The organism is Mesorhizobium sp. M0833 (assembly GCF_040319905.1).
GTDB lineage: Bacteria > Pseudomonadota > Alphaproteobacteria > Rhizobiales > Rhizobiaceae > Mesorhizobium.
Window position 1 is genome coordinate 56,161 of record NZ_JAMYOQ010000012.1, and the last position, 55,078, is coordinate 111,238.

The 55,078-nt window shown below is 62.0% G+C and carries 55 protein-coding genes, 3 tRNA genes and 4 pseudogenes (2 of these 62 running past the window's edge); 27 read left to right on the forward strand and 35 right to left on the reverse strand.

Annotated elements, in window-relative coordinates:
• From NKH98_RS15745 to NKH98_RS15755, 3 genes are all read left to right on the forward strand, one after another.
• A protein-coding gene (locus NKH98_RS15745; protein WP_023717292.1) for an integration host factor subunit alpha crosses the window boundary here: on the forward strand, window positions 1-71 show its final stretch. Its footprint begins 253 nt before the window's first position; only the last 71 of its 324 coding nucleotides appear in the window; its start codon lies off the left edge, out of view; the stop codon is at window positions 69-71.
• 242 nt (window positions 72-313) lie between these two features.
• Window positions 314-856 (forward strand): MerR family transcriptional regulator, encoded by a 543-nt coding sequence (locus NKH98_RS15750; RefSeq protein ID WP_254817568.1) that lies wholly within the window; start codon window positions 314-316, stop codon window positions 854-856.
• 74 nt (window positions 857-930) lie between these two features.
• On the forward strand, window positions 931-1,272 hold the full coding sequence (locus NKH98_RS15755) for a hypothetical protein (protein WP_352896575.1): 342 nt from the start codon (window positions 931-933) through the stop codon (window positions 1,270-1,272).
• Between the two features lie 126 nt (window positions 1,273-1,398).
• Here NKH98_RS15755 and NKH98_RS15760 read toward each other — a convergent pair whose 3' ends face one another.
• Window positions 1,399-1,593 carry a hypothetical protein gene (locus NKH98_RS15760; protein WP_352477178.1) on the reverse strand — a complete coding sequence of 65 codons (195 nt, stop codon included), beginning with the start codon at window positions 1,591-1,593 and terminating at the stop codon, window positions 1,399-1,401.
• A gap of 317 nt (window positions 1,594-1,910) precedes the next feature.
• On the opposite strand from NKH98_RS15760, the gene NKH98_RS15765 reads away from it, so the two are divergent.
• Entirely contained in the window at window positions 1,911-2,189 is a 279-nt protein-coding gene (locus NKH98_RS15765) for a helix-turn-helix domain-containing protein (protein ID WP_023674515.1), read from the forward strand.
• A gap of 119 nt (window positions 2,190-2,308) precedes the next feature.
• Window positions 2,309-2,766: pseudogene (locus NKH98_RS15770) on the forward strand (YbaK/EbsC family protein).
• A gap of 38 nt (window positions 2,767-2,804) precedes the next feature.
• On the opposite strand, the gene NKH98_RS15775 reads toward NKH98_RS15770, so the two are convergent.
• The 7 genes from NKH98_RS15775 to NKH98_RS15805 form a co-directional block, all read right to left on the reverse strand.
• Window positions 2,805-2,996 carry a hypothetical protein gene (locus NKH98_RS15775; protein ID WP_352506491.1) on the reverse strand — a complete coding sequence of 64 codons (192 nt, stop codon included), beginning with the start codon at window positions 2,994-2,996 and terminating at the stop codon, window positions 2,805-2,807.
• Window positions 2,997-3,117: 121 nt separating this feature from the next.
• Entirely contained in the window at window positions 3,118-3,312 is a 195-nt protein-coding gene (locus NKH98_RS15780; RefSeq protein WP_254817574.1) for a hypothetical protein, read from the reverse strand.
• Between the two features lie 831 nt (window positions 3,313-4,143).
• Window positions 4,144-4,220 (reverse strand) — tRNA-Pro (locus tag NKH98_RS15785).
• Window positions 4,211-5,536: an O-antigen ligase family protein gene (locus NKH98_RS15790; protein ID WP_352896583.1), complete on the reverse strand. Its 1,326-nt coding sequence runs from the start codon at window positions 5,534-5,536 to the stop codon at window positions 4,211-4,213. Before NKH98_RS15790 ends, NKH98_RS15785 begins: the two co-directional genes overlap by 10 nt.
• Window positions 5,533-7,068: an undecaprenyl-phosphate glucose phosphotransferase gene (locus NKH98_RS15795; protein WP_352477292.1), complete on the reverse strand. Its 1,536-nt coding sequence runs from the start codon at window positions 7,066-7,068 to the stop codon at window positions 5,533-5,535. The genes NKH98_RS15790 and NKH98_RS15795 overlap by 4 nt, the downstream gene beginning before the upstream one ends.
• Before the next feature lie 115 nt (window positions 7,069-7,183).
• Complete coding sequence (locus NKH98_RS15800) at window positions 7,184-8,308, reverse strand: glycosyltransferase family 4 protein (RefSeq protein ID WP_352650001.1); 1,125 nt, start codon at window positions 8,306-8,308, stop codon at window positions 7,184-7,186.
• A gap of 12 nt (window positions 8,309-8,320) precedes the next feature.
• Entirely contained in the window at window positions 8,321-8,884 is a 564-nt protein-coding gene (locus NKH98_RS15805; protein ID WP_352896586.1) for a polysaccharide biosynthesis/export family protein, read from the reverse strand.
• A 255-nt stretch (window positions 8,885-9,139) separates the two neighbouring features.
• Between NKH98_RS15805 and NKH98_RS15810 the strand changes: the two genes are divergently transcribed.
• Window positions 9,140-11,389, forward strand: coding sequence for a GumC family protein (locus NKH98_RS15810; RefSeq protein WP_352896589.1), 2,250 nt, complete (start codon window positions 9,140-9,142; stop codon window positions 11,387-11,389).
• Window positions 11,390-11,410: 21 nt separating this feature from the next.
• Here NKH98_RS15810 and NKH98_RS15815 read toward each other — a convergent pair whose 3' ends face one another.
• Window positions 11,411-12,640 (reverse strand): GNAT family N-acetyltransferase, encoded by a 1,230-nt coding sequence (locus NKH98_RS15815; protein WP_352650006.1) that lies wholly within the window; start codon window positions 12,638-12,640, stop codon window positions 11,411-11,413.
• 89 nt (window positions 12,641-12,729) lie between these two features.
• Here NKH98_RS15815 and NKH98_RS15820 point away from each other — a divergent pair, with 89 nt between their 5' ends.
• Entirely contained in the window at window positions 12,730-13,788 is a 1,059-nt protein-coding gene (locus NKH98_RS15820; RefSeq protein ID WP_352650008.1) for a polysaccharide deacetylase family protein, read from the forward strand.
• Here the strand turns inward: NKH98_RS15820 and NKH98_RS15825 are convergent.
• Window positions 13,785-14,012, reverse strand: a complete 228-nt coding sequence (locus NKH98_RS15825; protein WP_352650010.1) for a DUF2842 domain-containing protein — start codon at window positions 14,010-14,012, stop codon at window positions 13,785-13,787. The two genes, NKH98_RS15820 and NKH98_RS15825, sit on opposite strands and share 4 nt — an antisense overlap.
• Before the next feature lie 151 nt (window positions 14,013-14,163).
• Here NKH98_RS15825 and NKH98_RS15830 point away from each other — a divergent pair, with 151 nt between their 5' ends.
• Window positions 14,164-15,258, forward strand: coding sequence for a COX15/CtaA family protein (locus NKH98_RS15830; RefSeq protein WP_352650011.1), 1,095 nt, complete (start codon window positions 14,164-14,166; stop codon window positions 15,256-15,258).
• Here NKH98_RS15830 and NKH98_RS15835 read toward each other — a convergent pair.
• The 3 genes and pseudogenes from NKH98_RS15835 to speB all read right to left on the reverse strand — a co-directional run bounded on the left by NKH98_RS15835 (window position 15,248) and on the right by speB (window position 18,050).
• Window positions 15,248-16,086, reverse strand: a pseudogene (locus NKH98_RS15835) (aminoglycoside phosphotransferase family protein). The gene NKH98_RS15830 and the pseudogene NKH98_RS15835 overlap by 11 nt on opposite strands.
• Window positions 16,087-17,013, reverse strand: a complete 927-nt coding sequence (gene argC, locus NKH98_RS15840) for an N-acetyl-gamma-glutamyl-phosphate reductase (RefSeq protein WP_352806473.1) — start codon at window positions 17,011-17,013, stop codon at window positions 16,087-16,089. It abuts the pseudogene before it with no gap.
• Window positions 17,014-17,042: 29 nt separating this feature from the next.
• Entirely contained in the window at window positions 17,043-18,050 is a 1,008-nt protein-coding gene (speB, locus tag NKH98_RS15845; RefSeq protein WP_352703104.1) for an agmatinase, read from the reverse strand.
• Window positions 18,051-18,355: 305 nt separating this feature from the next.
• On the opposite strand from speB, the gene NKH98_RS15850 reads away from it, so the two are divergent.
• The gene (locus NKH98_RS15850) at window positions 18,356-19,414 is read left to right on the forward strand and encodes a glycerophosphodiester phosphodiesterase family protein (protein ID WP_352899690.1); all 1,059 of its coding nucleotides are present in this window, start codon (window positions 18,356-18,358) and stop codon (window positions 19,412-19,414) included.
• Window positions 19,415-19,444: 30 nt separating this feature from the next.
• Here NKH98_RS15850 and NKH98_RS15855 read toward each other — a convergent pair whose 3' ends face one another.
• Window positions 19,445-20,329, reverse strand: coding sequence for an aldo/keto reductase family oxidoreductase (locus NKH98_RS15855; protein ID WP_352899692.1), 885 nt, complete (start codon window positions 20,327-20,329; stop codon window positions 19,445-19,447).
• Between the two features lie 94 nt (window positions 20,330-20,423).
• Between NKH98_RS15855 and NKH98_RS15860 the strand changes: the two genes are divergently transcribed.
• Window positions 20,424-21,317 carry a LysR family transcriptional regulator gene (locus tag NKH98_RS15860; protein WP_254817589.1) on the forward strand — a complete coding sequence of 298 codons (894 nt, stop codon included), beginning with the start codon at window positions 20,424-20,426 and terminating at the stop codon, window positions 21,315-21,317.
• A 110-nt stretch (window positions 21,318-21,427) separates the two neighbouring features.
• Here NKH98_RS15860 and rpsI read toward each other — a convergent pair whose 3' ends face one another.
• The 5 genes and pseudogenes from rpsI to NKH98_RS15885 all read right to left on the reverse strand — a co-directional run bounded on the left by rpsI (window position 21,428) and on the right by NKH98_RS15885 (window position 23,751).
• On the reverse strand, window positions 21,428-21,910 hold the full coding sequence (gene rpsI / locus NKH98_RS15865; protein ID WP_023717316.1) for a 30S ribosomal protein S9: 483 nt from the start codon (window positions 21,908-21,910) through the stop codon (window positions 21,428-21,430).
• A 1-nt stretch (window position 21,911) separates the two neighbouring features.
• Window positions 21,912-22,376, reverse strand: a complete 465-nt coding sequence (gene rplM, locus NKH98_RS15870) for a 50S ribosomal protein L13 (protein ID WP_023674645.1) — start codon at window positions 22,374-22,376, stop codon at window positions 21,912-21,914.
• 255 nt (window positions 22,377-22,631) lie between these two features.
• Entirely contained in the window at window positions 22,632-23,030 is a 399-nt protein-coding gene (locus tag NKH98_RS15875) for a type II toxin-antitoxin system HicB family antitoxin (RefSeq protein WP_352506478.1), read from the reverse strand.
• A gap of 27 nt (window positions 23,031-23,057) precedes the next feature.
• Window positions 23,058-23,269 (reverse strand): annotated as a pseudogene (locus NKH98_RS15880) (type II toxin-antitoxin system HicA family toxin).
• Window positions 23,270-23,295: 26 nt separating this feature from the next.
• Entirely contained in the window at window positions 23,296-23,751 is a 456-nt protein-coding gene (locus NKH98_RS15885; RefSeq protein WP_352899696.1) for a PaaI family thioesterase, read from the reverse strand.
• Between the two features lie 156 nt (window positions 23,752-23,907).
• On the opposite strand from NKH98_RS15885, the gene NKH98_RS15890 reads away from it, so the two are divergent.
• From NKH98_RS15890 to NKH98_RS15910, 5 genes are all read left to right on the forward strand, one after another.
• Window positions 23,908-24,729 carry an enoyl-CoA hydratase gene (locus tag NKH98_RS15890; RefSeq protein ID WP_352650020.1) on the forward strand — a complete coding sequence of 274 codons (822 nt, stop codon included), beginning with the start codon at window positions 23,908-23,910 and terminating at the stop codon, window positions 24,727-24,729.
• A gap of 9 nt (window positions 24,730-24,738) precedes the next feature.
• Complete coding sequence (locus NKH98_RS15895) at window positions 24,739-25,161, forward strand: VOC family protein (RefSeq protein ID WP_352896614.1); 423 nt, start codon at window positions 24,739-24,741, stop codon at window positions 25,159-25,161.
• 77 nt (window positions 25,162-25,238) lie between these two features.
• A complete protein-coding gene (locus NKH98_RS15900) occupies window positions 25,239-25,760 on the forward strand; it encodes a CoA-binding protein (RefSeq protein WP_254817595.1) in 522 nt (173 codons plus the stop codon).
• Window positions 25,761-25,897: 137 nt separating this feature from the next.
• On the forward strand, window positions 25,898-27,178 hold the full coding sequence (locus NKH98_RS15905) for an O-acetylhomoserine aminocarboxypropyltransferase (RefSeq protein WP_352650028.1): 1,281 nt from the start codon (window positions 25,898-25,900) through the stop codon (window positions 27,176-27,178).
• 5 nt (window positions 27,179-27,183) lie between these two features.
• Complete coding sequence (locus NKH98_RS15910) at window positions 27,184-27,534, forward strand: cupin domain-containing protein (RefSeq protein ID WP_352806013.1); 351 nt, start codon at window positions 27,184-27,186, stop codon at window positions 27,532-27,534.
• Between the two features lie 34 nt (window positions 27,535-27,568).
• On the opposite strand, the gene NKH98_RS15915 is transcribed toward NKH98_RS15910, so the two are convergent.
• Window positions 27,569-28,816 carry a cytochrome P450 gene (locus NKH98_RS15915; protein WP_352899700.1) on the reverse strand — a complete coding sequence of 416 codons (1,248 nt, stop codon included), beginning with the start codon at window positions 28,814-28,816 and terminating at the stop codon, window positions 27,569-27,571.
• Window positions 28,817-28,912: 96 nt separating this feature from the next.
• Between NKH98_RS15915 and NKH98_RS15920 the strand changes: the two genes are divergently transcribed.
• Window positions 28,913-30,016, forward strand: coding sequence for an NAD(P)/FAD-dependent oxidoreductase (locus tag NKH98_RS15920; protein ID WP_352506469.1), 1,104 nt, complete (start codon window positions 28,913-28,915; stop codon window positions 30,014-30,016).
• Window positions 30,017-30,020: 4 nt separating this feature from the next.
• Here NKH98_RS15920 and NKH98_RS15925 read toward each other — a convergent pair whose 3' ends face one another.
• Window positions 30,021-30,611, reverse strand: a complete 591-nt coding sequence (locus NKH98_RS15925; RefSeq protein ID WP_352899702.1) for a hypothetical protein — start codon at window positions 30,609-30,611, stop codon at window positions 30,021-30,023.
• Between the two features lie 340 nt (window positions 30,612-30,951).
• Between NKH98_RS15925 and NKH98_RS15930 the strand changes: the two genes are divergently transcribed.
• The 4 genes from NKH98_RS15930 (at window position 30,952) to NKH98_RS15945 (ending at window position 36,322) form a co-directional block, all read left to right on the forward strand.
• Window positions 30,952-31,581, forward strand: coding sequence for an ATP-dependent Clp protease proteolytic subunit (locus NKH98_RS15930; protein ID WP_254817601.1), 630 nt, complete (start codon window positions 30,952-30,954; stop codon window positions 31,579-31,581).
• A gap of 305 nt (window positions 31,582-31,886) precedes the next feature.
• Entirely contained in the window at window positions 31,887-33,161 is a 1,275-nt protein-coding gene (gene clpX / locus NKH98_RS15935; RefSeq protein WP_006332719.1) for an ATP-dependent Clp protease ATP-binding subunit ClpX, read from the forward strand.
• 280 nt (window positions 33,162-33,441) lie between these two features.
• On the forward strand, window positions 33,442-35,853 hold the full coding sequence (gene lon / locus NKH98_RS15940) for an endopeptidase La (protein ID WP_254817728.1): 2,412 nt from the start codon (window positions 33,442-33,444) through the stop codon (window positions 35,851-35,853).
• Window positions 35,854-36,049: 196 nt separating this feature from the next.
• Window positions 36,050-36,322: an HU family DNA-binding protein gene (locus NKH98_RS15945; protein ID WP_006201846.1), complete on the forward strand. Its 273-nt coding sequence runs from the start codon at window positions 36,050-36,052 to the stop codon at window positions 36,320-36,322.
• Between the two features lie 74 nt (window positions 36,323-36,396).
• Here the strand turns inward: NKH98_RS15945 and NKH98_RS15950 are convergent, their stop codons facing one another.
• Window positions 36,397-37,419, reverse strand: a complete 1,023-nt coding sequence (locus NKH98_RS15950) for an aldo/keto reductase (protein ID WP_352899705.1) — start codon at window positions 37,417-37,419, stop codon at window positions 36,397-36,399.
• 184 nt (window positions 37,420-37,603) lie between these two features.
• Between NKH98_RS15950 and NKH98_RS15955 the strand changes: the two genes are divergently transcribed.
• A complete protein-coding gene (locus tag NKH98_RS15955; protein ID WP_352899709.1) occupies window positions 37,604-38,164 on the forward strand; it encodes an SIS domain-containing protein in 561 nt (186 codons plus the stop codon).
• Between the two features lie 5 nt (window positions 38,165-38,169).
• Window positions 38,170-38,913, forward strand: a complete 744-nt coding sequence (locus tag NKH98_RS15960; RefSeq protein WP_254817603.1) for a creatininase family protein — start codon at window positions 38,170-38,172, stop codon at window positions 38,911-38,913.
• Window positions 38,914-38,973: 60 nt separating this feature from the next.
• On the opposite strand, the gene NKH98_RS15965 is transcribed toward NKH98_RS15960, so the two are convergent.
• The 3 genes from NKH98_RS15965 to NKH98_RS15975 all read right to left on the reverse strand — a co-directional run bounded on the left by NKH98_RS15965 (window position 38,974) and on the right by NKH98_RS15975 (window position 42,819).
• The gene (locus NKH98_RS15965) at window positions 38,974-39,891 is read right to left on the reverse strand and encodes a carbohydrate ABC transporter permease (protein WP_352649089.1); all 918 of its coding nucleotides are present in this window, start codon (window positions 39,889-39,891) and stop codon (window positions 38,974-38,976) included.
• Between the two features lie 13 nt (window positions 39,892-39,904).
• The gene (locus NKH98_RS15970; protein WP_352899807.1) at window positions 39,905-41,026 is read right to left on the reverse strand and encodes a carbohydrate ABC transporter permease; all 1,122 of its coding nucleotides are present in this window, start codon (window positions 41,024-41,026) and stop codon (window positions 39,905-39,907) included.
• A 128-nt stretch (window positions 41,027-41,154) separates the two neighbouring features.
• The gene (locus NKH98_RS15975; protein ID WP_352899712.1) at window positions 41,155-42,819 is read right to left on the reverse strand and encodes an ABC transporter substrate-binding protein; all 1,665 of its coding nucleotides are present in this window, start codon (window positions 42,817-42,819) and stop codon (window positions 41,155-41,157) included.
• A 293-nt stretch (window positions 42,820-43,112) separates the two neighbouring features.
• On the opposite strand from NKH98_RS15975, the gene NKH98_RS15980 reads away from it, so the two are divergent.
• From NKH98_RS15980 to rbsK, 3 genes are read left to right on the forward strand one after another with little or no spacing between them, the layout of a single operon-like run.
• Window positions 43,113-44,171 carry an ABC transporter ATP-binding protein gene (locus NKH98_RS15980; RefSeq protein WP_352899810.1) on the forward strand — a complete coding sequence of 353 codons (1,059 nt, stop codon included), beginning with the start codon at window positions 43,113-43,115 and terminating at the stop codon, window positions 44,169-44,171.
• Window positions 44,172-44,202: 31 nt separating this feature from the next.
• The gene (locus NKH98_RS15985; RefSeq protein ID WP_023674665.1) at window positions 44,203-44,655 is read left to right on the forward strand and encodes an RbsD/FucU family protein; all 453 of its coding nucleotides are present in this window, start codon (window positions 44,203-44,205) and stop codon (window positions 44,653-44,655) included.
• A 4-nt stretch (window positions 44,656-44,659) separates the two neighbouring features.
• Entirely contained in the window at window positions 44,660-45,601 is a 942-nt protein-coding gene (gene rbsK, locus NKH98_RS15990) for a ribokinase (protein WP_352899715.1), read from the forward strand.
• A 235-nt stretch (window positions 45,602-45,836) separates the two neighbouring features.
• Here rbsK and NKH98_RS15995 read toward each other — a convergent pair.
• Window positions 45,837-45,913 (reverse strand) — tRNA-Asp (locus NKH98_RS15995).
• Between the two features lie 217 nt (window positions 45,914-46,130).
• On the opposite strand from NKH98_RS15995, the gene NKH98_RS16000 reads away from it, so the two are divergent.
• Together NKH98_RS16000 and NKH98_RS16005 are read left to right on the forward strand one after the other, a co-directional pair.
• Window positions 46,131-46,206, forward strand: a tRNA-Val gene (locus NKH98_RS16000).
• Window positions 46,207-46,879: 673 nt separating this feature from the next.
• Window positions 46,880-47,206: a hypothetical protein gene (locus NKH98_RS16005; protein ID WP_254817609.1), complete on the forward strand. Its 327-nt coding sequence runs from the start codon at window positions 46,880-46,882 to the stop codon at window positions 47,204-47,206.
• Between the two features lie 201 nt (window positions 47,207-47,407).
• Here NKH98_RS16005 and NKH98_RS16010 read toward each other — a convergent pair whose 3' ends face one another.
• From NKH98_RS16010 to NKH98_RS16050, 9 genes and pseudogenes are all read right to left on the reverse strand, one after another.
• Window positions 47,408-48,064 carry a GNAT family N-acetyltransferase gene (locus NKH98_RS16010; protein WP_352899718.1) on the reverse strand — a complete coding sequence of 219 codons (657 nt, stop codon included), beginning with the start codon at window positions 48,062-48,064 and terminating at the stop codon, window positions 47,408-47,410.
• Window positions 48,061-48,831, reverse strand: a complete 771-nt coding sequence (locus tag NKH98_RS16015) for an SDR family oxidoreductase (protein ID WP_352899721.1) — start codon at window positions 48,829-48,831, stop codon at window positions 48,061-48,063. Before NKH98_RS16015 ends, NKH98_RS16010 begins: the two co-directional genes overlap by 4 nt.
• Window positions 48,828-49,823 (reverse strand): ABC transporter permease, encoded by a 996-nt coding sequence (locus NKH98_RS16020; RefSeq protein ID WP_254817612.1) that lies wholly within the window; start codon window positions 49,821-49,823, stop codon window positions 48,828-48,830. The genes NKH98_RS16015 and NKH98_RS16020 overlap by 4 nt, the downstream gene beginning before the upstream one ends.
• Window positions 49,824-49,985: 162 nt before the next feature.
• Window positions 49,986-51,026 carry a sugar ABC transporter substrate-binding protein gene (locus NKH98_RS16025; protein ID WP_352899723.1) on the reverse strand — a complete coding sequence of 347 codons (1,041 nt, stop codon included), beginning with the start codon at window positions 51,024-51,026 and terminating at the stop codon, window positions 49,986-49,988.
• 39 nt (window positions 51,027-51,065) lie between these two features.
• Complete coding sequence (locus tag NKH98_RS16030; RefSeq protein ID WP_352477330.1) at window positions 51,066-51,830, reverse strand: ATP-binding cassette domain-containing protein; 765 nt, start codon at window positions 51,828-51,830, stop codon at window positions 51,066-51,068.
• Window positions 51,827-52,993, reverse strand: coding sequence for an ROK family transcriptional regulator (locus tag NKH98_RS16035; protein ID WP_352506457.1), 1,167 nt, complete (start codon window positions 52,991-52,993; stop codon window positions 51,827-51,829). The genes NKH98_RS16030 and NKH98_RS16035 overlap by 4 nt, the downstream gene beginning before the upstream one ends.
• A gap of 121 nt (window positions 52,994-53,114) precedes the next feature.
• Window positions 53,115-53,516, reverse strand: a pseudogene (locus NKH98_RS16040) (ABC transporter permease); the annotation flags it as partial.
• 17 nt (window positions 53,517-53,533) lie between these two features.
• On the reverse strand, window positions 53,534-54,826 hold the full coding sequence (locus NKH98_RS16045; protein WP_352899726.1) for a M23 family metallopeptidase: 1,293 nt from the start codon (window positions 54,824-54,826) through the stop codon (window positions 53,534-53,536).
• Between the two features lie 138 nt (window positions 54,827-54,964).
• Window positions 54,965-55,078 carry the final stretch of a peroxiredoxin gene (locus NKH98_RS16050; protein ID WP_352820831.1) on the reverse strand. The gene runs 354 nt beyond the window's last position, so the window shows 114 of its 468 coding nt (coding positions 355-468); its start codon lies beyond the right edge, outside the window; it ends in the stop codon at window positions 54,965-54,967.

The window sequence follows — 55,078 nt, forward strand, 5'->3', positions numbered from 1 at the left end:
AGTCGTCGAACGTGCTGAAGAACCGTATCCTGCGCTCCCATCAAAACAGCAAAGCCAAGGGCAGCAAGTAGACGCCCGATCCACTTTGCCGAGAATCATGCCCCAGGCTTCGGTTGAAAAAGAACCCTGCTTTTGCGCCGGGCTTGAATATTGTTTCATAAACCGCTGAAATAAGATGCGATTCGGTAGGCCGGATCGGTATTTGGGTGTGATCCGTTCCGGCGGGACGGAAGCTGCTTTCTTTGTTAAGCGTGATGTCCCCCGAACCCGGTTCCCGCCTTTCGCGATCATGCTCTAGCGTGAGGATTCGTCCATGGACAAGAGCCCTGATGCTTTCCGCACCATCAGCGAGGTCGCGGAGGATCTGGATTTGCCGCAGCACGTGCTGCGCTTCTGGGAGACGCGTTTCAACCAGATCAAGCCGATGAAGCGCGGCGGCGGCCGCCGCTACTACCGTCCGCAGGACGTCGAACTGATCAAGGGTATTCGCCATATGCTCTACGATCAGGGCTATACGATCAAGGGCGTGCAGAAGCTGTTGCGCGAGAACGGCAACCAGTTTCTGATCGCCGTCGGCAATGGCGACATGGCGGCGGTCGAGGCGATCTCGCAGCGCCGACAGGCCGACACGGTACCGCTGACGCAAGCGGCGCAGCCGCGCGGCCCGGACGACGAAATGCTGGTCGGCCAGCCGAGGGTGAAACCCAGCCGTCGTTTTTTCGGCATCGGCAAGACCGACGAGGAAGGTCCGGTTCCGCCGGACACGTCAAAGCTTTCCCGTGACAATCGCGCATTGCTGCAGGAGGCGCTGTTCGACCTCCTGGAATGCAAGCGCCTGCTCGATCAGGTTCGCTAGAGCCCGCCGGGCTGACCGGAACGGTCTTCAGGGTCATGCGTTAGGCTTCCTTCTACATATGAAGGAAGCACGTCATGCCATCGCTTTCGAGCATCTCCGACACCGATCTGAACAAGCAGGTCGCGGCCCTGACCAGGGAACTGGCCACCTTGAAGAAAGCCGTGTTAAAGCGGGGCGGCGCCTTTTACGAAGACGGGCGCGATACCGCATCGGATTATTATTCGGATATCACTGAGCGCCTCGGCGACGCCTTGCCGGCAATCAGAAGGCAAGGCCGGGCGATCGAGAAGACCGCCCGAGATCACCCGGCGACGGCGGCCGCTGTCGGGCTGGTTGTGGTCGGGCTCGTCGCCAGTCTGTTCCTCGGCGGCCGGCAGCAACAAGCACCGCGGGCGCGTTCAAGATCGACACGTTGAGATAAGCAAATGGCGGCGGTCAGCGGACCGCCGCCATTTTTCGCCGACACGGCAAACCCGGCAAGCGTGCCGCCCTTGATCAAGGGCCAGAACGCCTGATTGCCGGTTGTTCGACCGAGGGTGTTTTCAGTACTTCTTCGCCACAACCTTCTTGTGATGGTGGCGGTAGTGGTGGTGGACGCGGTGATGGTAGTGATGGCGGTGATGCTTCTTGACGGTGGCGTGCATCGTCGTTGCATTCGCGCTGCTTGCGCCGATGATCGGCATCGAGAGGGCAAGTGCGATTGCAAGTCCAAGGGCGGAGAGAAGAGGCTTGTTCATGACATCGTTTCCTTTTTGCGCAGGCGGAATTTAAGCGTCACCGATTCAGGTCGGTGACCCGATCGGTGCGGTTGGGACTATCGCCTTGAAGTTTTTCGGCAGTTTTTCCGGCCTGTAGAATTTTGTTTCCGAACCGTGTCTGCCGATGATCCAGCCGGATGTCGGCGCACCGGCATCCGCCATTGATTCCGGCGTCGGTTCACGATGCCGTGACGCTATCTTTGATGCTTGGCAAATCACCGACGAGCGGGCATTCTCCCGATCGTCTCAGGCAACAACATGATTTGATCTAACTCTTTCATCCCACGGAGTTGCCAATGCCCCAAATAGCAAAACGCGAACCTTACTCCGAACTGGCGGCGAGCGCGGTTACGCCTGAACGCAGTGCCGTCCGAACCGCCCGGGAAGCCCGTGGATACAGCATCGAAGAGCTGTCCCTGGCGTGCGGGCTGGCAGCCTATGAGATTGCCGACATTGAAAGCGGCAAGGATGCCGATCCCTCGAAACGTCGGCGTATTGCCTCCGCGCTTCAACTTCCGGAAAGCGCTCTGTTTGACGAAGCCGTGTTGCCTGCCAAAAGGCGATCCGTGTCGTAGCGACGTGTCATGCTTTTATTCCACGAGCTCGCCATGGGTCGCCCTGGCGGGCTTCGTTTTTTCGGCCACTTAGTGGACTTGCCGGCCGCTACGGCGACGCCAGACGGAAATTGTCGGAGATGAGCCTCGAATCCGTTCGCGCCTTTTCGCCGCACACGCGCCCGACATCGACGTTATCGTCACGGAAGCCAGCTCGGCGACAGTGCCTCTGGCCGCCGAAGCGCATGGCGTAGCGCCAGCGCAGATTGCCAAGACGATCTGCTTGCGCGCCGGCGACCAGACGATGCTGATCGTGGCCAGCGGGATCTCCAGGCTGGACAATCGCAAATTCAAGGACCGGTTCGGTGGCAAGGCGCGAATGCTGGATGCCGAACAGGTGCTTGCCGCGACCGGTCATCCCGTCGGCGGGGTGTGCCCATTCGGCCTACCGGCGCCGCTCCCGGTCTACTGCGACATCTCGCTGCGCGCCTTTGACGAGGTCGTCCCGGCGGCAGGCGCGACGAATGCCGCCGTACGGCTCAGCCCGCAACGCCTGGCCGAACTCGTCGACGCCGAGTGGGTGGATGTGTGCCAGTAGCCATTTATCCGGGTCGTGGGATCCGCTGAGTGTTACCGCTACTCGGTCTTCTGTGGCTCTTCTTTCTTGATCGTCTGAGCGTCTGTGGCAGTCGACATATCGGCCTTCTCGACGCTCGCTGTCGTCTGCGTGTCGACCGATGCCTGGACCTTTGAATGCGCGGGGCAATCCGCAGAGGCAACTGATATGGACATGGTCAGTGCCGCAGCTATTGCGAGGAATGTCTTCATGATCATTCTCCTCGTTCGTTCGATGGGCAAAGTTAGCCCGTCTGGCACCGACCGCAAAATCACATTTGTTCACACGCTGGCCCAGTAATTCAAATGGCTGCGCGGATAGCCGCTTGCCGTATCAAAGCCCACTGGCTCCGGCCGGAGGATTTTTGGCGTTAAAGATCTCGCCGCTCAGAGCCAGTCTCAGGTCTTCGGCGCTGAGCTGACCACTTTCGAACAAATCCATCACCCTGCGGCCGAGCACTTCTCTGCCTGGATCGCCGTCAGCGAGGCCTAGTTCACGGCATCGGGCATCAAGTGCCTTGGTCAACATGGTCAGCTCGGCAGGACAGGCAACCCCTTGAAGCGACATTGCATCTCTCCCCTAAGGGCGAAAGCGCGTGGCATCTTCGTAGCGTCCGCTCGCCCTTACAACTGCGGACGACGGCAATTCAAATAAAGCCAACCTTTTTCGAACTCAACATTCAAACGTACCAAAACGCCGCGCGCTCCAATGCGACGATCCTGCTACAATACGGTATGGCCGTCCGAATAGCGGTTATCCTCGCGCTTCTCTTCGCCTTCGCCTACGGTTTCGCAAAACTCGCGGAACATTATGGCAGAGTTGGCCACAGACCCTCTCCGTGTGAAGAATTGCCCTATCCTGATTGTCCTGATCAAAAAGCTCTTCCCCGGGAAGAAACTGAGCCTTGAGCACGCCTGTTCAGGCCAGGCCAGGCCAGCCATCGGGATTGAATTAGTTCTTTCCAACCGACGGTTGGTGGACGCATTGCAGCTGATGGGCCTAGGGTTCACTACGATCCGCGCGCACCGGGCATGCCCAAACCCCCGAGTCACCCCTGCCTGATGCAAGGCGCCTGATCGAGTCCCGCCGTTCTGGCATGTGCGGCGGGACCTTTTCTTATTGAAGCTGGAATACGGGCTCACGATAAAGGTTGGCGTACGCACCAAACGTCGCCTAGCCACTGTCGCGCGGTTTCTCGGTGGGCTTCTGGCTAGCCGCCAGCCTCCGTGCCTCGCGCACGAGTGATCGTGATCGATTCTTCGATGAGATCACGCGCCTGCGTACGTTGCGCTGGCTGCAGTGCGGCTATTGTCTGTACAGCCAGTTTGGGGGAAAACTGGCTAAGCCTTTGGATTTTAATGGTCGGAGTGGCCGGATTCGAACCGACGACCCCTTGACCCCCAGTCAAGTGCGCTACCGGGCTGCGCTACACTCCGGACCGGTCGCGATGTATCGTGATAGACCGGCTCCGGTCAACCGAATTCGGTTGCTGTCCTGCCTGAAGCAACGGCAACGGGCATTGCGCCGCCCGCAGCTGCCACTGGTGGCGGTATTCGAGCGCGATGGCACCCCAGATCAAGCCAAGCAGCAGGTAGACATGGCGCCAGTGGTCGATGTCGATGAAGGTGCCGAGCCCGATATTGCCGATGAAGGCGACGTAGGCGCATAGAAGATAAGGCTGCCACGGCCGGTCGCGCAGCAGAATGCGGAAGCCGGCGGCGATCGTCCAGCACGTCAGCGTCAGGAACGACACGAAGCCGAGCCAGCCGTAATCCATCAGCATCTTCAGCCAGATGTCGTGCGTGTCCTCGCCGAACATCTTGCCGAAGACGAGCGGGCCGATGCCGAACGGATGCTCCAGTGCCATCTGAAAGCCGATCGTGTAGCGGGCGAAGCGGCCGAGGCGGGCGGTGTCGTAGCTTTGTTCAAGCTGTGCGCGGTTCGAGAACATCTCGGCGACGCCCGGCAGTTGCAGGATGACGATCATTGCGATGACCAGCAGTCCGACGGCGGCGATGGTCATGACGACCACGCGCAGCCGGAACTTGCCGCTGGCGCTCTGCAGGAACAAGGCACCGGTTAGCAGGATCGCCGAAACGGCGAACATGCCCCAGGCGCCGCGCGAAAAGGAAAAGAAGATGCCGGCGGTGATGATCAGCAGCGGCACAGCCAATAGAGGCATGCGCGCGACCGAGCCGGTAAGCAGCAGATAGAGCAGGTAGATGCCCGGCAGCACCAGGAACGGCCCGAACACGTTCGGGTCCTGGAAGGCGCCGGCGGCGCGGTCGTATTTGGTGAAGATCTCGGCTCCCGGAAAGGCATGAAAATAGCCGGCTATGCCGACCAGCGAAGTCAGCACCGCCGACACCACATAGGCGACGAAGATCACCCGATAGAGACTGGGCCGGACCGCCGTTACCGAAGCGAAGAAAACCGCGGTTAAGGCCAGGAACAGCGAGACGGCGAGATAGAGCGGCGTGCCGGCGAGGTCCGACATCTGCGTCATCGAGATCATGCCGCCGATGTTCATGATCAACAGCAGCACCAGAAGCGGCACCGCCGCGCGCTGTATGCGCATTCCGAACAAGGGCCACACCACGATCAGCCCGATCATATAGACGTCGTACGGCGCCGGCTCGGCAATGACGAAGCCGGACAGGAAGACGCCGAGGAAAACCGCCCCTGACGCAATCAGTGCGATCAGCTTGGCGTTGACCGCCGCCGCCGGCAATTCATAGGCCGTCGCGCTCAATATGCATTTTCCGTGTTGAGCAGGCGGATCGGCGTCAGGAACAGGATTTTGAGGTCGAACAGGAGCGACCAGTTCTCGATGTAATAGAGGTCGTATTCCGTCCGCATGCGAATCTTCTCGTTGGTGTCCATCTCGCCGCGCCAGCCATTGATCTGCGCCCAGCCGGTTACACCGGGCTTGACCTTGTGACGGGCGAAATAGCCGTCGACCACCTCATTGTAGAGGAGGTTGTGCGACTGCGCGGCAATGGCGTGCGGGCGCGGCCCGACCAGCGACAGCGAACCGAACAGCGAATTGAAGAACTGCGGCAATTCGTCGATCGAGGTCTTGCGGATGAAGCGGCCGACGCGGGTGACGCGTGGATCGTTCTTTGTCACGGTCTGCTTCGCCGTCGGGTCCGCCTTGTCGGTGTACATCGACCGGAACTTATAGACCTCGATGATCTCGTTGTTGAAGCCGTGCCGCTTCTGGTGGAACAGCACCGGCCCCTTGCTGTCGAGTTTGATCGCGATCGCGGTCGCCAGCATCACCGGCGAGAACACGATGATGCCGATGATTGAAAAGACGATGTCGAAGGCGCGCTTGGCGACCGAATCCCAGTCGTTGATCGGCTTGTCGAAGATATCGAGCATCGGCACCGAGCCGATATAGGAATAGGCGCGCGGCCTGAACTGCAGCGCGTTCGAATGCGCCGACAGCCGGATGTCGACCGGCAGCACCCACAGCTTCTTCAATAACTGCAGCACGCGCGATTCGGCGGTCAGCGGCAGTGATACGATCAGCATGTCGATGCGCGCGATGCGGGCAAATTCGATGAGTTCGGAAATTGTGCCGAGCTTGGGATAACCGGCTACAACCGGCGGCGACCGCTTATCGCCGCGGTCGTCGAAGATGCCGCAGATGCGGATGTCGTTGTAGGGCTGCCTTTCGACCGAGCGGATCAGTACTTCCGCCGCCTTGCCGCCACCGACGATAACGGCGCGGCGCTCCATCCGCCCATCGCGCGCCCAGCGCCGGATCAGCTTCGACATCACCAGGCGGAGACCCAGGATCAGCACGAAGCCGACAACAAACCACGTGCCGAAGAGCAGGCGCGAATAGTCTTCCGACATTTTCATGGTGAAGGCGGTGAGCGCCATCAAGGCGAACGTTCCGGCCCAGACCAGCAGGAGCCGGCCAAAATTGGCGATCGGCCGCATTAGCGCGACGATCTGGTAGCAGTCGGTGACGTCGAGCAGAACGACCGCGAGGAACGAGGTGGCGGCGATCGTCAGGGAGTATTGCCAGGCAAGATAGTTGAAAAAGCCGACGTAGTAGAAATAGACGGCAAGACCTGACACCAACAGCAGCGCGAATTCCACCATGCGCAGCACGCCGCTCACCATGATCGGCGACATCGTATCGCGCCGGTATTGCGAGGCGACCTGGCGGGCGACGTCGTTCATGCCGCCGGCCGTGTTGTTCTCGGCAGGGGCGTTGAATTTGCGCACCGCGTCTAGCGAAAAACGGCGCGCGGGGTCGATTTCGTTCATGGGGTGTCCGCAGGTTTCCCTCAGGTGAATAGCAAAAGAGAGCTAAGAAACCCTTGAAACAACAGATGGCTTTGGAGACGCTTTCACCAGGTGCAGCCCGGTGGAACCCGTTGCCCTATTTTTTTTGCGCGGCGAAATAAGCCTTTTCGATTTCAGCGGCCATTACATCGGCGCCGAATCGTGCCTTGAGGTCGGCGATGCCGGGCATCAGGCCCTTGTAGGCGTCGAGATCGGCCAATGCGGCGCTTATCTTGTCGCCAAGTTCGCGCGGGTCGGGCCGGATCAGGGCAGGCGAGCTGGTGTCGAAGATTTCCGGTATGCCGCCGACCGACGTCGCGATAATCGGCTTGCCGGCGGCGAGCGCTTCCAGAACGATATAGGGCATGGCTTCCGCGCGCGATGGAACGACGACCAGCTTGGCCAGCGTGAAGGCCAGCCTGGCCGGCATCGGCGCCAGGAAGCCGACGTCCAGGCCGCGCTGACTCACCTGGGCGCGATAGCGCGGCAGGTCGTCGCCGTCGCCGACCATCAGCGCCTTCAATGGGTGGCCGAGCCGTGTTGCGGCAAGCCCCAGCGCATCGATGAAGATGTCGGGGCCTTTGAGGTCTCGCATCATGCCGATGTAGAGGAGGTCAACCGCATTGTGCTCGGTCCGCACCGGCTCGAACTCTGCGGCGCGCAGGCCGTTGTGGACGAGAGCGTTCGGAATAGGCGGCTCGCCGACCTTCCTGCGATAAGTCCGTCGCTCATAATCGGAAACAAACAGCAGGCAATCGGTGAAGCGAGCCATGAAGCGCTCGAGCGCGAAGAACAGCTTCCCCATGGCGGTGGTCTCGTCATAGTGAAGCGAGCCGCCATGCGGCGAATAAAGGCGGGCTACGCGAGACCTGGATACCCGCAACAATGAGCCGAACAGACGGGCATAGGCGCCACCTTTGGCGCCATGCCCGTGCAGCACGTCCGGCCGCAATTCTTTTATGATCCTATAGGTGCGCCGGGCCGAGGCGAGATCGCCTGGCCCGACATGCCGCTGCATCGGCGTGCGGTGAATGCCGAGCGCCAGACTGCCCTTCATCTGTTCGAACAGCCGTTCCTCGAAATCGCCGCCCGTCGTCGAATCGCAGACGATGCCGACGGCATGGCCGGCGGCGACCTGAGCCTCAGTCAGGTCGCGCACGTGCCGGAAGATGCCTCCGACCGGTGAGCGAAAGCAGTGGACGATCCTGAGTGTGTCCGCCACTTGGTCAGCACATCAAAACAGGCGTTCGCGAACATAGACTGTATCGCCGGGCAGTAGCGGGTCGGAGGTCACCACGCGTCCGGTTATCACCTTGCCGTTGATGTCGCGGGTAATGTCGACGCTCTCCTGGTTGGCGCGTGGCGTGAACCCGCCGGCGATGGCGACGGCCTTCTGCACGGTCAGGCCCGGAACATAGGAATACTGGCCCGCCGCACCCACTTCACCCATGACGAAGATCGGTCGGTAGCGATCGATTTCGACAGAAACGTCAGGATCCCGCAAATAGCCCTGGCGCAGTTTCTCGGCGATCTCGCCCTCGAGCTGCTGGGCGGTGTGGCCGCGCGCCGGCACGTTGCCGACGAGCGGCAGCGAGAGATAGCCGGATTGGTCGACACTGTAGGTGTTGGTTAATCCCTCCTGCTCGAACACTGTGACGCGGACGCGGTCGCCGGCGCCGAGGCGATAGGGCTGGTCGAGAACTTCATGGAATGCGGCCGGCGTCGGCCGGTAGCTGGAGCAGCCCGAAAGCATCGATACGGCAAGCAGCGCGCGGAAAAGGGGAGTAGTGCTTTTCATGAGCGGACACGTACCTTTGAATAGCCGGCGACTCTGCGGCAAACCTTAACGATCGAGCTCGGTTATCATCCTGTTAGGGTTAATGGCCGGTAAAGGCGCACCGCCGATACGGGCCGGATCGACAAATGCAGATCGTTTTCAGCCTCTTGTTTGCGGCTTGTTAGTAGAGCCTAACAGGTTCTTACCGCGATATTAACGGCTGAGTTACCATAGTTGTTTACGGTGCATGCTGACTCAGTACCGGAGCAGGGATGCATGTCCGTTCAATCCGCAGCCGCAGATGTCGACATCGATCTCAGGCAGCTTTTCGCCAGCCTGGCGCGAAACTGGTTGCGCATCCTTGTCGTCGCGCTGGCTGTAACCGGCCTGGCCTTTGCGCTCGCCTGGCTTGCAACGCCCGAATACAAGGCGGCAGCCAAGCTGGAGATCGGGCCTCGAGAATCGGAGTTCACGCGGCCAGCCGGGGCCAACGGCAACGAGCGGTCGATTCCCGACGAAGAGGCTGTGGCCACCGAGGTCCAGATCATCTCGTCCCCCGACATCCTCAAGCAGGTGGCGGCGAAGCTCAACCTGGCGAAGTTGCCCGAATTCGACGAGGCGCTGAAGATGTCGGCGCTGAGCCGCACCCTTGTCCTCGTTGGCTTGAAAAGCGATCCCTTCGAGATCCCGCTGGAAGAGCGCGTGCTGGACGCAATGCATGAGAAGCTCAACGTCTATGGCGTCGAAAAAACCCGCGCGATAGCAATCGAGTTCTCGTCGGAGGATCCACAGCTTGCCGCCGCGATCCCGAACGCCATTGCAAACGCCTATATCGCATCCAAGGGCAACGCCAAGCTCGAATCGAATTCCGCTGCCACCGACTTTCTGGCGCCGGAAATCGCGGATCTGCAGAATCGGGTGAAGGAGGCGGAAGCCAAGGTTGCCGCATTCCGTGCCCAGTCGGATCTTTTGATGGGCGGCAACAATTCGGTGCTTGCCACCCAGCAGCTGTCCGAATTGTCGAGCGAATTGTCACGGGTGCGCGCCAACCGCGCTTCAGCGGAAGCGACCGCCGACAGCGTGCGCAGGGCATTGCGCAGTGGCGGCTCACTGGATGCCGTTCCGGAGGTGTTGTCGTCCGAACTGATCCAGCGCCTGCGCGAGCGGCAAGTCGAACTCAAGAACAACATCGCCGACCTTTCCACCACCTTGCTCGACAACCATCCGCGCATCCGGGCGCTGAGGTCGCAACTCGCCGATCTCGACCGCCAGATCCGCAACGAAGCGGAAAAGATCATGAAGGGTCTGATGGCGCAGGCCGAGACGGCAAAGGCGCGCGAGGCTCAACTCGTGGCCGACGTCAACACGCTGAAGGCGGCGTCCGCCCGCGCCGGCGAAGAGCAGGTGGAACTCGATGCGCTGCAGCGCGATGCCGCGACCAAGCGCCAGCAACTCGATCTCTACTCGTCCAGCTATCTCCAGGCGGCCGCACGCAAGGATCGCAACTACCTACCTGTTGACGCTCGCCTATTTTCGGAGGCCCGGGCGCCGACCGAACCCTATTTCCCCAAGATTGGTCCGATTGTCGGCGCGGCCTTTGTCGGCTCGTTGCTCATCATGGCGATCGTCACGTTGCTGCAGGAACTGTTTTCCGGCCGTGCCATGCGTCCGGCCGCCGGTGCCCATTTCGAACACATCGAGCAGGTTGCGATGCCGGCTGTCCAGGCCGAACGCGCATCGGCCGAGCCCGACCCGCCGGTTGCGCGGTCCGAACCGGCAGTCGCCGAGATCGATGAGACCGACGACGACAGTATCATTGAAACCAAAGTGGAGCCGGAACCCGTCGCGGTGGCGGAAGCGGCTGCCGAGAAAATCGAACCGGAGTACTCTGAAATGGCCGCTGGAGACATTGAACCGGCACGTTCTATCCTCGGCGAGATCGACATCGACAAGGCCGCGGAAAAACTGATCGCCACCGGTGCAGCCCGGGCCATATTCGTGTCACCGGAAGGCGACGAGGCGGCTGCCTCGGCGGTGCTGGTGGCGCGCGCAGTCTCCGACGCTGGGCTACGCGTGCTGCTGCTTGATCTCACCGCTTCGGGTGCTGCCTCGCGGCCGATGCTGGACAGCGGGCTGTTTCCGGGCATCACCGATCTGCTCGCCTCGCAAGCGCAGTTCAGCGATGTGATCCACCCCGATCTCTATTCGGATTGCCACGTGATTCCCGTCGGCACAGCCGATCCGGTCCGTGCCATGCGCGCCGCCGACCGGCTGCCGATCATCATGCAGTCGCTAACCACGGCCTATGATCTGGTTGTGGTCGAATGCGGGCCGGCCGACGCGCAAGGCATCAGCCGCCTGGTGGGCGAGGGCACCGAGGTGCTGCTCTCCATGCTGGAGCCGGACGACCAGGTGACGCAAGCCGCAGTCGCGCTCATCGAGAGCGGTTATCCCGACCTAACGCTGGTCACGCCAATCGGCCATGTGGCGCCGGGGCCAATGCCGGGACGGCGCTCGGCGGCCTGAGGCATTTTTCTCAAATCGAAATCAGCTGTCGTCTTCGCCTGCGGCCGGTGCTGTCTGGCCCACGGCCTTGCGGCGCAGCAGCTTGGTCAGCTTCCAGACCATTGGGCTGTGCTTGATGAATGCTTTCAGGCTTGCGCCGTGCCTGAGCGCAAGCGCCAGCGCGCGACCTTTCAGCGTCAGCGGAACCAGCGCCTCGAAATGTTGCGTTTCGACATCGCACCACAATCGCTTGTAGGGTTCGTCACCGACCGAGAAATCATAGATTTCAAAACCCGCCTCGCAGGCTTCCTGGATGTTCTCGAAGAACAGGAAGTCGCCGGGGCTGGTGTGTGCGAGCTCGTCCTCGGCGATCGCCCCGAATTCGCAGATCAGCCGCTTGCCCGAGCGGCTCGATCCGGTGACCGCACGAAGCTTGCCGGCGACTTCCAGCCCATGCAGCACGAAGGACGGATCTTCCTCTTGGAGCGCGTCGGTAAACAGCGAGCGAAAAAAAGCACGCACCTCCGCTTCACCGAAAACATTGGCGATGCCCATCTTGCGGAAGCGGAATTCCTTCATCTCGAAAAAGGCGTCGAGCAGCCTGTTCACCTCGTCCGCAGTCCTCGCCTCGATGCGGCAATGGCTGCCGACGGCCCCGAATTTGCGCGCCTGCGAGCGATGCTTCTTGCGCCTGCGCTTGCCGCTCACGCGGGTGAGCAATGCATCAAACCCTCCTACAAGACCGGCGGCCAGAGACAGATTGGGGCTTGAAAAATGCGGCAGGGCGGAGAGCGGGTTGGCAACGCCGTCGAGATCGGGCAGCAGCCGCTCTAGCGCGACAAGATCGATATCACGCCGCACCTTGGCAATCGCAGCCAGCATAGCGCGGATCGCCGCGTTATCGGCATTCGCCAGCCATTGCGGGTCGGCGGCGGCAAAATTGCCGTTGGCATGACGGCCGCCCATGAACCGGGCGACGCGGAACGCCCCACTGCGAGTGACCTCCAGCGCCAACGAGAAAACCGGCCTGTTGTCGGCGCGCAGCGTCGCAACGACAACGTCGGCGCCGGTATGTGCGGCCCAGTTCAGGATCCAGCCTGCGCTCTGCGCCGGGGCAAAAAGCGCCGAACGGCAGAATTCGGCGTACGCCGCCAGCGCCGCACTATCGGCAACCGAGATCGACAAGCCGGCTTTGCCGGCCGGCAAGGTATACGGCGACGCCTCGCTGCTTGCCAGCCGATTGCCGTCAAATGACGCGGTGGCGTCAACCATACCTCAATCCTTAGGGCGTATTCGTCGCGATTGGGGGTCCGCGCAGGCGCATTCCATGCTTGATGAGCTTAGGCGCAAAAGGTGAATGAATGATCGACGGGGGCGAGGCAATTCGCAAACTGGCGCTCAATCTCGCCCGCTATTCAGGTCTCGCGCCGCTGGCCAAGCCGTTTATCGGCGGCCTTGGCGTCATCCTGATGCTGCATCGGGTCACCGCGGCGCCGGAAAAGCCGAATGGCGTCAACCGACACTTGAACATCGCGCCTGGGTTCCTCGATATCGTGATCGCCGACATGAAGGCGAACGGCTACAGGTTCATCACGCTGGACGAGGCGATCGAGCGCATCAAGGCCGGCGACAAGGACGGCCAGTTCGCGACGATCACCGCCGACGACGCCTATCGAGACAACATGACCGAGGCGCTGCCGGTGCTGGAGAAGCACGGCGCGCCGATCACCATCTACGTCGCACCGGGACTGATCGACGGCGCTGCCGACCTGTGGTGGGACCTGGTTGAGGATATCGTCAATGCGCGCGATCGCCTGACGCTGACGACGCCGGACGGCCCGGTGACGATCGACTGCTCGAATCGGGGAAAAAAGGTCCAGGCCAATGCGCGCCTGCACGCCTATCTGACGCTGAAGGTGCGCGAGCGGGACCAGCGTGCGGTGTTGCGCGATCTGGCGCGCTCGAACGGCATCGAGTTGGGCGGTCCGCGCCCGAGCACGCTGATGAACTGGGACGAGATCCGCACCATGGCCGGGCACCCGCTGGTGACGATCGGCGCGCATAGCGTCAATCATTGCAATCTGAAGCGGCTTTCCGAGAGCGACGCGCGGCATGAGATCGGCGACGTCAAGCGCATATTGCAGGCCAAACTCGGCGAGGAGCCGCGCCATTTCGCCTATCCCTACGGTCATGCCAGCGCAGTCGGCCGCCGCGAAGTGGGCCTTGTCCGCGATGCCGGCTATGCGTCGGCGGTGACGACCCGCCACGGCGTACTGCGCGCCGAGCATGCCGGGTTCCTGCATGCCCTGCCGCGCATTTCAGTCAACGGCCGCTATCAGAGCATCGCCCACATCCGAACCATGTTGTCGGGCGTGACGACGCCGCTGGCCAATGCCGGCAAGACGGTGGTGACGATTTAACTGTGGCCTCGGCCCTTCGGCCGCGGCTCCAGGATCAGCCACTTAATGATGCCCATCGCCGGCAGCACCCACAAAAGCCCGCTCAGCAGGAAGAAGATGAAGTGCGCCAGCGGCCCGGACTGCGACAGTTGGGCGACCGCGACGATCGAGGCGACCAGCGCATAGACGACGACCAGCACTACCAGCAGGAAGCTTCCGATCAGCTTTTTCAGGCGAATGGGCATGGCGCGATCTCGTTGATCGCTATCGCTTAGGCCGAACGGCGAATGCGCGCAACCCGCCAGAAACGGCGCGACGGCGTGCCGCGTCGCCCGGCCTTGCAAGCCGGGTTGCGATGGTTCACCAATCCGCGACTTCAACTGCCGGGACAAACCCATGGCTGCTGCCATATCCGACGACGCGCCCTTCGCCGCCCGCGATCGAGACCTTCGCAATCGTGCACTGGTGCGCGGTTGGCTCTATGTCGTGCTGGTCGTGCTGTTTGCGCTGGTGGTGGTCGGCGGCGCTACGAGGCTCACCGATTCTGGCCTGTCGATCACCGAATGGCAGCCGATTCACGGCGTCATCCCGCCGCTCAACGATTCCGAGTGGCAGGAGGAGTTCCTGCGCTACCAGCAGATCCCGCAATATGCCGAACTCAACAAGGGCATGAGCATCGAGGCGTTCAAGTCGATCTTCTGGTGGGAATGGGTGCATCGTATCCTGGCGCGTAGTGTCGGCGTGGTCTTCGCCCTGCCGCTGCTGTTCTTCTGGGTGACGCGCCGCATCGAGCGGGGCCTCGGCACGAGATTGTCGGGCATCCTCCTGCTCGGCGGGCTGCAGGGCGCGATAGGCTGGTGGATGGTGGCATCCGGCCTGGTTGACCGGGTTTCGGTCAGCCAATACCGGCTGGCGACGCATCTGACGCTGGCGGCGCTGATCTTCACGGCGACCATGGTTGTCGCGCGTGGGCTGGCGCCGCACTCGGAACCTGCCGCCGACCGCTCGACGCAACGTCTGGCCGGCTTTCTGGTGCTGCTGGCGCTGGTCCAGATCTATCTCGGCGGGCTGGTCGCGGGGCTTGACGCCGGCTTGAGCTACAACACCTGGCCGCTGATGGACGGCAAGCTGGTCCCTGGCGACCTGCTGCTGCTCGAGCCCGCGTGGCGCAATTTCTTCGAAAATCCGAAGACAGTGCAGTTCGTGCACCGGATCGGCGCCTACACGATCTTCGCGGTCGCGCTCTGGCACATGATTGCGACACGCCGGCGTCTGCCGGGTACGACGCATGCCCGACGCGCGACGCTGCTGTTCCTGATTGTCGTGGTGCAGGCATCGATCGGCATCGGCACCCTGTTGATGCAGGTGCCGCTGCACATGGCCCTGACGCATCAGGCATTCGCGCTGGTTCTGCTGGGCTTCGCCGCCGCGCATTGGCGCGGTACCAAGGGCGCTTACCCGCTGCCCCACGAGATCGCTCTCAGAGGCTGAGCCGCACCCGCCGGATTGCCGCGGCAATCGCCAGCTCGCGGCTTTCGTCGACCGCATTGCAATCTTCATGGTGCCATGCAGCCGACAGGCAGCCATAGGCAACGGCGTGGTCCAGTACGGCAGGCCCCGTCTGGCCGAGCGTGGCGCCAAAGACTTGCGCCATATGGGCGATCCGCCTCGGATCGAGGCAAAGATCATCTCGGTCGAGTGGGTTGTAGAACATGTTGGCGGCGTCGAAACCCGGGTCGCCGAGGACGCCCTTCGGATCGATCGCCAGCCAGCCGCGTGGACCGTGCATGATGTTGTCGTGATGCAGGTCGCCATGCAGCGGCCGTACGTTGTGCGGATTGGACAACAGCCGCTCCGCGATTTCGGCAGCTTCGACATACAGGCTCTTTTCGCCGGCGGCGCGATCGGCCTTCGCCTTTTTGAACAGGCTGGAAAACCGTCTCCGCAACGGCTGAAGGTCCGGCGGGGCGGCGTGCTTCGACGGCGAGACCAGTCTTGTCATCACCTCGGCCGCGATGGCGGTGGCGGCATTGTCGTCCTGATCCGCAATGATCTGTGACAGCGAGATTTCGCCGGCGTATTCGAGCAGCATGCGGTGGCCGTCGCGGCCGAGCAGCCGCACCGCGCCTTCGCCGCGTCGCCAGGCGAGGAATGCTCGCCACGCAACTCGTCCTCCACATCGTCGAAAGGCTTTAGATCCTTGACGATTGCCGGTGAGCCGTCCTCGCGAACAACTTTCCAGATGCGGCTACCGAACGTTTCGGCAATGAGCTCCGGCGCGCCGACCTTCCAGCGCTTTGGAAATCTCGGCGCATCCATTCAAAGGCCGAGCATCAGATCCATGTTCTGCACAGCGGCGCCCGAGGCGCCCTTGCCGAGATTGTCGTAGACGGCAATCAGCAGCGCCTGCGCCCTGTTATCATTGGCAAAGACATAGAGCTTCATCCGGTTGGTGCCGTTGTAGATCTCCGGATCGATGTCGGGCATGCGTTCCTGATGCAGATACGGCGCCACCTCGACCACGCCGCCATCGATGGAAGCGAAATGATCGGCGATTGCCGCATGAAGCTCGGCGCCGGTCGGCACATGGTCGAGGCCGCCGAGTTGCAGCGGCACCACGGTGATCATGCCTTGCGCGAAATTGCCGACTGCCGGCTGCATGATCGGATCGTGCGAAAGCTTGGCATAGGTCCTGAGCTCAGGCACGTGCTTGTGCTGCAGCGTCAGCCCGTAGGGCAGGAATTCCGGCGCATCCTCGCCCTTGGCGACATAATCCTCGATCATCGGCCGGCCGCCGCCGGAATAGCCGGAAATGCCGTTGACGGTGACCGGAAAATCGACTGGCAACAGCCCCGCCGCAACCAGCGGCCGCAGCGTCGCGATCGGTCCTTGCGGCCAGCAGCCCGGATTGGCGACGCGCTTCGCCGAAGCGATCTTCTTCGCCTGGTCCTTGTCCATTTCGGCGAAACCATATTCCCAGCCCTCGGCGACGCGATGCGCCGTCGAGGCGTCGATCACCTTGGTGGTGTCATTGGCGATCAGCGAAACGCTTTCCTTAGCGGCCGCGTCCGGTAGGCAGAGGATCGCAACATCGGCGGCATTGAGGAACTCGGCGCGCGCTGCCGTTTCCTTGCGGCGTTCGGCAGGGATGGAGATGATTTCCAGGTCGCCGCGCTCGGCAAGCAGCGCCCTTATCTGCAAACCGGTGGTGCCGTGCTCGCCGTCGATGAAGATTTTCGGTTTCATTGCCTGCCAAAATTCCTGTTATCTCAAAGCTATATGCCGCTTGCCTGATTCAATCCGGCAACGCTGTGATTGCCCTGGTTCATGTCCTCGAGCCGGGCCTTTCGTTCCGCCAGCAGCCCGAGATAGTGCATGGCCACCATCGAGCCGGCAATTGCCGTTATATCGGCGTGATCATAGGCTGGCGCAACCTCGACGACGTCGGCGCCGACGATATCGACCTGGTTGATCTGGCGCAGTACCGACAGGATCTTTGCCGAAGACGGGCCTCCCGCGACCGGCGTTCCCGTGCCGGGCGCAAAAGCTGGATCCAGACAATCGATGTCGAAAGTGACGTAGGTCTTCTTGCCGCCCGTACGGTCGACGATGGCATAGGCGATGTCGGACGCCCGCATTTCCTCCACTTCATGGCCATATAGGATCTTGATGCCGAACGTGTCGGGCGCATGGGTGCGGATGCCGATCTGGATCGAGCGGTCGGGATCGATGATGCCCTCCTTGACCGCACGGCCAACGAAGGAGCCGTGATCGATGCGCTTGCCGTCGTCGGGCCAGGTGTCCTGATGTGCGTCGAACTGCACCAGAGCCAACGGGCCGTGGATGGCGGCATGCGCCTTGAGCAGCGGCCAGGTGACGAAATGGTCGCCGCCGAGTGAAAGCAGAAAGGCGCCGGATTTCAAGATTTTCGCCGCTTCGCGCTCGATCGTGGCAGGCGTCTTCTGGTGATTGCCGCTGTCGAGCAGGCAATCGCCAAAGTCGATCACAGCAAGCTGTTCGAACAGGTCGCGCGAAAACGGATATTGCGGATCGTTGTCGAGGATGGCCGAGGCGCGGCGAATCGCCTGCGGTCCGAAACGAGCGCCCGGCCGATTGGTGACCGCCGCATCGAAGGGAATGCCCCACACCACTACATCGGCGCCCTTCACGTCCTTCGAATATTTGCGCCGCATGAACGACAGCGCGCCGGCATAGGTCGGCTCAAACGACGCGCCTGTCCTGGAGCGGGTGGTGAAGGCGTGATCGATGGTCCTTGGCGGCATGAAGCGATCTCCTGTGCGTCGACGCGCAACCTTATTGGACATAATTCTCAGAATTGCGACCCCTGCGGAGGATCACGGCCATTCGATCCGGTCACAAATCCTTGCTCGCCAGGCGAACCCCGCATGGCCGGCCCGGAGATTGCCTGGTAAATAACCGAAAGTAGCCGCCAACGGCTGCTTCGGCCGGCATTGATCTGATTTTCCTGCGTTTGCGAAGCCGGCTTCGTTCACCTGCCTGTCACGGGCATCGCTTAACCGGGGTGCGATCCCGGTACGGAGCGATTCTCGTGCGAACGACTTGTCTCATGCGAACGATTTGGCTGAGCCTTCTGCTTTCCGCGGCGCTGGTGGTCTCCCTTGGCCAGGCATTGGCGGGTGAAACGCGCGCCAGGCAGATTCTCGACCGTTTCGAGCACGCCAACCAATGGCGCGACCATGTGATGGTGGCCGCGCACCGCGCCGGCGGCATGCAGGCCAGCAAGACGCTCTATCCCGAAAACTCGATCGCCGCCGTCGAGGCGTCGATCGCAATGGGCGCCGAGATCGTCGAGGTCGACATCAGGCGCTCGAAGGACGGAGAATTCGTCGTCATGCATGACAGCTGGCTTGACCGCACCACGACCTGCAAGGGCGAGGTGGTCAACCGCACATTGGCCGAACTCAAGACCTGCCGATTGGTGATCGAAGGCACCGGCGCCGTTACGGGCGAGACGGTCTCGACGTTGCGCGAGATGCTGGTGGCGACCAGGGACAGGATTCTCGTCAACCTCGACAACAAGCTCGACACCGGAAGCCTCGCCGGCATGGTCGCCGTCGCCCGCGATCTCGGCATGGCCGAACAGGTGATCGTCAAAGAGAACCTGTGGAATGCGGAGAGGATCGCCAGGGTCAAGGCTGCGATGGCCGAGATCGGCAGCGGCTTCCAGTTCATGCCGATCATCGCCGATGACGCGGTTCGCGACGCCATGTTTGCCGAGGAACTGAGCCGGGCCTTCCCGATGCGCGCAGTCGAGATGATCAACTGGCGCATGGGATCAGAGACGCTGACGGAGACCGGCGGCCCGCTGTTCAGCCCGCGCATGCGCGCGCTGGCGGTGAGGGGCGACTGGCACATCTGGGCCGACACCTATGCCATCGTCAACAAGCCGGGCGGCTTCCTCGCCGGCGGTCGCGGCGACGAGCTGGCGGTTGCGGCCAGCCTGCCGCGCGAGACTTATGGCTTCTGGGTCGAGCGCGGCGCCACCATCATCCAGACTGACGAACCGAAGGCGGCCATCGGTTGGCTGGCGGCGAACGGTTTTCGCGTGCCCTACGCCGGTGAGAAGCGCCCGGCCGAGCCGGCGAATACGGCCAGCATTAACTAACGCCGGGCACGAACCAGAGCGATTGCCGCGCTACGCGTGAGCGGGGACAGTTCCGGCGATACTGTCCAGTTCCTCGATCGCATCTTCGGGCAACGCGAGATCGCCCGCGGCGAGGTTCTCCCTGAGATGCGCGACGGAAGACGTGCCTGGGATCAGAAGAATGTTGGGCGCGCGGCGAAGCAGCCAGGCGAGCGCGACCTGCATGGGCGTGGCGCCGAGGCGTGCGGCGACCTTGGACAAGGTCGACGACTGCAACGGATTGAAGCCGCCAAGCGGGAAGAACGGCACATAGGCGATGCCGTCGCGGGCGAGATCGTCAATCAAGGCATCGTCGCCCCGATGCGCCAGATTATACTGGTTCTGCACGCAGACGATCTTGCAAATCCTGCGGCCTTCGGCGACCTGCGCAGCGGTGACGTTGCTCAGCCCGATGTGGCGCACGTGGCCCTGTCGCTGAAGCTCGGCGAGCGTCGCAAGCGGCGCCTCGATCGACCCTTCGGCGGGGCCATGCGCGTCGAACATGATCCGAAGGTTGACCGCCTCCAGCACGTCGAGCCCGAGATTGTGCAGATTGTCGTGCACCGCCTGGGTGAGTTCTTGGGCCGAGAAGGCCGGCAGCCACGATCCGCCCTGGCCGCGCCGGGCGCCGATCTTGGTGACTATAACGAGGTCGTCGGGATAGGGTGCGAGCGCTTCGCGGATCAACAGGTTGGTCACGTGCGGGCCATAGAAGTCGCTGGTGTCGATGTGGTTGACGCCTTGTGCAACGGCTTCGCGCAGTACGGCCAATGCCGCGTCGTGGTCCTTTGGTGGGCCGAAGACGCCGGGCCCTGCGAGCTGCATGGCGCCGTAGCCGAGCCGTCTGACTTTGCGGTCGCCGAGGATGAATGTGCCGGACTGGTCGATACTGGACATGGTCTTTCTCCTTCAGGGATGGCGCACAGATAGACGCTGTCCGATCCCATGATAATTGGGTACAATCCGCACAGGCTGTGCGGAATAACGAACAATGAAGATCGATCTCGGGGATCTGAACGCTTTCGTGGCCGTGGCGCGCGCCAAGGGTTTTCGCGATGGCGCCCGCGCCAGCGGTGGCAGCGCGTCGGGGTTGAGCGAGGCCGTGCGCCGCCTCGAGACGCAGCTCGGTGTCAGGCTGCTCAACAGGACGACCCGCAGCGTCGTCCTGACGGAGGCCGGCGAAGGCCTGCTGGCGCGGCTCGGTCCAGCCTTGACCGAGGTGGAGTCGGCTCTCGACGTGGTGAACGGCTTTCGCGACAGGCCGGCGGGCTTGTTGCGCCTCAACGTGCCGGTCAGCGCGGCGCGGCTGGTCCTGCCCAGCATCGTCCCGCGGTTCCTTGCCGCCTATCCCGGCATCCGGCTGGAGGTGATCGCCGAGGAAAGCTTCGTCGATGTGCTGGCGGCCGGCTGCGACGCCGGCATCCGCTACGACGAGCGGCTGGAGCAGGACATGATCGCCGTGCCGATCGGACCGCGCGTGCAGCGCTTCGCCACCGCCGCCAGCCCTGCCTACCTGGATCGTCATGGCCGGCCGCAACACCCGAGCGACCTGCTCGGCCACGCCTGCCTGCGCGGCCGCTTTGCCAGCCGTGCGATGCCGCCGTGGGAATTCGAGCGCGACGGCGAGGTGGTGCGAGTCGACCCGACGGGGCCGCTTCTCGTGACCCTGGGCGGGGCGACGGACCTCAAAGTCGACGCAGCCATCGCCGGCACCGGCATCATCAGCCTGTTCGAGGATTGGCTACGCCCTCACTTCGAGAGCGGGGCGCTCGAACCGCTGCTTGAGCCTTGGTGGCAGAGCTTCTCCGGGCCGTTCCTCTATTATCCCGGCCGGCGCCTCGTGCCGGCGCCGTTGCGGGCGTTTATCGACTTCATCAAGGCCTGAAGTCTGCCACGATGCGAGCGAGCCGCGCCTGCCGCCGGTGATTGGTGCCGCCATTCATGGAAAAGGCCGCCCGGAGGCGGCCTTTGCGTTTTCTGAACGCTGCGCTGCGCTTAACGCTTGGAGAACTGGAAGGAGCGGCGGGCCTTCGCCTTGCCGTACTTCTTGCGCTCGACGACGCGGCTGTCGCGGGTCAGGAAGCCGCCCTTCTTGAGTACGGCGCGCAGCGCCGGCTCGTAATAGGTCAGCGCCTTGGAGATGCCGTGGCGCACGGCACCGGCCTGGCCGGAAAGGCCGCCGCCGATGACAGTGGCAACGATGTCGTACTGGCCGGCGCGGTTGGCGGCGATGATCGGCTGGTTGAGGATCATCTGCAGGACTGGACGCGCGAAATATTCGGCGAACACCTTGTCGTTGACGACGATCTTGCCGGAGCCGGGCTTCACCCAGACGCGCGCGATGGCGTTCTTGCGCTTGCCGGTGGCGTAGGCGCGGCCCGATTTGTCGAGCTTCTGGACATGGACGGGTGCTGCCGGCTGGGTGTTGGTGTTGCCGGTGGCAGTTCCGAGTTCTGCGAGCGAGGAAAGCTCAGCCATCTTACGAAACCTTCTTGTTCTTGGCGTTCAGCTTGGCCACGTCGAGGACAACGGGCTGCTGGGCGACATGCGGATGTTCCGTGCCTGCATAGACGCGGAGATTCTTCATCTGGCGTCGGCCGAGCGGGCCGCGCGGGATCATGCGTTCGACAGCCTTTTCGACGACACGCTCGGGAAAGCGGCCCTCGAGCAGCTGGCGCGCGGTGCGCTCCTTGACGCCGCCGGGATGGCCGGTGTGCCAGTAATAGACCTTGTCGGTGAACTTCTTGCCGGTGAACACCACCTTGTCGGCATTGATGACGATGACGTTGTCGCCGTCGTCGACGTGCGGGGTGAAGGTGGGCTTGTGCTTGCCGCGAAGATGATTGGCGATGACAGTGGCGAGACGGCCGACGACGAGACCCTCGGCGTCGATCAGCACCCACTTCTTCACCACATCCGCAGGCTTCTGCGAAAAGGTTGCCATGGATTGTTGCTTTCGGTTCGGACCTTCAAAAGAAGGCGTTTCTTGTTGCTTGGATTGGCAAAAGGCACTTGCCGTCGCCAATAACAAAACGGCGGCCTTCGCGGGCCGCTGCTTCGTCACGGTTTATAGGGGAGGGTGGTTATCGCGTCAAGGCGCATGAAATGATTGCCGGAAGATAAACTTAAATGAAAACAAGAGTTTGAGTTAAAGGTATGATTTTACCACATCGCGATTTTGGCCCTGTGTCAGGTAAGTTCAGTGCTTTGCCTCGATTTCCTTGCGAGCTGCGCTGGAGAGGAATGCGGATCGCGTTATGCCTCGGTCGCGCGCTGCGGCGTCGATCGCCCGCAAGACGCCGCGCTCGAAAGTTACATTCGCCCTCACGACGGCGCTGTCATTGTCGATGAGTGGTACCGAGACCAGATAGCCTCCTTCAGCAAGTGCTTTGCGTATATCCGCAAGCGCGACGATCGCCTCATGGCTGGACGGTTCGGGAACAGGCATGTCCTCCGCCCACAGCTGCAACGCTTCGACTGCATTCGGAACGATGTCTTCCGCCTCGTCCGCGGCTGAAAAGCAGCCGGGAATGTCGGGAAAGCGAATGCCGAACGCGCTGTTGGGATCTTTATCGACCAACGCGAAATAGTTCTTCATCTCAGCCTCCAAGACGCTTCAGGTCACCTATATCCAGCCCGCTTGTTTGGCGATGGCGCGAGCTGTACCGGTTGGTAGATGCTTCTCCGGATGCGGAACGATCAACACGATCTCGCCCTTTCGAAACTTGTGATGCGAGCCGCGTACGGAAACCAGCTCGAACCATCACCCTTGAGACGCTTCACGATTTTGCGGCTGTCACGCTCAAGCAAAGGCCACCTATGCGCACATATATACACATCAACAACAAATTCAATAGAAAGCATCAGGCCGGTACCCGCCTTGGCGGGATCGAATAGGTGCCCGTTGCGTGCGCTACCGTGTGTCTCTCAGGCCCGGCAACGATGTCGATATCGAACACCATCAGGCTCTTGCCCAGCTTCAGGATGCGGCAATGGCCGTCGATCGGCCCGGCCTCGGCCTTGCGGACAAAATTGATGTTGAGGCTGGTGGTGACCGAAAGCGCATCCGGTCCGGCATGCGATAGCACGCAGACATAGCCGCCTATGTCGGCCAGCGTGAACAGCGCCGAACCCGACACGGTGCCGCCGGGGCGCAAATGGCGCTCCTCGGCATTGAGTCGCACGATACAGCCGCCTGGAAACACCTCCAACGCCTCATAGAAGGTGAACTGGTCGTTGAGCTGCGGGAAAACGGTTGCCATCAGCGTGTTGATTTCGGCAGCCGTCAGCACCGGCTGGAGATTGCTTTGGGCAGGCATTTCAGTCTCCCGGTTTTGCGCCCTGCTTGTATGAACGCGACGTGGCGTTTCTGGCAACGGCCATTCATTAGGGCAGAAGCGGACGAGGGAGTTGGACGAAGCGAGACGGCATACTAGATTAGTTCATCACCGATCCGGAATCGCAGAGGAACGATCATGGCCGAAATCGTCGCCATCAAGCCTGCCGTTGCCGAAGGGCCGGTCGTCTCCAGGCTGGACAACGGCGTGCTGCGCCTGACGCTCGCCAATCCGCCGGCCAACGCTCTTTCGCTTGCAATGATGGCGGCGCTGACGGCGGAACTCGACCGCGCCAAGGCCGACAAATCCGTCCGCGTCATCGTGCTTGGGGCGACCGGCAAAGTGTTCTGCGCCGGGCACGACCTCAAGGAGTTGAGCGCGCACCGCGCCGATGCCGATCGCGGCAGGGCCTTCTTCGAAAAGACGTTTTCCGCCTGCGCTTCACTGATGCAGGCGATCGTTCGCCATCCTAAGCCGGTGATCGCCGAAGTCGATGGCTTGGCGACAGCGGCCGGATTGCAGCTGGTCGCCAGCTGCGACCTCGCCATCGCCTCGCACGAGGCGACCTTCTGCACGCCTGGCGTCAATATCGGGCTGTTCTGCTCGACACCGATGGTGGCGCTGTCGCGCAACGTCTCGCGCAAGCACGCCATGGAGATGCTTTTGACCGGCGAGACGATCGATGCGGCAACCGCCAAGGAATTCGGCTTGGTCAACCGCGTCGTGCCGCGCGAATATCTGAATCAAATCGTCACCAAATACGCGCAAACCATTGCCTCCAAATCATCCTTGGTCGTCAAGATCGGCAAGGAAGCGTTTTATGAGCAGGCCGAGATGGGGCTGGCCGAGGCCTATGATTACACGGGGCGCGTCATGGTCGAGAACATGCTGGCGCGCGATGCGGAAGAGGGCATCGGCGCCTTCATCGGCAAGCGCCAGGCGGAATGGCCGGAGGAATAGGAGGCGGATATGGAACCGCGCATCTCCATCATCACCATCGCCACGGACGATCTCGACCGCGCCGTGCGCTTCTACGAGGCGATGGGTCTGAAGCGCCATGCCGGGATCACCGAGGGCGTTGCCTTCTTCCAGATGGGCGGCGCCATTCTCGGCCTGTTCCCGCGGCAAAGCGCCGAAGAGGATTCGGGCGTTACCTTCTCCAAGGCGCCGTCGGCCGTCTATCTCGCCTACAACACCCGCTCCGACGCCGAGGTCGATGCAGTGCTGGCGATGGCCGAGAAAGCCGGCGGCCGTATCGTCAAGCCGGCTGGCCGCGCATTCTGGGGCGGCTGGTATGGATATTTCGCCGATGCCGACGGGCATGTCTGGGAAGTCGCGCACAATCCGGCCTTTCCGATTGCGGAAGACGGAACGATCTCGCTGCCCGGCTGACGAGGTTCCCCTCTGGCCCATTGCAAGCCACTTGCTCGGCTGTTGGCACCTCGCTCCGAAGCGCTGTATGACGAGGCATGAACCACGACGCCTACGACAACGCCTATATCGCCGGCATCCTCAATTCGGTGAAGACCATCGCCATGGTGGGTGCGTCGGCCAATGACGTGCGGCCGAGCTACTTTGTGCTGAAATATCTGCTCGGCAAAGGGTTTTCGGTGTTCCCGATCAATCCCGGCCAGGCCGGCAAGGAAATCCTCGGGCGGATGACCTATGCCAGGCTGGCCGATGTTCCAGAGCCAATCGACATGGTCGACGTCTTTCGCGGCTCCGTGGCAGTGCCGGGCATCGTCGAGGAGGTGTTGCGGCTCGATCCGCTGCCGAAGGTCATCTGGATGCAGCTTGGTGTGCGCAATGACGAGGCCGCCGCGCGCGCCGAGGCCGCCGGCATCAAGGTGGTGATGAACCGTTGCCCCAAGATCGAATACGGCAAGCTGTCCGGCGAGATCGGCTGGACCGGCGTCAATTCCGGCGTCTTGTCGTCGAAAAAGCCGCTGATGCGCCCGGGATTCCAGAGTTTCGGCGTTCGCCAGAAATAATCTTCCAGCTCTGCCGTATTTTTCCGCCAGCCCCGCCCGCCGTTATCACGGGGAAGGGCATTTTCTTCTTTGCATTCGGAGCCGGGCTCCGCCAAGAATGCGGCGCGCTTTTCAGAAGGTTCAAAGGGAGGTTTTCGATGGCCCGCACGCCCGGTTTCAACACGCTCGCCGTCCATGCCGGCGCCAAGCCGGATCCGGCGACCGGCGCGCGAGCGACGCCGATTTACCAGACGACCTCCTTCGTCTTCGACGATGCCGACCATGCCGCCTCGCTGTTCGGGCTGAAGGCGTTCGGCAACATCTATACCCGCATCATGAACCCGACCCAGGCGGTGCTGGAAGAGCGCATCGCGGCACTCGAAGGCGGCACGGCAGGCCTTGCGGTCGCCTCCGGCCATGCCGCGCAGGTGCTGGTCTTCCACAATCTGATGCAGCCCGGCGACAATTTCGTTTCAGCGACAAAGCTTTACGGCGGCTCGATCAACCAGTTCGGTCATGCCTTCAAGAATTTCGGCTGGCAGGTGCGCTGGGCCGACACCAATGACATCTCGAGCTTCGAGAGCCAGATCGACGACAGGACCAAGGCAATCTTCATCGAAAGCCTGGCCAATCCGGGCGGCGTCTTCGTCGACATCGAGAAGATCGGCGACGTTGCCCGCAAGCACGGCCTGCCACTGATCGTTGACAACACGCTGGCCTCGCCCTATCTGCTGCGGCCGATCGAACATGGCGCCGACATCGTCGTGCATTCGCTGACCAAGTTCATCGGCGGTCACGGCAATTCCATCGGCGGCGCCATCGTCGACGGCGGCACGTTCGATTGGTCGAAGTCGGGCAAATATCCGATGCTGTCGGAGCCGCGCCCCGAATATGGCGGCCTCGTCCTGCACGAAACCTTCGGTAATTTCGCCTTCGCCATTGCCGCCCGCGTGCTCGGGTTGCGCGATATCGGCGCGGCGATTTCGCCGTTCAATGCATTCCTTATCCTGACTGGCCTGGAAACCTTGCCGCTGAGGATGCAGCGCCACTGCGACAATGCGGCCGCAGTCGCCGGATGGCTTTCCAATCATTCCAAGGTCGCCTGGGTGTCCTATCCCGGCCTGCCTGACGACAAGAACAATGCGCTGCAGAAGAAGTACTCGCCGCTTGGCGCCGGCGCTGTGTTCACCTTTGGGCTGAAGGGCGGCTATGCGGCGGGCATCAAATTCGTGGAAGCGCTCGAATTGTTCTCGCACTTGGCCAATGTCGGCGACACCAAGTCGCTGGTCATCCACCCGGCATCGACCACGCATCGCCAGCTTTCCGACGAGCAGAAGATCAACGCGGGGGCAGGGCCGGACACAGTCAGGCTTTCGGTCGGTATCGAGGACGTCAACGACATCGTCGCCGATCTGGAACAGGCTCTCGCCAAGGTTTGATCGCCATGACCCCGCCGAAATTTCTTTCAGTCGGCGTCGACACCGTCGAACCGGAACTTGGCGCGCCGGCGCCGGATCGCCTGATTTCGGGCGATCCGAAGTTCCGCACCTGGAATGTCGAGGAACAGGACGGCGGCCTTTATGCCGGCGTCTGGGAAGCGACGTCAGGCAAATGGCGCATCGAATATGATGAGTGGGAGTTCTGCCACATCCTGTCAGGAGTTTCGGTGATCGCCGAAGACGGCGGCGATGCGCGCACTGTCAGGGCAGGCGACAGCTTCGTGCTGAGGCCGGGCTTTAAGGGCAGCTGGGAAGTGCTTGAAACGACTCGCAAGGAGTATGTGATCAAGCTTTGATCACCCCTGCGGCTGAGCCTGCCGGACCGAATGCTCAAAAGCGCACGGCGAGCGTTTCCAGCCCATGGAAATGATAGGTGTCGCGCAAGCGCGGCTGTTCGGCAAGATGCAAATGCGGTAGCCGGTCGAACAGGGTTTTCAGCGACACCTGCAATTCGAGCCGGGCGAGCGGCGCGCCGATGCAGAAATGAATGCCGGCGCCGAACGATACGTTCTTCTGGTCGGCGCGGCCCGGCCTGAAGGCGAAGGGCTCGGTAAAGGCCACCGGGTCGTGATTGGCCATGCCGAGCAGCAGACCGATCGTCTCGCCCGGCTGGACGACGATACCAGGCCCGGCCTCGACCTTCTGATAGGCGTAGCGCGTGAACATGTGCAGCGGCGCGTCGAAGCGCAGGCACTCTTCGACGGTCGCGGCTGTTGCTTCCGGCGAGGTGAAGAAGCGTCGTGGGTCGCCGCCTTGTGCAAGGATCGAGCGCACCGCATTGCCGGTCTGGTGGACAGTTGCCTCATGGCCGGCATTGAGCAAAAGGATGGCCGAGGATACCAGCTCGTCCTCCGACAGTTTCTGGCCGTCCTCCTGTGCCGCAATCAGCAGCGACAGAAGATCCTCGCCCGGCCTCTTTCGCCGCTCGGCGACGTAGCCGCGCAAAAAATTCGAAAAGTCCCGCGCCGCGCGATTGGCCGTCTCTTCGGTCTCTCGGGTGCGGCCGTGCATGTACATGGCGACCATCCGATGCGACCAGTCGAGCAGCTGCGGCCCCATGTCGACCGGCACTCCGAGCATCTCGGCAATGATGGTGATCGGCAAGGGAGCGGCGAGCGCCGGCAGCAGGTCGACTTCTCCTGGGTCGAAACGGTCGATCAATTCGTTGGCCAGCGCCTCGACGCGCGGCCTGAGCCGCTCGACCTGGCGCGATACGAAGGCGCGGTTGACCAGCGTCCTCAGCCGTGTGTGGACAGGCGGCTCCAGCTCCAGCATCGAATTGGCCTCGACGCCGTCGAATGCGCTGAGATGCGTGCGGTCCTGGCCGATGCCTCGGCTGTCCGGAATGCCGGCCGGGTTCTGGCGGCCGAAGCGGCGATCGCGCAGCAGACGGTTGACGTCGTCGAAGCCGCCAAAGCACCAGAAGCCAAATTCTTCCCAGAAGAAGGCGTTCGATGCGCCATGCAGTAAGGCGTAGGCTTCGTATGGATTCTGGAAGAAAGCCGGCTCGTGCGGATCGAGCCGCAGGCTGCGCGTGGCTGGATCAAAGGCAAGGTAGGGCGGCTTCAATTCGGTCATGCCAGATCATTAGCGCGGCTTGCCAGTCTGGTGCCAGACCGTATGTTGGCCCTGCCGTGAGTGAGCCGCCGAAGCGGTTGCGGAAGGACAGTTTTCATGAATGTGATCGTGGTCGGTGCAGGCATTGCCGGACTTTCGACGGCGTGGTCGCTGGTCAAGGCTGGTCACCTCGTCTCGATCGTCGAGCAGGGATCGATTCCCAATCCGCTCGCCGCCTCCGGCGACCACCATCGCATTATTCGCCGCGCCTACCGGGCCGGAACGGGCTACGGCCGGCTGATCACCGAAGCCTATGAGGCCTGGGACGAGATGTGGGCCGATCTCGGTGAAAGCCATCTCGATCCGCGCGGCTTCATCTGTATTTCGCGCGAGCCGGGAGATGAGGCGGAGGAATACCGCGAGGGCATGGAAGCGGGAAATTATCCGTTCGAATTGGTCGAGCCGGACGCCGCGGTCGAACGCTGGCCGTTCCTAGAACCTGGTTCATTCCGCTATGCATATTTTTCGCCGGACGGCGGCGCGCTGCACTGCCGCAAGATCGCTTCGGGCCTCGCCAGGTGGCTGCGCGCGAACGGCGCCAATGTCTACGAAAACAGCAAGGTCGCCGAGATCGACGCCGACGCCGGACAGGTCGTGCTTGCGAGCGGCGAAACGATGCAGGCCGACCGGATCGTCGTCGCTGCCGGCGCCTGGGTCCTGAAACTGTTCCCGGAACTGGACGGCGAACTGAAAACCTGGCGCACCGCGCTCGCCTATGTCGAACCGCCGGTTGATCTAAAGGCAGCCTGGCAGGCAGCGCCGGTCGTCCTCAACGTCGGCGGCACCATCGACGGCTACGCAATTCCGCCGACAGGTGGCGCCGGCATGAAATTCGGCTCGGGCCTGCACAGGGTGCCGACCAGCGATGCCGACTGGAACCGCCAGCCGGTGCCGGGCGAGGGTGAGGCGATCCGCAACCTGTTTTCGCCGCCGATTGCCCGGATCGAGGAGTACAGGGTCACCGAAGTGGTCACCTGCGCCTACACCTTCACGGTCGACGAGAGATTCCTGGCCCACCGGAAAGGCAAATGCCTGGTCGTCTCGGCCTGCTCCGGCCACGGCTACAAGTTCGGCGCGGCTGTTGGCAGAAGGGTTGCGGCCTGCGTCGGCAATGACGATGTCGACGGCCTGAAGAAATGGCTCAGGGCCGAGGCGCCCTGAGCGCCTAGTATCGGCAATGCCTCGGAATATGCACTCGCCGCCAGCTCGACGAACCCTCCCTGACCACCACCCGGCGAGCCACTGTCTGATATGACGCCGGAATGTCGATGATGCGCCGCTGCTCCGGCCGCACCAGCACCTCTTCGGCGACGCTCTCGTATTCGGCGGGGAGGACAACGCGCCGCCGGCGTTCCGGCTCAACCACGACGATTTCGGCCACGCGTTCATAGCGCGCCTTGTGCCTGACCTTGCACAGCACCTTGCGGCCATTGATGATGCGCCATTCCCAGGAATAGCCGCCGTCAGCAACCTTCACGGAGCGGTAGATGATGCGGGTGATGGCAGGCACGATCTCGTAGCTGACGCGCGCCGGCGCGATCTGCACCACGCGCTCGCGCGTCCCGTAGATTGGCGCTTCGTATTCCACCTGCTGGCCGGCTGGGCTGACGAGCACGTTCTCATAGACTGTGTCGTAGACGGCCGGCCTGTTGACCTGCTCGTAGCATTCGACCGCGCGTCCGCCGGCAGCCGTTTCGAACGCCATGCCGAGAACGGTAATGCCGGTGAGGGCCAAGGAAGCAGCTTTCCTGATCATCGCACTCCCCTGTTTGAACTGCATGAAGCGAGTTCAACGTTGAATTGTAGGGTAAGCCGTGGCTGGAAAAAGCTGTTTCACCACTTTTCGTTAAGCGATGCGGTTAAGAAAACGCTAAACGCCGGCGAGGCATGAGCGACCTTCCGACGAGAGGGCTGCCGGCACGGCGACGGGCGAAACTTGCTTTGGAAACCTTGATTCGACTTAACCGGATGGCTAGGAGAGGCGGCCTTGCGCTAGGGTGAGCCGGCATCCTATTTACACAATAACGATCCAGAACCGATTCTGCCCGATTGCAAATCTCCGGCGCCGGAATCCCATCCTCAAAAAGGGATAGTCCATGAAGAACCCCGTCGAAACCTACATGAACCTCGTTCCGATGGTGGTCGAACAGACCAATCGCGGCGAGCGGGCCTACGACATTTTCTCGCGGCTCCTCAAGGAGCGCATCATTTTCATCACCGGCCCGGTCGAGGACGGCATGGCGACGCTGGTCTGCGCGCAACTGCTGTTCCTCGAAGCGGAGAATCCGAAGAAAGAAATCAACCTCTATATCAACTCGCCCGGCGGCGTCGTCACCTCCGGCATGGCGATCTACGATACCATGCAGTTCATCAAGCCCGCCGTGTCGACGCTCTGCATCGGCCAGGCCGCATCGATGGGTTCGCTGCTCCTGACTGCCGGCCACAAGGACATGCGCTTTGCTACGCCGAATGCCCGCATCATGGTCCACCAGCCTTCCGGCGGCTTCCAGGGCCAGGCCTCCGACATCGAGCGCCATGCCCAGGATATCATCAAGCTGAAGCGCCGCCTCAACGAGGTTTACGTCAAGCACACCGGCAAGAGCTACGATGAGATTGAAAGAACGCTCGACCGTGACCATTTCATGACTGCCGACGAGGCCAGGGATTTCGGCCTCATCGACAAGGTCATTTCGTCACGTGAGCCGGTCGAAGGTATTGCCTTATAGTCCCGCGGTGGCCCCTGCGGTGGCAATGAGTGGCGGGATTACGCGCTTTTGGCGCAGCTTGCGGCATTTCGGCCACAATTGGCTGTTCCCTCGACGGGTGCAATTGCCTACGTTAAGGCTATGTTGATTTTCGACGGCTTAGCTTTGCGTGGGGTTGTTCGAATCATTGCCCCGTTTTCCGATTTGTGTTTCGTACGGAATGCGTTGCGGGAGCCGGGGCACTGGCGGCAGCGGATTCCCGCGATAGATTGAATATGCGCCCTTTCAACCAGACCATCGGCGGGCGGCCATGAAAGGACAGGAAAATGAGCAAGGTCGGCAACAATAGCGGTGATTCCAAGAACACGCTTTATTGCTCGTTTTGCGGCAAAAGCCAGCACGAAGTGCGCAAGCTGATCGCCGGGCCGACGGTGTTCATCTGCGACGAATGCGTCGAACTGTGCATGGACATCATCCGCGAAGAGAACAAGACCTCGATGGTGAAGTCGCGCGAGGGCGTGCCGACACCGCAGGAAATCCTCAAGGTTCTCGACGACTACGTCATCGGCCAGCCCTACGCCAAGCGCGTGCTGTCGGTGGCCGTCCACAACCACTACAAGCGCCTCGCCCATGCCGGCAAGAACAACGATGTCGAACTGGCGAAGTCGAACATCCTGCTGATCGGCCCGACCGGCTGCGGCAAGACACTGCTGGCGCAGACGCTGGCCCGCATCATCGACGTCCCCTTCACCATGGCCGACGCGACGACGCTGACCGAAGCCGGTTATGTCGGCGAGGACGTCGAGAACATCATCCTGAAGCTGTTGCAGTCGGCCGACTACAATGTCGAGCGCGCCCAGCGCGGCATCGTCTATATCGACGAGATCGACAAGATCTCGCGCAAGTCGGACAACCCGTCGATCACCCGTGACGTATCGGGCGAGGGCGTGCAGCAGGCACTTTTGAAGATCATGGAAGGCACTGTCGCGTCCGTGCCGCCGCAGGGCGGCAGGAAGCATCCGCAGCAGGAATTTCTGCAGGTCGACACCGCCAACATCCTATTTATCTGCGGCGGCGCTTTCGCCGGGCTGGACAAGATCATCTCGGATCGCGGCAGGAAGACCTCGATCGGTTTCGGCGCTATCGTCGCTTCGCCCGAGGATCGCCGCACCGGCGATGTTTTCCGCCTGGTCGAGCCTGAGGACCTCTTGAAGTTTGGCCTCATTCCCGAGTTCGTCGGCCGTCTGCCTGTCTTGGCGACGCTGGAGGATCTCGACGAGCCGGCACTGATCCAAATCCTGACCGAGCCGAAGAACGCGTTGGTCAAGCAGTATCAGCGGCTGTTCGAGATGGAAAATGTCGACTTGACCTTCCACGAGAACGCGCTCTCGGCGATCGCCAAGCGCGCAATCGAGCGCAAAACCGGCGCACGCGGCCTGCGTTCGATCATGGAAGCGATCTTGCTCGACACCATGTTCGAGCTGCCGGCACTGGAAGGCGTGCGCGAAGTGGTTATTTCGGAAGAGGTGGTGTCAGGCAACGCCAGGCCGCTCTACATCTATTCCGAGCAGAAGGAGAAGAAGGGCAACGTCAGCGCCTGACGTGAGCCGGCAATGGATTTTTCTGAAACGGCGCCGCGGGGCGCCGTTTTGCTGTCGCACACCGCGTATGGCGCCGCGTGCTGGGTGCGGATTGGAGGTACGGACCGTGTTGACCCTTGATCTTTACCCTCAGTGCCTCCAACTAATGGCAGAAGGCCGTGGTGCCGAATTCTGTGCTGTAAAACTCCCGTCACAAACGGTGGTAGGCGGAACGATCCCCGGTCGTTAATATGAGATTCGCGGTTGGCCGATTGGCGGCCGCGACATGAAAGGTTGGACAATGGCCAAATTATCCAAGGCTCCCAGCGACGGCGTCTTCGCAGTCCTCCCGCTGCGCGACATCGTGGTGTTCCCGCACATGATCGTTCCGCTCTTTGTCGGGCGTGAAAAGTCGATCAAGGCGCTGGAAGAAGTGATGGGTCAGGAAAGGCAGATCCTGCTCGCGACCCAGATGAATGCCGCCGACGACGATCCGGAGCCCGATGCCATCTTTGACATCGGCACGCTCGCCAATGTGCTGCAATTGCTGAAACTGCCGGACGGCACCGTGAAGGTGCTGGTCGAAGGTGCCTCGCGTGCGAAAATCGTCGCGTTCACCGACCGTCCCGACTTCCATGAAGCCCGTGCTGCGGCGCTGGTCGAACCGGATGAGGAAGAGGTCGAGGTCGAGGCGCTGGCGCGTTCCGTGGTCACCGACTTCGAGAACTACGTCAAGCTGAACAAGAAGATCTCGCCCGAAGTGGTGGGTGCCGCCAGCCAGATCGACGACTATTCCAAGCTCGCCGACACGGTCGCTTCGCATCTTGCCATCAAGATCCCCGAGAAGCAGGAGATGCTTGCCACGCTGTCCGTCAAGGAACGGCTGGAAAAGGCGATGGGCTTCATGGAAGCCGAAATCTCGGTGCTGCAGGTCGAGAAGCGCATCCGCTCGCGCGTCAAGCGCCAGATGGAGAAGACACAGCGCGAATACTACCTCAACGAGCAGATGAAGGCGATCCAGAAGGAGCTCGGCGAGGGCGAGGACGGCCGCGACGAGGCCGCCGAGATCGAGGCGCGTATCAAGAAGACCAAGCTTTCCAAGGAGGCCCGCGAAAAGGCGGAAGCCGAACTGAAGAAGCTGCGGACGATGTCGCCGATGTCGGCTGAATCGACCGTGGTGCGCAACTATCTCGACTGGCTGCTGTCGATCCCATGGGGCAGGAACTCCAAGGTCAAGCAGGATCTGGCCTTTGCCCAGAACGTGCTCGATACGGATCATTTCGGCCTCGACAAGGTCAAGGACCGCATCGTCGAATACCTCGCCGTGCAGAGCCGCCAGAAGAAGCTGAAGGGGCCGATCCTGTGCCTCGTCGGACCTCCCGGTGTCGGCAAGACCTCGCTCGGCAAGTCGATCGCCAAGGCGACCGGTCGCGAGTTCATCCGCATGGCGCTGGGCGGCGTGCGCGACGAGGCCGAGATCCGCGGTCACCGGCGCACCTACATCGGCTCGATGCCCGGCAAGGTCATCCAGTCGATGAAGAAGGCGAAGAAATCCAATCCGCTCTTCCTGCTCGACGAGATCGACAAGATGGGCCAGGATTTCCGCGGCGATCCGTCATCGGCTTTGCTCGAGGTGCTCGATCCCGAGCAGAACTCGACGTTCATGGACCATTACCTCGAGGTCGAATACGACCTGTCGAGCGTGATGTTCGTGACGACGGCGAACACGCTGAACATCCCTGCGCCCTTGATGGACCGCATGGAGATCATCCGTATCGCCGGTTACACCGAGGACGAGAAGATCGAAATCGCCAAGCGTCACCTGATGCCCAAGGTGATCCGTGACCACGCGTTGCAGCCGAAGGAGTTCTCCGTCGGCGAGGACGCGATCCGCGGCATCATCCAGACCTACACCCGTGAAGCGGGCGTCAGGAGCCTGGAGCGCGAGCTGATGAAGCTCGGGCGCAAGGCGGTGACCGAGATCCTGAAGACGAAGAAGAAGACGATCAACATCACGGCGGACAATCTTGCCGATTACCTTGGTGTTCCGCGCTTCCGCTTCGGCCAGGTCGAGAGCGACGATCAGGTCGGCGTGGTCACCGGGCTCGCCTGGACGGAAGTCGGCGGCGAGCTGTTGACGGTGGAAGGCGTCATGATGCCCGGCAAGGGGCGCATGACCGTGACCGGCAATCTGCGCGATGTGATGAAGGAATCGATCTCGGCGGCGGCCTCTTACGTCCGCTCGCGGGCCATCGATTTCGGCGTCGAGCCGCCGCTGTTCGATAAGCGCGATATCCACGTCCACGTGCCGGAGGGCGCAACCCCGAAGGACGGACCGTCGGCTGGCGTGGCGATGGCGACGGCAATCGTTTCGGTGCTGACCGGTATCCCGGTCAGGGCCGATGTGGCGATGACCGGCGAGATCACGCTGCGCGGCAGAGTGCTGCCGATCGGCGGCCTTAAGGAAAAGCTGCTTGCCGCACTGCGCGGCGGCATCAAGAAGGTGCTGATCCCGGAAGAGAACGCCAAGGATCTGGCGGAGATTCCGGAAAACGTGAAGAGCGGCATGGAAATCATTCCGGTCTCACGCGTCGGTGAAGTGTTGCGCCATGCGCTGGTGCGTATGCCGGAACCGATTCAGTGGGTCGAACCCGTTAATGCGCCGGCCGTGGTCGATGTCGCAGACGAAGCTGGTAAATCGCTGGCGCATTAGCGCTTGCTAAAGTTGCAATGCACAAAGAGAGAGCCGGGCCTTGAGCCCGGCTTTTTCATGTGAAGAACCGCAGATTTCCGGGCTTTTTTCAACTTTCTTGGCGCTTTTCGACTTGGTTGCCGGGGCGCTTCTTTCTAAAGTCCGTTTCCTGCCGGATGAGTCGAGTGTTCCGGTTTTCTCATGGAAGGGAATTTTTATGAACAAGAACGAACTGGTATCCGCTGTCGCCGATGCCGCGAGTATTTCGAAGGGTGACGCGCAGTCGGCGGTTGATGCGGTGTTTTCCGTCATCACCGGCGAACTGAAAAAGGGCGGCGATGTCCGGCTTGTCGGCTTCGGAAATTTCACCGTGTCAAAACGCGCCGCGTCGACCGGCCGCAATCCGCAGACCGGTGCGGAAGTGAAGATCCCGGCGCGCACCGTGCCGAAGTTCTCGGCCGGCAAGGGCCTCAAGGACGCGGTCAACTAAGCGCCTCCTTAAGTCTTTCAGAGAAAAGAAGAACCGGCATATCCGGTTTTTCTTTTCTGTTGGAAAAGGCGGCGCTACGCCGTCGGCGCGTCCGTGCGCATCAAGCCTTCTTTCTTGAGATCGGCCCACAGCGCCGATGGCAGCTTCGCGTCGAGCAGCGAGCGATTGCTTTCGACTTCGCCAGGCCGCTGGCCGCCGGGGATTACCGAGACGACGGAAGGATGCAGCAGCGGGAACTGCAGCGCCGCCTCGATCAGGCGCGCGCCGTGGCGCTTGCAGACGGCCTCGATACGGGTGACGCGGTCGATGATGTCCTGCGGCGCCTTCGAATAGTTGTAGTAGGCGCCGGGCTTCGGCCCGGTTGCCAGGATGCCGGAATTGTAAGGCCCGCCGAGAACGATGCCGATGCCGCGTTGCTGGCATAGCGGCAGGAAAGACTGCAGCGCCTCCTGCTCCAGCAGCGTGTAGCGCCCGGCAAGCAGGAACAGATCGAAATCGCCGCGCTCGGCCAGCGTCTGGGCAACCTGCCACTCGTTGATGCCGCCGCCGAACGCCTTGATCACGCCCTGGTCGCGCAATGCCAGCAATCCATAGTAGCCGGAACTCATGAATTCCTGGATGCGCTGGTCCGAGGCTTCCTTGCTGCCATGCGTGAAGATGTCGACATCGTGCACGAAGAGGATGTCGATGCGGTCGACACCGAGCCGTTCCAGCGAGGCCTCGAAGGAGCGCATGATACCGTCATAGCTATAGTCGTAGACCTCGCGGCGCGAAGGGGTGTCGAAGAATTTGCCGATGCCGGTGCGCTGATCCGGCGAACAGGCGCGCATGATGCGTCCGACTTTGCTGGACAGCACGTAGTCGTCGCGCTTCTTCGAACGCAGGAACGGATTGAGCCGCGTTTCGGCTAGGCCCAGCCCATAGAGCGGCGCGGTGTCGAAGTAGCGGCAGCCGACCCGCCATGCCGCCTCCAGCGTGGCATTGGCATCCTCGTCGGAGACGGCGCGGTAGAGATTGCCGAGCGGCGCGGTGCCGAAGCCGAGCTCGGTGAAGGTGATGCCGCCATTGCCGATGCGGTCGAAATGCCGTGTCTTCATATACAGTCGTTTCCTCATTTGCGATTTGCCGTGACACTATCACGCCTGTGGCACATCAAAAGCACTGCGTGTCGTTGGACACCGATTTTCGCGGTGATAGCATGAATGAAAACAAGCTGTTCGGGGCAGATGTGACTGACATATTCAAGTGGTTCTCCGGCAACTGCAAGCTGGTGCAAATGTGATGAGGGACGCCGGCGAAAACCTGTTTGGGATTGCGCTGAACGAGCTTGGTACCGTTCTGGAACGTATCGACGAAAGCCGCATCGACGCCGCTTGCGCCATCGTGGCGGGCGCGAGAAAGATCGTCACCTATGGCTGCGGCCGCGAGGCGCTGCAGGTCAAGGGTTTTGCCATGCGGCTCTATCACCTCGGTCTGCCGGTTTCGGTTGTCGGCGATATGACGACGCCGCCGCTGGGCGCGGGCGATGTCTTCCTCGCCAGTTCCGGCCCGGGCGAGACCTCGACGGTGCTGACTTTGATGCGGGTCGCGCGCGAGGCCGGTGCCACAGTCCTGCTGCTCACCGCGCAAGCCGACAGCACTGCCGCGAAGCTGGCCGACTTCACACTGCCGGCTCAGACCATGGCCGACGACCAGGGCCCGGAAAAGACGTCCGTGCTGCCGATGGGCTCGGTCTTCGAAGGCGCGCTGTTCGTTCTCTTCGAAGTGATGGTGCTGAAGCTCCGGGACCTGACCGGCGTCTCGCCTGAAGCGATGCGCGCCCGCCACACCAATATGGAGTAGTTGTCATGCGGTACGAATTGATGCTGCCGCACCAGATCCGCAAGGCGATCGTCGAGAACCGGCCGGTCGTGTTGCCGCTCGGTGTGCTTGAATACCATGGCGAGCACATGGCCGTCGGCATGGACACGCTGGCGGTGATCAAGAGCCTGGAGCTGTTCGAAAAAGAAGCCGAGATCGTCATTCTGCCGCCCTTCTATTACGGCGCGGCGAGCTATGCGGTTGCAGCACCGGAGGGCAGTGGTTCGGTGCAGGTCGGCGGCAATGTGCTGGCGCCATTTGCGGAAGAATTGTTCTACAGCCTGCTGCGTATCGGCTTCCGCAACATCCACGCCATCATTCACCACCAGACCGAAAATTTTGCTGCCGGCATGCCAACCGATCTCGCCTTCAAGGCCGCCGGCCGGCAGGCGATCTTCCGCTTCCTGGAGAAAGAACGTGGCGAAGGCTGGTGGGGCTCTGCGGCGATGGCCGACTATTATGCCGAGCACGCCGAGGGCAGCAATTTCTTCAACTGGGTGCAGGTGCATCCGCTGATGCCGGCTTCAATGCACACCCAATACCCGTTTGACCATGCCGGCATCGGCGAGACGTCGCTGATGCTGGCCTTGTGCCCGGAAGCGGTCGATGCCGACCGCTTCGCCGACAACACCGGCTGGTACACAGCAAGTGCTTCCGAAGCCTCGGCCGAATTGGGGCAAAAAGGGATCGCCATGATCCTCGATCATTTGCGGGCAACCCTTTCGGGTTAGCGCGGTTTTCCCTCTCCCCTTGTTGTTCCCTTGTTGTGGAAGAAGGGAAGGCTGGCGCAGTTATTTCACCGCGCCCGCCGTCATGCCCATGATCAGGTAACGCTCGAGCGCGATGCCGATAACGGCGAGCGGTGTGATGGCCGCGGTGGCGAGCGCTGCCATCGACCACCAGTTGATGCCTTGTGAGCCGGTCTGGCTCGCCACCATGACAGGGATGGTTTTGGCGTCGGTCGAGGTCAGAAGCGCGGCGAAGAAATACTCGTTCCAGCACAGCACCATTGCAAGGATGAAGGCCGCGACCATGCCCGGCAGCGCGATCGGCATGACGATGCGCAAGAAAGCGCCCCAGATCGACAGGCCGTCGACGAGTGCTGCCTCCTCCAGTTCTACGGGAATGGAATTGAACTGGTCGCGCATGATCCAGATGACGATCGGCAGCACCATCAGCGTGTAGAGCAGGATCAGCCCGACGCGTGTGTCGAGCAGGCCGACTTCCCGGTAGAGCACGAGAAACGGCAAGGCCAGTACCACCGGCGGCAGGATCAGCTGCGACAGGAAGAAGAAGGAGATGTCCTCGTTCCTGAACCAGGCGAACTTGTAACGATAGCGGGTCAGCCCGTAAGCGGCGAGGCTGCCAATGACGATCGCCAGGCTCGAGGCGCCGACCGAAGTGATGACCGAATTCATGAAGCGCTTGATAAATTCGTCGCGAACCGTCGACGTCCGAAAGATCGAGTCCGGAGAGAGGCCGAGTGACCGCCAGCCTTTCCAGTCGGGCTGGAAGTCGACGAACGGAATCAGATGGCCCTGGGTGACGTCGACCGCGGTCTTGAACGAAGTGGTTATCGTCCAATAGATCGGGAACAGACAGATGAAGGCCCAGAAGATGAGCGCGCCGTAGATGAAGACGCGGTTGGCGACGAAGCTCGCCGGCGAACGAATTTCGGAAGCTGCATAGTCCGTGGTCTGAACGCTCATCTTGCCGGCCCGATCAGTTGACGTTGCGCACGAAGCGGCTGGCGAATTTCAGCAGCCAGGTCACGAACACGATGATGATGATCAAATAGGCCATCGCCAGCATCGTGCCGTAGCCGACATTCGATCGATCGCGATATTCGCGGTAGATGAAGCTCGACACTGAATCGGTCGCGCCGCCCGGGCCGCCGGAGGTGACGGTGATGATGATATCGGCGAGCTTCAGCTTGAAGATGATGCGCAGGATGACTGCCGTCACCGAGACCGGCAGCATCAGCGGGAAGGTGACCTGCCAGAAGGTCTGCCATGGGTTGGCGCCATCGACACGCGCCGCCTCGAGCACTTCGCGCGACATCGCCTGCAGGCCGGCGAGCAGCATGATCATCATGAACGGGATGAAGGTCCAGGCGTCGAGCACCATGATCGAGATGCGGGCGGTGATCGGGTTGGAGAAGAAGGCCGGGTTTTCCCAGCCGAGATGCCGCGCCAGCGTGGCGGCCGGCCCGAAGCGGTATTCCATCAACGACTTGCCGATCATCCACGACACCGCTACCGGCGACAGCATCAGCGGCAGCAGGAAGACGACGCGGAAGAATTTTCGCGCCCGGATCTGCGCGTTGAGCAGCAGCGCCAGGCCGAAGGCGATCACATATTCGACCAACACCGCCAGCACGTAGAGCACCATGTTGAACAGCGCGTTGCGATAATAGGCATCGTTCAGCATCTGCCAGAAATTGTCGAGCCCGTTGAACTTCCGGCCGCTGAAAGAACTGAGGTTCCAATCGGTCAGCGCGATGTAGAAGCCGAACAGGGTCGGGAAGATCACCATGGCAATGGTGAACAGCAGCGCCGGCAGCAGGAACAGCGCGCGCTGGCCGTCCTCGCCGCGCGTCAGCACCTGGCCGATGCCGAGTGCGACACCCCACAGCACATAGGCGTAGACCACCGGCCGCCAGCTCTCGAAGCCGATAGCGTCGACATCGCTCTTGTAAAGGATCTGCAGCACGATCACCGCCAGAAGGCCGAGCGTTGCAGCAGCCATCAGCGCCCAGCCAAGCCGTTTGCGGCTCCGTGGTATCAGGTCGGATGGCACGGCGCCTGCCGGCCATTCACTTGTCGACAAAGTCTGGTCAGCCAGGGTCCGGTCAGCCACGCGTCTTGCCCGTTCACAGGAGGCTCGATGACCGGCCGAGCCGGTCGAGGCCAAGTCGGTCAAGCGGAGGTCCGGCGGCTTTGCGCTGCCGGACCAAGTTTCACGATCTCAGCCTACATGCCGAGCGAGGCCTTGTAGAGCTTGATCTGGTTGTCACGGCCGATCTGGTCGGTCAGCTTCTCCCAGGCGGCTGCGATGGCGTCGGCGCCTTCCTGCGCCTTCATCTTGCCGGCAAAGGTGTTGGCCAAAATGTCCTCGGCGGCGCTGTAGTACTGGAAGATGCCGGGGATACGCGGCTCGATCGCCGCGTTCGGATGGTTGTAGCTGTCGGCTTCCGACTTGAGATATGAGCTTATGAACGCTTCGTCGTAGCCCGCCGCCACCCATTCCGGAATGTTGAAATGCGAGTTGCGGTAGGGCTGGAAACCCGACGGATAGGCCGCGCACCAGAGCGACAGGTCCTTGCCGCCGAGATGAGCGGCGGCCGACCAGGCGGCCTTCTTCTTCTTTTCGTCGCTGTCGACGCGCGCCATGACGTAGACGCCCCAGCCGAGATAGGCGCAGTTCGGCGCATGGTTCGGGCCGCTGGCGAGCTTGTCCCACTGGCCGGTCTTGGAGTTATAGACATCGTCCGAGCCCGGCAGGATCGAGAAGCCGGTGACGTCCCCTACGACCGACGAGTCGTTGGTTTTGACGTTCGAGCCAGCGTCCCCCCACCAAACCAGCATCGACCCGGTGCCGCCGAGGAATTGAGAGAAACAGGTCTGGTTCGGGTCGGCATTGATCTGATCTTGCGGTTCGGAAGGCAATGCATCGATCACGTCCTGGATCGCGCGCACCCAGGCCGGGTTGTTGACGCGCGGTTTCATGGTGTCCGGATCGAATAGCCAGGCTTTGTCGTCGGGATGCTTGGCGTAAGCGCTGGCGCGGCTGCCGAGGAAGTAGAAGCCGAAACCGCCCCAGGGCTTGGGCGCATCGAGATAGCCATAGACGTCCTGGCCGTTCACCTGCTTGCCCTTGAGGAACTTGGTAACCGCCTGCACTTGCTGCCAGGTCTTCGGCACGCCCCATTCGCCTTCGCCGCCCCCATCCTTCCAGGCCTTGGCGAGATCGGCATCGGCGAACACATCGGTGCGGTAGTTGAAATTATGCGCGTCGCCGTCGACGGTCACACGATACTGCTTGCCGTTCCATGTGCCGACGGGGGGTTTCAGATAGGCCACCAGGTCGTCCATGTCGATCTGCGTCCTGACCCAGTCGGGCATCTCCGAAGTCAGGCCCTTGCCGCAGACGTCGCCTTCGAACGGTGCGCCCATTTCGACAATGTCGAAGTCGATAGTGTTGGTAGCGATCGCCTGCTGGAGACGCGGATTGTAGTCAGCCTGCGCCAGGTCGATCCAGTTGATCTTGGCGCCGGTATAGGTCTCCCACGGCTTCAGGAAGCCGCGAAACAGCACATTGTGCAGGTTCTGGTTGTTGAGGCCCATGAAGGTGAGTTCGACGCCGGCGAATTCGCCTTCCTTGACATTGGCCTTGGTGGCTCCCAGGCAAAGCTCGCCGACCTGCTGGAAATCGGCATCGGTCGGCTGACCCTTGCCGACGCCCGGAATCTGCAGGATCTGCGCGCGCAGGTCATCGGCGGCCGCGGCCGGGCGCGTCAGGGCGCCAAGCCCGGCGCCAGACGCCGCGGCGAGGGCGGCCATGCTGGCCGCTCCCTTCAGCACGTCGCGGCGGGTGGCCCCGGCGCGGACAAGTTGGTTATAAAGGCTGACTTTCATCTCGTTCCTCCCAGAAGGTCAATTGTGAATTGGTTTAGATGGTGGAGCGCCGATTATGTTCCCCAACGACAGCGACTCCCGTAAATAGCGGCCCGAATTCTCCCTCCCGCGACGCTTGGCATTCAGTACCGGACAAGCGTACCGGTGCGCCCGGAACAGGGTCATAAGCCGGACTCTGTCACTATTCGCACAACGAAGTGCGGTGTCAACGTGAATGGGTTTTTTATCTATAAGAGACCGACTTGCCCTCGCCGTTTGCGTTGTTTAGCTTCACGGCAACCAAAGGGGGAATGATGGCTCAAGTCGCGATCCGCAATGTGGCCAAGGCGTTCGGAACCGTCAAGGTTCTGCACGATGTCAGCGTCGACATCGCCGACGGGCAGTTCGTGGTGCTGGTCGGGCCTTCCGGCTGCGGCAAATCCACGTTGCTGAGGATGGTAGCGGGGCTGGAAACGGTCTCCGGCGGCACCATCGCCATCGGCGAGCGCGTCGTCAACCATTTGCCGCCGGCCAAGCGCGACATTGCCATGGTGTTCCAGAACTACGCGCTCTATCCGCACAAGACGGTCGAGCAGAATATGGCCTTTGCTCTCAAGCTGCGCAAAACCGACCCGGCGGTGGTCACTGAGCGGGTCAAGCGGGCCGCCGACATCCTCGACCTCAATCCCTACCTCAAGCGCTATCCGCGCCAACTCTCGGGCGGCCAGCGCCAGCGCGTCGCCATGGGCCGCGCCATCGTGCGCAACCCGCAGGTGTTCCTGTTCGACGAGCCGCTCTCCAATCTCGATGCCAAGCTGCGTGTCCAGATGCGCACGGAGATCAAGGAACTGCATCAACGACTGAAGACCACCACCATCTATGTCACTCACGACCAGATCGAGGCCATGACCATGGCCGACAAGATCGTGGTGATGCGCGACGGTCGCATCGAGCAGGTCGGCGCGCCGCTGGAATTGTTCGACCGGCCGGCCAACCTGTTTGTCGCCGGCTTCATCGGCTCGCCCTCGATGAACCTGCTCAAGGGCGTAGTGCGCAAGGGCGACAAGCCCATCGTCGAGATCGCCGGGACGCCGTTCCCGATTGCGGCCAAGAGTGCCGCGGAAGATGGCCGCAATGTCGTCTACGGCGTGCGGCCCGAGCATCTCGAAATCCATCCAGATGGTGTTCCGGCGAAGATTTCGGTGGTCGAGCCGACCGGTTCCGAGACTTTGGTGTTCCTGCGCTTCGGCGAAGGCGAGATGGTGGCGCTGTTCCGTGAGCGCCACGACTTCAAGCCGGGCGACACACTGCACCTGAAACCGCGGCTCGACCAGGTGCATCTCTTCGACGCAGAGACCGGCAAGCGTCTCTGATTTCGCCCCAGCAAACTTCGCGAGGAATACCATGCTCAAAGGAATCAATCCCCTGCTCAATGCCGATGTGCTGCAGGCGCTGCGGGCGATGGGCCACGGCGACGATCTGATTATCGCCGACACCAATTTCCCGTCCGATTCGGTGGCGCGCCAGACCGTGCTTGGCCGGCTGCTGCGCATCGACGCGTCGGCGGCCGACGTGGTCAAGGCGGTGCTTTCGCTCTATCCACTGGACACCTTCGTCGACGACGCGGCCGCGCGCATGGAGATCGTCGGCAAGCCGGACGACATTCCCGCCGTGCAGCAGGAAGTACAAAAAGAGATCGATGCCGCCGAGGGCAAGGCCTGGCCGATGATCTCGGTCGAGCGCTACGCCTTCTACGAACGCGCCAAGAAGGCGTATTGCGTCATCCAGACCGGCGAGCGCCGCTTCTATGGCTGTTTTGCCTTCCGCAAGGGCGTCGTGCCACCGGATGCGGAGTAGGGGCATGCCGGCGAAACCGATCGTCATGAAGCCGGTTGTCATATTGGGCGTCTTCGTCGCCGACACGGCCTACCGCGCCGCCCGCCAGCCGCGGATGGGCGAGACGATCCTGGGCACGTCCTTCACGCTCGGCCCCGGCGGCAAGGGCTCGAACCAGGCGGTGGCAGCCGGCCGGCTCGGCGCCGATGTCACCTTCCTTACCCGCCTCGGCGTCGATCCCTTTGCCGATATGGCGAGACAGACTTGGTCGCATGCCGGCGTGAAGAGCGCCGTCATCGACACGCCGGAAAGCTACACCGGTGCCGCCTATATCTTCATCGAGGAGACGAGCGGCAACAACGCGATCATCGTCAGCCCCGGTGCGGCGATGCTGATCTCGCCCGCCGATATCGAGGCAAATGCCGGCCTGATCCGCGCGGCCGGCGTCTTCGTCACCCAGCTTGAGCAGCCGATCGAGGCGGCGATGCGGGCGCTGGAGATCGCGCGCGGGGCAGGGGTGACCACCATTCTCAACCCGGCGCCGGCGGCCAAGCTTCCGGACCGCATCTATACACTTTGCGACTATGTGACGCCGAACGAGACTGAGGCCGAGGAACTGACCGGCATCAAGGTGTCCTCCATCGACGATGCCCGCCGTGCCGCCGACAGTCTGCTGGGGAAAGGCGTGGGCGCTGTCGTCGTGACGCTCGGCGAGAAGGGCGCGCTGCTGCACACGGCCGACCGTTCCGAGCATGTCGCAGCGGTCGCCGCCGGCCCGGTCATCGAGACCACCGGCGCGGGCGACGCCTTCAATGGCGGCCTGGCCGCCGCGCTGTCGAGCGGGATCGAACCCCTGCAGGCGGTGCGCTTCGCCTGCGCCGTCGCCGGCATCTCGGTCACGCGCCCGGGCACCGCGCCGTCCATGCCGACGCTGCAGGAAGTCGAGGCACTGCTCGCCAAGGGGTGAAGCCCGGCGCTGCGGGATGAGACTGTAAGCCGGAGCGAATGGGCTAGACCCGACTCTTGTCCGAGAAGCTATTGTCTTCTGGCTTGACCACAAACAGGCAGGCAGGTCGATGGATGAGCATCAATGCCAGAATTCGAAAGGAATGGACCTGGACTGGGTCACGAAAGAAGATGATTTTTGACAAATCAACGTCGACATTTCTCCGACATCAAGGGCACGTGGCCCTAAGGAGAAATGGCGCGAGTGACGGGGCTCGAACCCGCGACCTCCGGCGTGACAGGCCGGCACTCTAACCAACTGAGCTACACCCGCGCATGGACGAGCACGTGTCAGCCGTGTTCGTCGTTGGGGCGGTGGATAAGGGGTAAGCCACCGGGTGTCAAGCGGACCCGGACAGCATAACAGCAAACAGGAGAAGGTTTTTTGACAAGCCGAACTTTGTTGCCGAAACCGGCTCCCGGCCAAGCCACTGGCCGTTCATTTGGCCTTGCGAAGCCGGTCCTAACTGCTTAAAGGTCCGCCCCGGAGCGGGCGATTAGCTCAGTTGGTAGAGCGCTTCGTTTACACCGAAGATGTCGGCGGTTCGAGCCCGTCATCGCCCACCATTTCCATCGACGTATTCATTCAGGCATTGTCTTTTTGCAATGTCCGGTTCACACGCCTGCACTGTCAGAAAATCGTCCAACTGGCGGTTGGTAGACGCAACTATCTGGCATCGCTTATCATTTCCGCTTGATCGCCCCGCCGCATCGGAAAGACCGTGAAAGAATTCCCTCGGAAGCCTGACAATAACCAAGTAGCACGTGCTCGTCAGGCCACTGAACACGGAACCGCGCTGATTGAAGAGCTTCGCTACACGATCGCCGTATCGCGTCGGCTGATCGAGGCGTCACATTCACTGGTGAAGAGGTCGCAGAGCCAGGGCAGGCCTCTCGAGAGTGATGGTATCGAGATTGGCTAACAGGCACGTGGTCTGTCGACGCTAAGGTCCCCCCGTAGTGCAGATGGACCCTTCGATACTGAGTTGTCCCGGCAAACAAACCAGCGATCGACGCAACTAGTGGTTTCGTGGTTTGTTGCGGTATCTCCGCTCCCAAACGCTTCACGGTCCGGGGTGGGCGCATAAACAGTAGGACTTTGGTCTGATCGAACTTGTCTTTCCCATGGGACCTAAGTCTGATCTGCTGGCTCCTTGGGTGGCAAACGATTGCCGAAAGTTAAAGCTTACAGTAATTTAAGGGAGCACAAAAGAAAGCTAAAATCTTACTGCACATGGGCATGGGTGGGCGCGAAAATATTCCTGGATGGCTTGCGAGTCATCTTCCGGATGATGCGGTGATCGCAGGAGATCTCGCCGATAAGATATCTAAGGAGGCCGAAGGAAACCGGCTTCCGGGCGAACGGGTTGTGGAGACAACCCGTAGCGCAGAAGACACCTTCAAGAAGGAAAAAGGCGAACCGTATCGCCGCGCCACGATTGCGGGAATCTTGGCCAGCGGCTCATTCCTCGCGCTGTTGGTGTTAGCGATCTATCTGCTTTATGTGTTCTCGATCGTGGCCGGGGAAACGGTCGCGAATGTTCCCCTGCCGCCCACAGTGAACTAGTAGCCGCTCCGCCAACACTCGAATTAGCCCCGCACTGTGTTGATGCTGGTGACTTTCGTGTCTGCGGTGGACCACTCGAGGAAGGTTTCGTTCCCGCGGCAAAGGTGTTCACACGGGGTAACTGGCTGCTGCAGAACGGCAGCATTGTACTTCCATCGGCCTCCCGGTTCTTTGCAACTTGGGCGATTGGCTTGTCGCAGATCAGCCTGCAATCGCCGGAGCGTGAGCAATCAGTTTCGCCACATAAACACAACTCTTCGATGAATCAGCGTCCTGCACCACCTCAAATCCAATCGCCTTATAGAACTTCAGCGCAGCATCGTTCTCCGGCATGACTTCGAGGTGAATGCCGGTCGAGCCGCTCGCGGCAAGCCGCTGCTCGAGGAAGGCCATCGCGCGCCTGCCGATGCCTTTCCCGCGCGCTTGCGGCAACAGGTCGATATGGCCATGCGACGGGTAGGCCGCCAGCGCAGGCGGAACAGCGAAATCGGGATGATGGACCCGGTGCCGCGCCCAATCGCTGCCGCGCCAGCGTGAGCTGTCGGGTCCCGGGGCTGCCACGCGCCGCTGCAGCTCCGGGTACCAGTCTGATGCCAGGCTAGCATTGAAAGCGGCTGTTTTGGCTGCGCCAAGCAGATAGCCGGCCGCACCTGTGGGGCCATCGATAATAAAGGCCAGATCAGGTTCGAGGACCTGGTAGGGAATGGTATAGAGCAGGCCGAGCAGGTCCAGGTCGTCCTCTCGGCCGCTGGCGTCCTTGCCGGCATCGCCGGTCTTGAGACAGATCATCGCAAGTGCCGGATGATCGGCGGCGGTCGCCCGGCGCAGGAAGAAACCGCCGCCGAAATCGAGGATCACGGCGGTAGCAGCCGGAAATCCTTGCCCTCGGGCAAAAGCTGCCCGCCGTCGACGATGATGGTCGTGCCGGTGATGTAGCCGGCGTCATCCGAGGCCAGGAACAGGAAGGCATTGGCCACATCGCGTGGGCTGCCGAGACGGCCGAGCGGGATGGCGTCTTCCATGTTCTTGATGAAGACCGCACCGCGATGCTGCTCTATGCCTTCGGTGAGGATGTTGCCGGGCTCGACGCCGTTCACGGTGATGCCGTACCCCGAGAATTCGAGAGCCGCCGAACGGATGAGGCCGTTGATACCGGCCTTGGTCGCCGAATAGTGGCCATGACCGGGGCTGGTGACGTGCGGGCCGGTGATGGAGGAGGTGAACAGCATGCGGCCAAAATGCTGTGCCTTCATCGGCACCAGCGCCGCGCGTGCGGCGATGAAGCTGCCACGCAAGTTCACCGCCATGACCCGGTCCCAATCGTCGGGACTCGTGTTTTCCAGCAATTGCCAAGGATAGATTCCGGCATTCTGCACCATGATGTCGAGCCGGCCGTGACGGTCGAGCGCCAGTGCAACAGCAGCCTCGGCATCGGCCATCTGCGAGATGTCGGTGCGAATGAAGGCGGCGCCAAGCTCGTCCGCAGTCGCTTGCCCGGCCTCAACCTCGGTATCGGCCAGGACCAGCTTCGCGCCCTCCTCGGCAAAGCGCTGTGCGATCGCCTTGCCGATCCCGCGTGCGCTTCCGACGATCAGCGCGACCTTATCTTCCAGACGGCCGGTCATGCCAGCCTCTGGCGAATGGTCTGCTTGAATGCGTCGAGCAGCACGGCGGCGAGCACCAGAAGGCCGTGGATCACCTGGGTGAAGTTGGCCGGCAGGCCCATCAAATTGATCGCCGTGTTGATGGCCGAGAGCAGCAGCACGCCGGCATAGACGCCGGGCAAGGTGCCGACGCCGCCCTTCAGGCTGACGCCGCCGATGACAACCGCGGCGAAGGCATTGAACAACAGGCCGACGCCGAGATTGGCAGTTGCGCCGGAGGTGCGGATTGCCAGCAGCCAGCCAGCAAGACCGGCAATGGCGCCGGCGAGAACGAAGGCTATGACCAAGTTGCGGTTGACGCGGATGCCGGCGCGAAAGGTCGCAGTCTCGTTGCCGCCGATCATGACCAGGTGCCGGCCGAAGGGCGTCTTGGCCATGATCAGCGAGAAGACGATGAAACAGGCGATGGCGATCCAGGCGGTCAGCGGCAGGCCGCCCAGGCGCTGGATGGCGAACCAGCGGATTGCCGGCGCAAGGTCCTGTGCCGAGCGGCCGCCGGAAATGACCAGCACCAGGCCGCGCACCCAGATGTAGGAGGCCAGCGTGATGATGAAGGCACTCATCTTCACCTTCACCACCAGGTAGCCGTTGATGACGCCAATGAGGCCGCCGACGGCAAGCGCGATGAGCAGCGAAACCGGAACCATCAGCCATTGCGGCTGCAACTGGATGCCAAGGCCGATGCCCGACGAGCAGAACAGAATGCCGACCGCCATGGCGCTGAGCGCCGCCACCGATTCGACAGACAGGTCCATATGGCCGGCGATGATGACCAGCGCCAAGCCGATCGACATGACGCCGAGCACGCTCGACGCCTCGATGATGTTCGCGAAAATGCCGAGCTGAAAATAGTTCGGGATAAGGATGGAAAAGACCACCAGCACGAAGACCAGCATGAACCAGACGAGATTGTCGAGGATGAACTCGAGGGTTTGGCGCGTGCGGGGGTTCATCTCAGGATCCGGTTGGCGCCGACCCCGAAAAACCACCCGGTTTTCGGACTATCAGGCGCGGTTGAAAATTGCTGCAGCATTCCCTTGCGCGTCCGTTCGAACGCACCGGAGCTGCAGGGCAGGGCTCCGGGCCGGCATGGCCCGGAGCTTCTGGCGAGTTTGCTATTCGACCGGCTTTATGGTTTCGGTCGGCGGCTTCATGTTGCCCCAGAAGGCCGGGTTATCGACATTTTCCTTGGTGATCGCAGCGCCGGGGATTTTGATGTTCGGCCCCCACGCTTCCTTGGTCAGGGTCGATTTCAGGCCAAGCACGTCATATTCGCCTGGCTTGATCTCCTGCTTGTTGACCACCTTGTCCATGAACATCGCGACCGCCGCAGCCTGGGCGTAGAGCGGCTGCTCGACTTCGGCATTGAGCCAGCCCTTGCGGATCAGGTCGAGGCCGACCGGAGCGCCGTTCGAGCTCATCAGCATGACGTCGCCCGGTTTCTTGCCGGCGGCCTCGAGCGAGGCGACGGCGGCGACCGAAAGATGCGCGGCGTGGCTGAAGATCAGGTCGATGTCGGGGTTGGCGAGCATCTGGTCGGCAACGATGGTGCCCGCGTTACTGGCCTCCCATTGCATGGCCGGCAGCGAGATGATCTTGACGTCCGGGAACGCCTTCATCTTCTCCTCGAAACCCTTCTGGATGTCGAGCGTGTAAGGGTCGCCCGGATCGCCGAGCACCTGCAGGATCTTGCCCTTCACCGAGCCGTTCTTCGTGGTCAGCAGCTTTTGCGCCTGATCGGCGGCGACGTAGCCGATCTCGACGGTTCCGGCCACCGAGGTGAAGTCGGACGGGGTCGAGGTTATCTGGCGGTCGAACTCGACGACCGGGATGCCGGCGGCACGGGCCGCCTCGACCGACGGCTTCAGCGCATTGAAATCGACGGCGGCAAGGATGATCGCCGCCGGCTTCAGCGCGATGACGTCGTTCATTTGCGATTGCTGAGCGTCGGTCTTATTGTCGGCGTTCAGCGTCTTCATCTCGTAGCCGACCTGCTTCAGGAACAGTTCCAGCGCGCTCACCGAGCCGGTCTGGAACTCATCGAGCAATGTCGGCACCATGTAGTAGACGGTGCCCTTCGACTGAGCGAATGCCGGCGTGAGCGTGGCAAAGGCCAGTGCCAGGATACCGAAGACGGAAAGAAGTATTTTCTTCATGTCGTTCGCTCCTCTTGCGCCGGACCCCTCATTTGTCCCTCAGTTCGCCGGTCCGGCACCGGCGAGCGTCTCTCCGGTGATCATGTTGATCACCGCATCGGGACTTGTTTTGTTGCGTGCGACGTCGCCAGCCACGACACCTTGCCGGATCACCACGATCCGGTCGGCGACCTGGAAGGCCTGTTGCATGATATGGGTGATGATGACGACGCCGATGCCCTGGCTCGCCACCTGGCGGATCATGTCGAGGCCGCGCCGCGTCTGCTCGACGCCGAGCGCCGCGAACGGCTCGTCGAGAAGCACCAGCTTGCCGCCAAAATGCACGAACCGATTGAGCTCGATGGCCTGCCGCTGGCCGCCGGAAAGATGCTCGACATTGGTGCGAAGCGAGGGAATGCGGGTGCCGGCGCTGGCCAGTGCCTTTTGTACCACCTGCTCCATCGCGCGCTCGTCGAGTACCGGAATGCCGAGAACCTTCCTGGTGATCTCGCGGCCCATGAAGAAATTGGCGACCACGTCGACGTTGGTGCAAAGCGACAGGTCCTGGTAGACCGTCTCGATCCCCGCGGCCTTGGCCTCGGCGGGAGATTTGGCCAGGAATTCCTTGCCTTCGAACAGCATGCGGCCGGAGGTCGGCTCGAGGCCGCCGGCAATGATCTTGACCAGCGTCGATTTGCCGGCGCCGTTGTCGCCCAGAAGCGCCACCACTTCGCCCTTGCCGATCGAAAAGCTGATGCCTTTCAGCGCTTCGATGGCGCCGTAATTCTTGGCGACGTTGTCGAGCACCAGCAGCGGTTCACTCATGCCGCGATCCCCTTGTTATGCAAGAGATCCCGACCGCGTTCGCGTTCGGCGGTGAAGATCTGGCCGAAGCGCGGCGAAAGCACCCCCGAAACGGCAAGTGCGGCGGCACCGCGCAACACCGCATGCTGGCCGCCGCGTGCGACGCTGACGCGGGGCGTCGTGCGATCGCTTCGCGCCGAGACCGAATTGGGCAGGTGCGCGGCCGCGCCGGCAAGCCTTTCGAGCAGGTCGGTGGACGCCAGCCCGCCGAGGATGATGGTTTCGGGGTCGAACAGGTTTTCGATGATGGTGACGGCGTTGCGGAAGATCGGCGCAATCTCGCTCACCCACTCAGCGTCGGCGATTTTGCGGCGCCGCAGCGCCTCGAGCGAGAGATACCGTTCGAGGCAGCCGCGATTGCCGCACGGGCACGGCTCGCCGCCCGGCACAGCGGGAATGTGGCCGATCTCGCCGGCATTTCCCCAGGCGCCGCGCAATGCGGCCCCATCATGCACCATGACGCCGCCGAGGCCGACACCGAAATAGAGATAATAATATTCGGAATATGCCGTCCCGAGGCCGTAGAGGCGCTCGCCGATAGCCGCCGCCGCCATGTCGGTTTCGAAAAAGGCCGGCAGCCCGGTCGAGGCGGCCAGCCGCTCGCGCAGCGCCACATCCTTCCAGCCGGTCATGGTGGTCGGCCCCACAAAGCTCATGGACTCCACGCCGAACGGTCCGGGCAGCGCCATGCCGATGCCGAGAACGCGGCCACCGGGCCGCAATGCCGTCAATTCGAGCACCATGGCGCCGATCAGGTCGAAAGCGTGGTCGGGCGTTGCATTTGGGGCTTCGCGGTAGGTGCTCTCGATAACATCGCCGCTTAGGTTGATCAGGGCGGCATTGATGCCCAGCGGGGTGACGTGGATGCCGACTGCATAGCCGCCTTCCGGATTGATGCGCAGCGTCGCCGGTGGCAGGCCGCGCCCCTTGGGCTCTTCGCGCAGCGACAACACGTAACCGTGCTCTTCCAGCTCGCGAACGATGGTCGACACCGTCTGCACGGTGAGCCCGACGCGTCTTGCAATGTCGCCGCGGGCAATCGGTCCGTGAAGGCGGATGGATTCGAGCACGATGCGCCGATTATACGGCCGCCCGAACTCCTGATTGGTTCCCCGCAGTGCCATGCCTTGTGCCCCCGAGAGAGGCTAGACTGGCACTGAAGATTTATTCAGTCAAATGGAATTCAAAAATAAAATTGACAGCCCGTGCAGAGCGAACCTGGCGGATGGCCGCTCAGAGGCATGGTCAATAGCGGATGGCACGGCGCTCCAGCAGAACCACGATTGCGAAGATCGCGATTGACAAGGACGACGACAGCACGATCGCCGCATAGAGCCGATCCGATTGATAGTTGAAGGTCGCCTGGATGATGGGCGCGCCGAGGCCCTTATCCGACCCGATCCACTCGCCGACGATGGCTCCGATCACGGCCGTGGCCGAAGCGATTCGTAACGAGGAGAACAGCATCGGCAATGCTCTTGGCAGGCGCAGGCTCCACAAGATCTCCCAGCGCGTGGCCGACAGCACCCGGAACAGTTCGTGCTCGTTGTCGCTGGCCGAGTCCAGCCCGCGGATCATGTTGACCAGCGTCGGGAAGAAGCAGATCACCGCCGCGATCACGATCTTCGGCGTCATGCCGAGCCCGAAGGGAGCAGCCCGGCTCCCTAGAGGTACCGCTCGACCTTCTTGCCGACGGTCAGAAACCGCAGCGGATCGATTGCCTCGCCGTTGTGGCGGACCTCGTAATGCAGATGCGGGCCGGTTGAGCGGCCGCTGTTGCCGGTCTTGCCGATGATGTCTCCGGCATCGAGCTTCTGTCCGACGGCGACGTCGATTTCGCTGAGATGCCCGTAACGCGTCACAAAACCGTTGCCGTGGTCGACCTCGATCATGCGGCCGTAGCCGCCGTTCCAGCCGGCCTTGACGACCACGCCGGCTGCCGTGACCTTGGCCGGCATACCGATCGGCGCCCTGAAATCCATGCCGGAATGCAAGGCGGCCGTACCGAGGATGGGGTCGGTGCGCACGCCGAATGGGCTGGTGACGCTATGGCCGGGCGCGGGGTTGGTGAGCGGCAGCCGCCGCGCTTCCTTTTTAAGATGATCCAGCGCGTCAAGAGCCTCGTCCAACTCCTTGACCTGGCTGTCGAAGACCAACGAGCTGTCGAGTGGTATCAGCGGGCCACCGACGTCGCTCTTTTCGAATTCGCTATCGACGGGCAGGCCGGCGGCCTCAAGCGCCTGTGAGATCGCGTCGGCGCTTTTGTAGGCATTGTCGGCAAGTGTGGCGATGCGGGTGAGCTGCTGGCTCTCGATGGCCTTCAGCGAGTTGTTGATCGAAACGAAGAGCTTGTCCGCCCGGTCGGCCGCACTTTCGCTCGGCAGCGGATCGGCGCGGGTCGACCACAGTGAGAACGGCCTGGTGTCGTCAACGCCCACAGGAGCGGCAAGGGGGGCAGCAAGGCTGGCGACGGAATAGGCCATCGGCTGGATGCTGCCGGTCGCGTCGGCATGTTCGTCCGGCTTTGCCGTCGGCACGGGCGGCGTTGCGACCTGGTTTTCGGCTCGTTCGAGGATCGGGCCGAGGCGGCCGTGACGCAGGCTGAGCTGGCTCTGCCGTTCCAGCAGCTGGCTGACCTTGGTTTCCATCAGCTGCTGATCGAGTAGCTGGCGGCTGGTGATGCGGTCGACCTGGCTGCGCAGTGCCGAGATGCGGTCTTCGTAGGCCTGCTGCATGCGCGCCTGCCGCGCCGTCGTGGCGCCGATCAGATCGTCGCGCAGCACCAGATAAGAGGTCGCCAGCAGGTAGCCGATGACGATCGCTGCCAGCGCCGAGCCGCAAAATGCCGCAAGCCACGGGCGTATGGTGAAATGCCTTATCTGGTCGCCCCGGGCGATGATGACCGTGTGGGGCTCTTTGCGTCTGCCGAAGACCGCTGACTGACTGGCTACGTTCACGGGACCAAGCTTTCGTTACGACACCAACGACGAGCCTGATTACACATTATTAGGGTTAACAAAGTTTTGCCGGATCGAACGACAGGCAAAGGTCTTCGCGTAAAACGGGTATCGCATTGCAACGGCCTGGCGCAGCTCTCAAAGCGCGCGAACCGCCTCCAGCACCTCTTCGGCGTGCCCCTTGACGCGGACGTTGCGCCAGATCCTGGCGATGCGCCCGTCGCGGCCGATCAGGAACGTCGCCCGCTCGAC

Coding starts and splice junctions, on each gene's coding strand:
- NKH98_RS16020 (WP_254817612.1), bottom strand. CDS start 49,823: ATGAACCCCCGCACGCGCCAAACCCTCGAGTTCATCCTCGACAATCTC.
- NKH98_RS15765 (WP_023674515.1), top strand. CDS start 1,911: ATGCCCCAAATAGCAAAACGCGAACCTTACTCCGAACTGGCGGCGAGC.
- rbsK (WP_352899715.1), top strand. CDS start 44,660: ATGCCGGCGAAACCGATCGTCATGAAGCCGGTTGTCATATTGGGCGTC.
- NKH98_RS15955 (WP_352899709.1), top strand. CDS start 37,604: ATGAGGGACGCCGGCGAAAACCTGTTTGGGATTGCGCTGAACGAGCTT.
- NKH98_RS15920 (WP_352506469.1), top strand. CDS start 28,913: ATGAATGTGATCGTGGTCGGTGCAGGCATTGCCGGACTTTCGACGGCG.
- lon (WP_254817728.1), top strand. CDS start 33,442: ATGGCCAAATTATCCAAGGCTCCCAGCGACGGCGTCTTCGCAGTCCTC.
- NKH98_RS15830 (WP_352650011.1), top strand. CDS start 14,164: ATGGCTGCTGCCATATCCGACGACGCGCCCTTCGCCGCCCGCGATCGA.
- NKH98_RS15885 (WP_352899696.1), bottom strand. CDS start 23,751: ATGCCTGCCCAAAGCAATCTCCAGCCGGTGCTGACGGCTGCCGAAATC.
- NKH98_RS15855 (WP_352899692.1), bottom strand. CDS start 20,329: ATGTCCAGTATCGACCAGTCCGGCACATTCATCCTCGGCGACCGCAAA.
- NKH98_RS15760 (WP_352477178.1), bottom strand. CDS start 1,593: ATGAACAAGCCTCTTCTCTCCGCCCTTGGACTTGCAATCGCACTTGCC.
- NKH98_RS15910 (WP_352806013.1), top strand. CDS start 27,184: ATGACCCCGCCGAAATTTCTTTCAGTCGGCGTCGACACCGTCGAACCG.
- NKH98_RS15810 (WP_352896589.1), top strand. CDS start 9,140: ATGTCCGTTCAATCCGCAGCCGCAGATGTCGACATCGATCTCAGGCAG.
- NKH98_RS16005 (WP_254817609.1), top strand. CDS start 46,880: ATGGGTGGGCGCGAAAATATTCCTGGATGGCTTGCGAGTCATCTTCCG.
- rplM (WP_023674645.1), bottom strand. CDS start 22,376: ATGGCAACCTTTTCGCAGAAGCCTGCGGATGTGGTGAAGAAGTGGGTG.
- rpsI (WP_023717316.1), bottom strand. CDS start 21,910: ATGGCTGAGCTTTCCTCGCTCGCAGAACTCGGAACTGCCACCGGCAAC.
- NKH98_RS15945 (WP_006201846.1), top strand. CDS start 36,050: ATGAACAAGAACGAACTGGTATCCGCTGTCGCCGATGCCGCGAGTATT.
- NKH98_RS15795 (WP_352477292.1), bottom strand. CDS start 7,068: ATGAACGAAATCGACCCCGCGCGCCGTTTTTCGCTAGACGCGGTGCGC.
- NKH98_RS15960 (WP_254817603.1), top strand. CDS start 38,170: ATGCGGTACGAATTGATGCTGCCGCACCAGATCCGCAAGGCGATCGTC.
- NKH98_RS15905 (WP_352650028.1), top strand. CDS start 25,898: ATGGCCCGCACGCCCGGTTTCAACACGCTCGCCGTCCATGCCGGCGCC.
- NKH98_RS16015 (WP_352899721.1), bottom strand. CDS start 48,831: ATGACCGGCCGTCTGGAAGATAAGGTCGCGCTGATCGTCGGAAGCGCA.
- NKH98_RS15860 (WP_254817589.1), top strand. CDS start 20,424: ATGAAGATCGATCTCGGGGATCTGAACGCTTTCGTGGCCGTGGCGCGC.
- NKH98_RS15900 (WP_254817595.1), top strand. CDS start 25,239: ATGAACCACGACGCCTACGACAACGCCTATATCGCCGGCATCCTCAAT.
- NKH98_RS15775 (WP_352506491.1), bottom strand. CDS start 2,996: ATGAAGACATTCCTCGCAATAGCTGCGGCACTGACCATGTCCATATCA.
- NKH98_RS15875 (WP_352506478.1), bottom strand. CDS start 23,030: ATGAAGAACTATTTCGCGTTGGTCGATAAAGATCCCAACAGCGCGTTC.
- argC (WP_352806473.1), bottom strand. CDS start 17,013: ATGAAACCGAAAATCTTCATCGACGGCGAGCACGGCACCACCGGTTTG.
- NKH98_RS15820 (WP_352650008.1), top strand. CDS start 12,730: ATGATCGACGGGGGCGAGGCAATTCGCAAACTGGCGCTCAATCTCGCC.
- NKH98_RS15805 (WP_352896586.1), bottom strand. CDS start 8,884: ATGAAAAGCACTACTCCCCTTTTCCGCGCGCTGCTTGCCGTATCGATG.
- NKH98_RS15815 (WP_352650006.1), bottom strand. CDS start 12,640: ATGGTTGACGCCACCGCGTCATTTGACGGCAATCGGCTGGCAAGCAGC.
- clpX (WP_006332719.1), top strand. CDS start 31,887: ATGAGCAAGGTCGGCAACAATAGCGGTGATTCCAAGAACACGCTTTAT.
- NKH98_RS15755 (WP_352896575.1), top strand. CDS start 931: ATGCCATCGCTTTCGAGCATCTCCGACACCGATCTGAACAAGCAGGTC.
- NKH98_RS15980 (WP_352899810.1), top strand. CDS start 43,113: ATGGCTCAAGTCGCGATCCGCAATGTGGCCAAGGCGTTCGGAACCGTC.
- NKH98_RS16030 (WP_352477330.1), bottom strand. CDS start 51,830: ATGAGTGAACCGCTGCTGGTGCTCGACAACGTCGCCAAGAATTACGGC.
- NKH98_RS16035 (WP_352506457.1), bottom strand. CDS start 52,993: ATGGCACTGCGGGGAACCAATCAGGAGTTCGGGCGGCCGTATAATCGG.
- NKH98_RS15965 (WP_352649089.1), bottom strand. CDS start 39,891: ATGAGCGTTCAGACCACGGACTATGCAGCTTCCGAAATTCGTTCGCCG.
- NKH98_RS15985 (WP_023674665.1), top strand. CDS start 44,203: ATGCTCAAAGGAATCAATCCCCTGCTCAATGCCGATGTGCTGCAGGCG.
- speB (WP_352703104.1), bottom strand. CDS start 18,050: ATGCCGCCAAGGACCATCGATCACGCCTTCACCACCCGCTCCAGGACA.
- NKH98_RS15925 (WP_352899702.1), bottom strand. CDS start 30,611: ATGATCAGGAAAGCTGCTTCCTTGGCCCTCACCGGCATTACCGTTCTC.
- NKH98_RS15915 (WP_352899700.1), bottom strand. CDS start 28,816: ATGACCGAATTGAAGCCGCCCTACCTTGCCTTTGATCCAGCCACGCGC.
- NKH98_RS15975 (WP_352899712.1), bottom strand. CDS start 42,819: ATGAAAGTCAGCCTTTATAACCAACTTGTCCGCGCCGGGGCCACCCGC.
- NKH98_RS15930 (WP_254817601.1), top strand. CDS start 30,952: ATGAAGAACCCCGTCGAAACCTACATGAACCTCGTTCCGATGGTGGTC.
- NKH98_RS15890 (WP_352650020.1), top strand. CDS start 23,908: ATGGCCGAAATCGTCGCCATCAAGCCTGCCGTTGCCGAAGGGCCGGTC.
- NKH98_RS15850 (WP_352899690.1), top strand. CDS start 18,356: ATGCGAACGATTTGGCTGAGCCTTCTGCTTTCCGCGGCGCTGGTGGTC.
- NKH98_RS15895 (WP_352896614.1), top strand. CDS start 24,739: ATGGAACCGCGCATCTCCATCATCACCATCGCCACGGACGATCTCGAC.
- NKH98_RS16025 (WP_352899723.1), bottom strand. CDS start 51,026: ATGAAGAAAATACTTCTTTCCGTCTTCGGTATCCTGGCACTGGCCTTT.
- NKH98_RS15750 (WP_254817568.1), top strand. CDS start 314: ATGGACAAGAGCCCTGATGCTTTCCGCACCATCAGCGAGGTCGCGGAG.
- NKH98_RS15825 (WP_352650010.1), bottom strand. CDS start 14,012: ATGCCCATTCGCCTGAAAAAGCTGATCGGAAGCTTCCTGCTGGTAGTG.
- NKH98_RS15950 (WP_352899705.1), bottom strand. CDS start 37,419: ATGAAGACACGGCATTTCGACCGCATCGGCAATGGCGGCATCACCTTC.
- NKH98_RS15780 (WP_254817574.1), bottom strand. CDS start 3,312: ATGTTGACCAAGGCACTTGATGCCCGATGCCGTGAACTAGGCCTCGCT.